Annotated in this window: 50 protein-coding genes, 1 tRNA gene and 1 pseudogene (2 of these 52 only partly in view); 15 read left to right on the top strand and 37 right to left on the bottom strand. The window is 66.4% G+C overall.

The features are described 5' to 3' along the window. The 7 genes from ABID97_RS14220 to ABID97_RS14190 all read right to left on the bottom strand — a co-directional run. On the bottom strand, positions 1–83 hold the beginning of the coding sequence (locus ABID97_RS14220) for a helix-turn-helix domain-containing protein (RefSeq protein ID WP_354399103.1). The gene continues 892 nt to the left of window position 1, outside the view; 83 of the gene's 975 nt are visible here — the first part of the coding sequence; it begins with the start codon at positions 81–83; the stop codon falls past the left edge of the window. After that, the gene (gene pilW / locus ABID97_RS14215) at positions 76–930 is read right to left on the bottom strand and encodes a type IV pilus biogenesis/stability protein PilW (protein WP_354399102.1); all 855 of its coding nucleotides are present in this window, start codon (positions 928–930) and stop codon (positions 76–78) included. Before pilW ends, ABID97_RS14220 begins: the two co-directional genes overlap by 8 nt. A 4-nt stretch (positions 931–934) precedes the next feature. Continuing rightward, complete coding sequence (rlmN, locus tag ABID97_RS14210; RefSeq protein WP_354399101.1) at positions 935–2,086, bottom strand: dual-specificity RNA methyltransferase RlmN; 1,152 nt, start codon at positions 2,084–2,086, stop codon at positions 935–937. A 19-nt stretch (positions 2,087–2,105) separates the two neighbouring features. Continuing rightward, positions 2,106–2,531: a nucleoside-diphosphate kinase gene (ndk, locus tag ABID97_RS14205; protein WP_093011005.1), complete on the bottom strand. Its 426-nt coding sequence runs from the start codon at positions 2,529–2,531 to the stop codon at positions 2,106–2,108. A gap of 150 nt (positions 2,532–2,681) precedes the next feature. Continuing rightward, the gene (locus ABID97_RS14200) at positions 2,682–4,490 is read right to left on the bottom strand and encodes a pseudouridine synthase (RefSeq protein WP_354399100.1); all 1,809 of its coding nucleotides are present in this window, start codon (positions 4,488–4,490) and stop codon (positions 2,682–2,684) included. Further along, on the bottom strand, positions 4,487–5,365 hold the full coding sequence (scpB, locus tag ABID97_RS14195) for an SMC-Scp complex subunit ScpB (protein ID WP_354399099.1): 879 nt from the start codon (positions 5,363–5,365) through the stop codon (positions 4,487–4,489). The genes ABID97_RS14200 and scpB overlap by 4 nt, the downstream gene beginning before the upstream one ends. A 126-nt stretch (positions 5,366–5,491) precedes the next feature. Next, entirely contained in the window at positions 5,492–6,475 is a 984-nt protein-coding gene (locus tag ABID97_RS14190) for an RluA family pseudouridine synthase (RefSeq protein WP_354401769.1), read from the bottom strand. Positions 6,476–6,531: 56 nt separating this feature from the next. Between ABID97_RS14190 and ABID97_RS14185 the strand changes: the two genes are divergently transcribed. Then, positions 6,532–7,338, top strand: coding sequence for an outer membrane protein assembly factor BamD (locus ABID97_RS14185; protein ID WP_354399098.1), 807 nt, complete (start codon positions 6,532–6,534; stop codon positions 7,336–7,338). A 77-nt stretch (positions 7,339–7,415) separates the two neighbouring features. On the opposite strand, the gene yoaA is transcribed toward ABID97_RS14185, so the two are convergent. Next, positions 7,416–9,476 (bottom strand): DNA repair helicase YoaA, encoded by a 2,061-nt coding sequence (gene yoaA / locus ABID97_RS14180; protein WP_354399097.1) that lies wholly within the window; start codon positions 9,474–9,476, stop codon positions 7,416–7,418. After that, a complete protein-coding gene (locus ABID97_RS14175; RefSeq protein WP_354399096.1) occupies positions 9,473–9,676 on the bottom strand; it encodes a DUF465 domain-containing protein in 204 nt (67 codons plus the stop codon). Before ABID97_RS14175 ends, yoaA begins: the two co-directional genes overlap by 4 nt. 106 nt (positions 9,677–9,782) lie before the next feature. Between ABID97_RS14175 and ABID97_RS14170 the strand changes: the two genes are divergently transcribed. After that, the gene (locus ABID97_RS14170; RefSeq protein WP_354399095.1) at positions 9,783–10,553 is read left to right on the top strand and encodes a PP2C family protein-serine/threonine phosphatase; all 771 of its coding nucleotides are present in this window, start codon (positions 9,783–9,785) and stop codon (positions 10,551–10,553) included. Positions 10,554–10,583: 30 nt separating this feature from the next. On the opposite strand, the gene ABID97_RS14165 is transcribed toward ABID97_RS14170, so the two are convergent. From ABID97_RS14165 to ABID97_RS14135, 7 genes are all read right to left on the bottom strand, one after another. Continuing rightward, positions 10,584–11,255: a hypothetical protein gene (locus ABID97_RS14165; RefSeq protein ID WP_354399094.1), complete on the bottom strand. Its 672-nt coding sequence runs from the start codon at positions 11,253–11,255 to the stop codon at positions 10,584–10,586. Further along, complete coding sequence (gene zapE, locus ABID97_RS14160) at positions 11,252–12,352, bottom strand: cell division protein ZapE (protein ID WP_354399093.1); 1,101 nt, start codon at positions 12,350–12,352, stop codon at positions 11,252–11,254. The genes ABID97_RS14165 and zapE overlap by 4 nt, the downstream gene beginning before the upstream one ends. A gap of 4 nt (positions 12,353–12,356) precedes the next feature. Beyond that, the gene (gene lpdA, locus ABID97_RS14155) at positions 12,357–13,787 is read right to left on the bottom strand and encodes a dihydrolipoyl dehydrogenase (RefSeq protein WP_354399092.1); all 1,431 of its coding nucleotides are present in this window, start codon (positions 13,785–13,787) and stop codon (positions 12,357–12,359) included. Positions 13,788–13,800: 13 nt separating this feature from the next. Further along, the gene (gene odhB / locus ABID97_RS14150; RefSeq protein WP_354399091.1) at positions 13,801–15,057 is read right to left on the bottom strand and encodes a 2-oxoglutarate dehydrogenase complex dihydrolipoyllysine-residue succinyltransferase; all 1,257 of its coding nucleotides are present in this window, start codon (positions 15,055–15,057) and stop codon (positions 13,801–13,803) included. A 52-nt stretch (positions 15,058–15,109) separates the two neighbouring features. After that, positions 15,110–17,986, bottom strand: coding sequence for a 2-oxoglutarate dehydrogenase E1 component (locus tag ABID97_RS14145; RefSeq protein ID WP_354399090.1), 2,877 nt, complete (start codon positions 17,984–17,986; stop codon positions 15,110–15,112). Positions 17,987–18,166: 180 nt separating this feature from the next. Continuing rightward, positions 18,167–20,134: a propionate--CoA ligase gene (locus ABID97_RS14140; RefSeq protein WP_354401767.1), complete on the bottom strand. Its 1,968-nt coding sequence runs from the start codon at positions 20,132–20,134 to the stop codon at positions 18,167–18,169. Between the two features lie 104 nt (positions 20,135–20,238). Continuing rightward, positions 20,239–20,844, bottom strand: coding sequence for an isochorismatase family protein (locus ABID97_RS14135; RefSeq protein WP_354399089.1), 606 nt, complete (start codon positions 20,842–20,844; stop codon positions 20,239–20,241). A 77-nt stretch (positions 20,845–20,921) separates the two neighbouring features. Between ABID97_RS14135 and ABID97_RS14130 the strand changes: the two genes are divergently transcribed. Then, on the top strand, positions 20,922–21,719 hold the full coding sequence (locus tag ABID97_RS14130) for an alpha/beta fold hydrolase (protein WP_354399088.1): 798 nt from the start codon (positions 20,922–20,924) through the stop codon (positions 21,717–21,719). A 10-nt stretch (positions 21,720–21,729) separates the two neighbouring features. Here ABID97_RS14130 and ABID97_RS14125 read toward each other — a convergent pair whose 3' ends face one another. Continuing rightward, the gene (locus ABID97_RS14125; RefSeq protein WP_354401766.1) at positions 21,730–22,860 is read right to left on the bottom strand and encodes a PQQ-dependent sugar dehydrogenase; all 1,131 of its coding nucleotides are present in this window, start codon (positions 22,858–22,860) and stop codon (positions 21,730–21,732) included. 241 nt (positions 22,861–23,101) lie between these two features. On the opposite strand from ABID97_RS14125, the gene ABID97_RS14120 reads away from it, so the two are divergent. Continuing rightward, a complete protein-coding gene (locus tag ABID97_RS14120; protein WP_354399087.1) occupies positions 23,102–23,686 on the top strand; it encodes a C40 family peptidase in 585 nt (194 codons plus the stop codon). Between the two features lie 84 nt (positions 23,687–23,770). Here ABID97_RS14120 and lpdA (ABID97_RS14115) read toward each other — a convergent pair whose 3' ends face one another. The 4 genes and pseudogenes from lpdA (ABID97_RS14115) to aceE form a co-directional block, all read right to left on the bottom strand. Continuing rightward, the gene (lpdA, locus tag ABID97_RS14115; RefSeq protein ID WP_354399086.1) at positions 23,771–25,588 is read right to left on the bottom strand and encodes a dihydrolipoyl dehydrogenase; all 1,818 of its coding nucleotides are present in this window, start codon (positions 25,586–25,588) and stop codon (positions 23,771–23,773) included. Then, a complete protein-coding gene (locus ABID97_RS14110) occupies positions 25,585–26,178 on the bottom strand; it encodes an Ntn hydrolase family protein (RefSeq protein ID WP_354399085.1) in 594 nt (197 codons plus the stop codon). Before ABID97_RS14110 ends, lpdA (ABID97_RS14115) begins: the two co-directional genes overlap by 4 nt. Before the next feature lie 70 nt (positions 26,179–26,248). Beyond that, positions 26,249–27,928 (bottom strand): dihydrolipoyllysine-residue acetyltransferase, encoded by a 1,680-nt coding sequence (gene aceF, locus ABID97_RS14105; RefSeq protein ID WP_354399084.1) that lies wholly within the window; start codon positions 27,926–27,928, stop codon positions 26,249–26,251. Between the two features lie 49 nt (positions 27,929–27,977). After that, a pseudogene (aceE, locus tag ABID97_RS14100) lies at positions 27,978–30,693 on the bottom strand (pyruvate dehydrogenase (acetyl-transferring), homodimeric type). A 213-nt stretch (positions 30,694–30,906) separates the two neighbouring features. Here aceE and ABID97_RS14095 point away from each other — a divergent pair. From ABID97_RS14095 to ABID97_RS14075, 5 genes are all read left to right on the top strand, one after another. Continuing rightward, complete coding sequence (locus ABID97_RS14095) at positions 30,907–33,450, top strand: PAS domain-containing sensor histidine kinase (protein ID WP_354399083.1); 2,544 nt, start codon at positions 30,907–30,909, stop codon at positions 33,448–33,450. Beyond that, complete coding sequence (locus ABID97_RS14090; RefSeq protein WP_055796273.1) at positions 33,447–34,076, top strand: response regulator transcription factor; 630 nt, start codon at positions 33,447–33,449, stop codon at positions 34,074–34,076. The genes ABID97_RS14095 and ABID97_RS14090 overlap by 4 nt, the downstream gene beginning before the upstream one ends. A 76-nt stretch (positions 34,077–34,152) precedes the next feature. Further along, positions 34,153–35,004: a bifunctional methylenetetrahydrofolate dehydrogenase/methenyltetrahydrofolate cyclohydrolase FolD gene (folD, locus tag ABID97_RS14085; protein ID WP_354399082.1), complete on the top strand. Its 852-nt coding sequence runs from the start codon at positions 34,153–34,155 to the stop codon at positions 35,002–35,004. 5 nt (positions 35,005–35,009) lie between these two features. Next, the gene (locus tag ABID97_RS14080) at positions 35,010–37,058 is read left to right on the top strand and encodes a M3 family metallopeptidase (RefSeq protein ID WP_354399081.1); all 2,049 of its coding nucleotides are present in this window, start codon (positions 35,010–35,012) and stop codon (positions 37,056–37,058) included. Positions 37,059–37,088: 30 nt separating this feature from the next. Beyond that, on the top strand, positions 37,089–37,736 hold the full coding sequence (locus tag ABID97_RS14075; RefSeq protein ID WP_354399080.1) for a glutaredoxin family protein: 648 nt from the start codon (positions 37,089–37,091) through the stop codon (positions 37,734–37,736). Positions 37,737–37,778: 42 nt separating this feature from the next. Here ABID97_RS14075 and rpiA read toward each other — a convergent pair whose 3' ends face one another. After that, positions 37,779–38,507 (bottom strand): ribose-5-phosphate isomerase RpiA, encoded by a 729-nt coding sequence (gene rpiA, locus ABID97_RS14070; protein ID WP_354399079.1) that lies wholly within the window; start codon positions 38,505–38,507, stop codon positions 37,779–37,781. A gap of 40 nt (positions 38,508–38,547) precedes the next feature. On the opposite strand from rpiA, the gene ABID97_RS14065 reads away from it, so the two are divergent. Then, a complete protein-coding gene (locus ABID97_RS14065; RefSeq protein ID WP_354399078.1) occupies positions 38,548–39,630 on the top strand; it encodes a quinone-dependent dihydroorotate dehydrogenase in 1,083 nt (360 codons plus the stop codon). Between the two features lie 24 nt (positions 39,631–39,654). Here the strand turns inward: ABID97_RS14065 and ABID97_RS14060 are convergent, their stop codons facing one another. From ABID97_RS14060 to uvrB, 14 genes are all read right to left on the bottom strand, one after another. After that, the gene (locus ABID97_RS14060; protein WP_354399077.1) at positions 39,655–40,383 is read right to left on the bottom strand and encodes a phage holin family protein; all 729 of its coding nucleotides are present in this window, start codon (positions 40,381–40,383) and stop codon (positions 39,655–39,657) included. A 48-nt stretch (positions 40,384–40,431) separates the two neighbouring features. Beyond that, a complete protein-coding gene (locus tag ABID97_RS14055) occupies positions 40,432–40,728 on the bottom strand; it encodes a glycine zipper domain-containing protein (protein ID WP_055796254.1) in 297 nt (98 codons plus the stop codon). A 145-nt stretch (positions 40,729–40,873) separates the two neighbouring features. Then, positions 40,874–41,977 carry an NAD(P)/FAD-dependent oxidoreductase gene (locus ABID97_RS14050; protein ID WP_354399076.1) on the bottom strand — a complete coding sequence of 368 codons (1,104 nt, stop codon included), beginning with the start codon at positions 41,975–41,977 and terminating at the stop codon, positions 40,874–40,876. A gap of 31 nt (positions 41,978–42,008) precedes the next feature. Then, complete coding sequence (locus tag ABID97_RS14045) at positions 42,009–42,119, bottom strand: stereocilin (protein WP_082517415.1); 111 nt, start codon at positions 42,117–42,119, stop codon at positions 42,009–42,011. A gap of 180 nt (positions 42,120–42,299) precedes the next feature. Next, a tRNA-Val gene (locus tag ABID97_RS14040) sits at positions 42,300–42,374 on the bottom strand. A gap of 79 nt (positions 42,375–42,453) precedes the next feature. Continuing rightward, positions 42,454–43,161: a DNA polymerase III subunit epsilon gene (gene dnaQ / locus ABID97_RS14035; protein ID WP_354399075.1), complete on the bottom strand. Its 708-nt coding sequence runs from the start codon at positions 43,159–43,161 to the stop codon at positions 42,454–42,456. Beyond that, positions 43,161–43,499: an ISC system 2Fe-2S type ferredoxin gene (gene fdx, locus ABID97_RS14030; RefSeq protein ID WP_354399074.1), complete on the bottom strand. Its 339-nt coding sequence runs from the start codon at positions 43,497–43,499 to the stop codon at positions 43,161–43,163. Before fdx ends, dnaQ begins: the two co-directional genes overlap by 1 nt. Positions 43,500–43,506: 7 nt before the next feature. Beyond that, on the bottom strand, positions 43,507–45,369 hold the full coding sequence (gene hscA / locus ABID97_RS14025; protein ID WP_354399073.1) for a Fe-S protein assembly chaperone HscA: 1,863 nt from the start codon (positions 45,367–45,369) through the stop codon (positions 43,507–43,509). An 11-nt stretch (positions 45,370–45,380) separates the two neighbouring features. Then, positions 45,381–45,899, bottom strand: a complete 519-nt coding sequence (gene hscB / locus ABID97_RS14020; protein WP_354399072.1) for a Fe-S protein assembly co-chaperone HscB — start codon at positions 45,897–45,899, stop codon at positions 45,381–45,383. A 63-nt stretch (positions 45,900–45,962) separates the two neighbouring features. Further along, positions 45,963–46,286, bottom strand: coding sequence for an iron-sulfur cluster assembly protein IscA (iscA, locus tag ABID97_RS14015; RefSeq protein WP_007828190.1), 324 nt, complete (start codon positions 46,284–46,286; stop codon positions 45,963–45,965). 1 nt (position 46,287) lies between these two features. After that, entirely contained in the window at positions 46,288–46,704 is a 417-nt protein-coding gene (gene iscU / locus ABID97_RS14010; RefSeq protein WP_354399071.1) for a Fe-S cluster assembly scaffold IscU, read from the bottom strand. A 60-nt stretch (positions 46,705–46,764) separates the two neighbouring features. Continuing rightward, positions 46,765–47,985, bottom strand: coding sequence for an IscS subfamily cysteine desulfurase (locus tag ABID97_RS14005; protein ID WP_354399070.1), 1,221 nt, complete (start codon positions 47,983–47,985; stop codon positions 46,765–46,767). A gap of 88 nt (positions 47,986–48,073) precedes the next feature. Continuing rightward, positions 48,074–48,610: a Fe-S cluster assembly transcriptional regulator IscR gene (iscR, locus tag ABID97_RS14000; protein ID WP_007828186.1), complete on the bottom strand. Its 537-nt coding sequence runs from the start codon at positions 48,608–48,610 to the stop codon at positions 48,074–48,076. A gap of 233 nt (positions 48,611–48,843) precedes the next feature. Then, positions 48,844–50,961, bottom strand: a complete 2,118-nt coding sequence (uvrB, locus tag ABID97_RS13995) for an excinuclease ABC subunit UvrB (protein WP_354399069.1) — start codon at positions 50,959–50,961, stop codon at positions 48,844–48,846. 105 nt (positions 50,962–51,066) lie between these two features. Here uvrB and ABID97_RS13990 point away from each other — a divergent pair, with 105 nt between their 5' ends. The 4 genes from ABID97_RS13990 to ABID97_RS13975 all read left to right on the top strand — a co-directional run bounded on the left by ABID97_RS13990 (position 51,067) and on the right by ABID97_RS13975 (position 55,100). Next, positions 51,067–52,263 (top strand): amino acid aminotransferase, encoded by a 1,197-nt coding sequence (locus ABID97_RS13990; RefSeq protein ID WP_354399068.1) that lies wholly within the window; start codon positions 51,067–51,069, stop codon positions 52,261–52,263. Positions 52,264–52,420: 157 nt separating this feature from the next. Continuing rightward, positions 52,421–53,836 carry a polyhydroxyalkanoate depolymerase gene (locus ABID97_RS13985; RefSeq protein WP_354399067.1) on the top strand — a complete coding sequence of 472 codons (1,416 nt, stop codon included), beginning with the start codon at positions 52,421–52,423 and terminating at the stop codon, positions 53,834–53,836. After that, entirely contained in the window at positions 53,833–54,465 is a 633-nt protein-coding gene (locus ABID97_RS13980; RefSeq protein ID WP_354399066.1) for an RnfABCDGE type electron transport complex subunit B, read from the top strand. Before ABID97_RS13985 ends, ABID97_RS13980 begins: the two co-directional genes overlap by 4 nt. Continuing rightward, entirely contained in the window at positions 54,462–55,100 is a 639-nt protein-coding gene (locus tag ABID97_RS13975; protein WP_354399065.1) for a LysE family translocator, read from the top strand. The genes ABID97_RS13980 and ABID97_RS13975 overlap by 4 nt, the downstream gene beginning before the upstream one ends. Positions 55,101–55,112: 12 nt before the next feature. On the opposite strand, the gene yedA is transcribed toward ABID97_RS13975, so the two are convergent. After that, the gene (gene yedA, locus ABID97_RS13970) at positions 55,113–56,030 is read right to left on the bottom strand and encodes a drug/metabolite exporter YedA (RefSeq protein ID WP_354399064.1); all 918 of its coding nucleotides are present in this window, start codon (positions 56,028–56,030) and stop codon (positions 55,113–55,115) included. A 114-nt stretch (positions 56,031–56,144) separates the two neighbouring features. Between yedA and ABID97_RS13965 the strand changes: the two genes are divergently transcribed. After that, positions 56,145–56,306: the 5' end (the start) of an Lrp/AsnC family transcriptional regulator gene (locus ABID97_RS13965; protein WP_354399063.1), read on the top strand. Its footprint extends 336 nt past the window's final position; the window shows 162 of its 498 coding nt (coding positions 1–162); it begins with the start codon at positions 56,145–56,147; the stop codon falls past the right edge of the window.

Below are 56,306 nucleotides of genomic sequence, written 5' to 3'. Positions count from 1 at the left end.
TCGCCGGCCGTCTTGTGCGTGATGTCGCCTTCCTCGAGCGGCAGTGCCGCGGAAGTGCCGAACTCCGAAACCCGTTCAGTCATTGAAATTCCCGCGCTCGTACGCTATTGCCTCCCGGGACTGCGGGAAGCGCCGCTGCAGCTGCCCTGCCAATTGAGCAACAGCTTCGCGGTTGTTGAGTCGCCGTTCGATCTTGATGCCGAGCCACAGCGTCTCGGCATTGGCCGAAGGACTGTTGTTGACGCGGCGGATGTAGAACTGCGCGCGCTGCCATTCCTCTCGCTGCGCCAGCAGCGAAGCCAGGTTGAGGCCGACCACCGGATTGCCGGCATCGATCTCGTAGGCCTGCATGAGGCTGCGCTCCGCCTCCGCGCGCTGGCCGGCCCGGAGCTGGCAGACGCCTTGCGTCATGAGCGTCTTGGAACGGTCGGTGTAGCTGGGCACCGCGAGCGCCTCGGTGAACTGCTGCGACGCGTCGGCGAAACGGTTCTGCTGGCACAGCAGCCAGCCGTAGTTGTGCCGCACGTTGGCGTCGCGCGGGCTGATGGCAATGGCCCGGCGGAAGCTGTCTTCGGCCATGCCGGCGTCTTCGAGCCGCATGTAGACCAGGCCGCGCAGGTTGTACGCGTCCGCGTTGTTCGGGTCGGCGACCAGCGCCTGCTTGATCTCGTCGAGCGCCACCGTGGTCTGTCCGTGCTCGAAATAACCCGCGGCCAGCTCCATGCGCAGGCGCGCGCGCCGCTGCCGGCTGGACTCGTCGGACTCGGTGACCATCTCGGCGCCCTTGCCCGAGCTGGTGTCGGCCAGGCTGGTGGTGGTGGTCCGCGTGTTGACGCAGCCCCCGAGCAGAAACGCCACGGCGACACCGGCAACGCTTGCGGCCAGCAGCCGGTGTGCGCTCGCGGTCGCCATCGGAAAGGCCATGCTCATGGGGTCAATGCTCCTGGAGGGTGGTCTTGCGAACCGGATGCAGAACAATGGGGCGCTCCGACGCGGAACGGCGCTGCGCCATGCGTTCGGCCGCGCGGGTGCGGTCCTTCACGTCGCCGGCCAGCTGTCCGCAGGCGGCGTCGATGTCGTCGCCGCGCGTCTTGCGCACGGTGGTCACGAGCCCCGCCTCACTCAACGTCCTGGCGAACGCAAGGACGCGTGGCTGCGGCGAACGCAGGAGGCCCGAGGCCGGAAACGGGTTGAATGGAATCAGGTTGAACTTGCACGAGATGCCATGGGTGCGCACGAGCTCCACCAACTGCCGCGCATGTTCGGGCTGGTCGTTGACCCCATCGAGCATGCAGTACTCGAAGGTGATGAAGTCGCGCGGCGCATGCGCCAGGTAGCGCTTGCAGGCCTCGAGCAGTTCGGCGATCGGGTACTTGCGGTTGAGCGGCACGAGGTCGTCGCGCAGCGCATCGTTGGGCGCGTGCAGCGACACCGCCATGGCGACCGCGCAATCGGTGCCCAGCCGGTCGATCATCGGCACCACGCCGGAGGTCGACACGGTGACGCGGCGACGCGAGAGCCCGTACGCGTTGTCGTCCAGCATGGTGCGCAGCGCGGGCACCAGGGCCGTGTAGTTCTGCAGCGGCTCGCCCATGCCCATCATCACCACGTTGGAGATGACGCGCTCGTCGCGCTTCAGGTGCTTGCGCAGGAAATGCTCGGCAAACCACAGCTGGGCGACGATTTCGCCCGTGCTCAGGTTGCGGCTGAAGCCCTGGTGCCCCGTGGAGCAGAAGCGGCAACCGACCGCGCAGCCGGCCTGGGACGACACGCACAGCGTGCCGCGGTCGTCTTCGGGAATGAATACGGCTTCGACGGCATTGCCGTCGCCGACGTCGAACAGCCACTTGATCGTGCCGTCCTTGGATTCGTGCTGCGTGAGAACCGCAAGGGCCTCGACGCGAGCGGTGGTGGCGAGCTTCTCGCGCAGCGACTTGGCCAGATCGGTCATCTGGGCGAAGTCGCTCGCGCCACGCTGGTGGATCCAGCGGAACAGCTGCGTGGCGCGGAAGCGCTTCTCGCCGAGCTTTTCGCAGAACGCAGCCAGCCCCTCGAGATCGAATTCGAGCAGGTTGGCCGTGGTCATGAAATCAGCGGGGTGCGCTTCAGCGCGCGTAGACGTTGAGGCCGGCGAAGAAGAAGGCGACCTCGTTCGCTGCCGTTTCGGCCGCGTCCGAACCATGCACGGCGTTGGCGTCGATGCTGTCGGCGAAGTCGGCGCGAATGGTGCCGGGAGCCGCCTTCTTGGGGTCCGTGGCGCCCATCAGGTCGCGGTTCTTGGCGATGGCGTTCTCGCCTTCGAGCACTTGCACGAACACGGGGCCGGAGATCATGAACTCGACCAGGTCCTTGAAGAACGGACGTTCCTTGTGGACCGAGTAGAACTGCTCGGCTTCGTTGCGCGACAGATGCACCAGCTTGGCGGCGACGATCTTGAGGCCGGCAGCTTCGAAGCGGGAAACGATCTTGCCGATGACGTTCTTGGCAACGGCGTCGGGCTTGATGATGGAGAGGGTACGTTCGATAGCCATTGAAGTGCTTCCTGAGCTTTGATTTTGAAGTGTTTTGTCACATCTGCAACGAATACGTTGCGTCGAAGTTCGACAAAGCCTCTGATTTTAACCGGCGCAGCCCCCGGGCTTGGTGAAAACCCCGCGAAAGGCTGCGCTGACGGCTGGCTTTCAGCGCCCGCGGCGCCGATTGCCGCCGAGACCGCCGCCACCGCCGCCGAAGCCGCCGCCCGAGGGTCCGCCGCCGCGGCGGCCGGGGCCCTGGCGCTGCTCCTTGCGCTGGCGCGAAAAGCTGTCGGCCCCGATGTAGCCGAGCGAGGTCTTCATCGGATCGGGCTGGTTCGCGCCGCTTGGCGGACGCTCTTCGCCCGGGCGGTTGCCGCGGTTGCTGTTGTTATTGCCGCGGCGGCCTTGCGGCGGCAGGCCTGCATTGCCGCCCCCGCCACCGCCCCGGTTGGCGCGCGGTCCGCGGTCGCCGCGCGGCGGCCGGCCGTCGCCGAGCGGATTCGGAATGGGCGCGTCGCGGTTCTCTTCGCGCGGCGCCTGGCCGCCACCGGCATTGCGGTTGCCGCGGCGCTTCTTGTTGCGGCCGTTGCGACCGCCCCCGGCACCGTCCTGGCCGCCGGGCCCCCGTTGTTGCTGTTGCTGCTGTGGGCGCGCTGCCCCGCCGCCCGAAGCCTGGAACAGCGCGTTGATGTCGCGCTCGTCGAGCTCCATCCAGGCGCCGCGCTTGAGACCGCGCGGCAGCACCATGGCACCGTAGCGGATGCGGATCAGGCGGCTGACCGCATGGCCCACCGATTCGAACAGGCGCCGCACTTCGCGGTTGCGCCCTTCGGAGATGGTCACGCGGTACCAATGGTTGGAGCCTTCGCCGCCGCCCTCCTCGATGGTGCCGAACTGGGCCATGCCGTCGTCGAGCCGGACGCCTTCGAGCAGGCGCTTTTTCTCTTCTGCGTCGAGGGCGCCGAGCACGCGCACCGCGTATTCGCGCTCCAGGCCGAAGCGGGGATGCATCAGCTGGTTGGCGAGGTCGCCGGAACTGCTGAACAGCAGCAGGCCTTCGGTGTTCAGGTCGAGCCGGCCGACCGATTGCCACTTGCCCTGTTGCAGGCGCGGCAGCTTGCGGAACACGGTGGGACGGTTCTGCGGGTCGTCGTGCGTGACGACCTCGCCCACGGGCTTGTGGTACGCGATGACGCGCGGCGGCGGCGGCGCGATGCGGTAGCGGATGGGCTTGCCGTTGATCTTGACCTGGTCGCCGTACTGGATGCGCTGGCCGATGTGGGCCGGCTCGTTGTTGACCGAGATACGGCCCTGGAGAATCAACTGCTCCATTTCCAGGCGCGAGCCCAGGCCCGCCTGCGCCAGCACCTTGTGCAGCTTGGGCGAATCGGCTTCGGGCAGCAGCACGCGCTTGAGCGGCGGCACCTCGGGGCTTTCCTCGTCGGCGTCGAACTGGCCGGAGATGACGTCCGCGAAGCGGATCGGCTCGGTCGGCGGCGCATTGCGCTGCTCGCGTTCGGCGGCCCGGCGTGCGCGGTCGAGGTCGTCCTCTTCCTCGTCGGGCTCTTCTTCCTCGTCGTCCTCTTCGCCGTCGTCGCTGCGGGGAGCCTGTTCATCGCGGCGCTCCTGGCGATCTTCACGCGGCGCTATCGCGGGAGCGGCAACCGCTGCCGGAGCGTCGGCGGCAACTGCCGGCGCTGCATCGGCTGCCAGCTCGAAGGTTTCGGCAGCGGCCACAGGTGCAGCGCTTGCCGTGGATTCTTCATCGACCGGCAGCGCCACGGCCTCCACCTCGGCCTTCTTGCGCCGGGGGCGCCGCTTCTTGGGCGCTTCACCCTCGCCGGCCGCCACGGATTGGGCCTCCGCGCCGGTGTCCGGAGACTGGCCGGGCCCTTCCGTTGCCTCCGGGGCCTTTTTCTCGGCTTCGGGAGGGACCGGCACGTTGGCCGAGTCGTCGATGTCGGAGGAGCTCATTGGTTTTTTCCGGGAGAAACAGCGTGGGGATCGGTCTCGTCGGACGACGGGACTTCGGACTCGGGCTCGGCGGGGAGCCCGGCTTCCGGGAGGGCGGGGATATCGGCGGGCTCTTCGGGCGACGCTGCATCCTCGGCGAATTGCGCCGCGGCGGCCTCGACGGCCTCTGCGGCTTCAACCGCATCGGGAGCATCGGGAACATCCGCCGCGTCAGCGACGGGCGAGGCAAGGTCGGTGTCCGCTTCCAGGCCAGCCTGCGACATGGCGGAAGCATCCGCATCGGATTCGCCCGCCATTTCCATCGGCAGGCCCGGCTGGCTGCCGGAGGCCTGGTCGAGCGCATCGACCAGCGCGGCCTGCTGCGCCGGCGTTTCGATCAGCGGCAGCTGGTCGAGGGAGCCGAGGCCGAGGTCGTCGAGAAACTGCCGGGTGGTGGCATAGAGCGCGGGCCGGCCCACGGTTTCGCGGTGGCCGATCACCTCGACCCAGCCGCGGTCTTCGAGCTGCTTCAGGATGAGGGAATTGATGGTGACCCCGCGGATGTCTTCCATGTCGCCGCGGGTGACGGGCTGGCGGTAGGCAATGATGGCCAGCGTTTCGAGCGCGGCGCGGGTGTAGCGCGGCGGCTTCTCGGGATGCAGGCGATCGAGGTGGTCGCGCATCTCGGGCCGGCTCTGGAAGCGCCAGCCGCTGGCGACGTTCACCAGCTCCAGGCCGCGTTGCGCCCAGTCTTCCTGCAATTCAAGCAACAGCACCTTGATGGTGTCCACGCCCAGCTCGTCGTCGAACAGCACGCGCATGTCGCGCACTGGCAGCGGCTGGCTCGAACAGATCAAGGCGGTTTCGAGAATGCGCTTGGCATCCGCCGTATTCATGGTTCGCGTTATCCGGGAAAAGGCGCCTCAGGGACGCTTGTTCAGAAGGATGGAAGGAGGCGCTGCCGGCACGCGGCGAGTGCAACGCAAGGCCGGCATCGGATGGCCGGCGCGGCCCTCGGGCCGTCAGGCGCGATTGTAATCCAGCCCCCAGGCCTGTAACGCATGAACGAGATCGGCCGGCGGGAGAGAGCGGAACTCCAGCGGCTCTTGCGTGGCCGGATGCACGAACGCAAGCCTGAACGCATGCAGCGCCTGGCGCGCCAGGCCCGCGGCAGGCGCCCCGCCGTAGAGCGCGTCGCCCACGAGCGGATGCCCGATGGACGCCATGTGCACGCGGATCTGGTGGGTACGGCCGGTTTCGAGGGTGCACCGCACGGCACAGCCCTGTGCATTGCTGTCCAGCCGCTCGATAAACGTGCGCGCCGTCTTGCCCGCGTGGCGCTCCAGGTCGACCACGGCCATGCGCAAACGGTTGCGCGGATCGCGGCCGATGGGCGCGTCCACCTGGCGCGCCGCGGCTCCGGTCCAGGGCTTGTGGCCGATGGCGAGGTACTGCCGCTTGACCTCGCGTGCGGCGATCAGCGCAACCATCGCATCCATCGCGGCCCGGGTCCGTGCCACGACCATCAGCCCGCTGGTATCGCGGTCGAGCCGGTGCACGATGCCCGCGCGCGGCAGCAATTGCGCCTTGGGGTCCAGCGCCAGCAGGCCGTTCAGCAGCGTGCCGCTCCAATGGCCCGGCGCCGGATGCACCACCAGCCCGGCCGGCTTGTCGACGATGCGCAGGTGCTCGTCCTCGTGCACCGTGACGATGTCCATGGCCTCGGCCCGGAACGCCTGGCTTTGCGGTGTCGGCCGCAGTTCGATGCGCCCGGCCTGGCCCGCGCGGACCGTCGCCGAGACCTTCTGAACCACGCGGCCCTGGAGCTCCACCGCCCCGGCTTCGATCAGCTGTTGCAGATAGTTGCGAGAAAATTCCGGCACCAGGGCGGCGAGCGCGCGGTCCAGCCGCAGCCCGTGCTCGGCCTCGCCAATGGCGAAGGGCCGCAGCTCGCTGGCTTCGACCGGATCCGCGCCCTCATCGACCTCGGCTGTGTCAGGGGCAATGTCCAAAGGGTCGGTCGATATAATTGAGGGCAACTGTTTCACGAAAGCCGTATGTGATGTTTCGCGCCAAATTATCGGTCCCCGCCTGGATCGCGCTCAGCGCGGTAGCGCTGCTTGCAGCCGGCTGCTCTTCCACCAGCGTCGACAAGACCGCGAACTGGAGCCCCAACCGCATCTATGCGGAAGCCAAGGACGAAGCCGGTTCCGGCGCCTACGACAAGGCCGTGCCGCTGTACGAGAAGCTCGAAGGCCGCGCCGCCGGCACGCCGCTCGCGCAGCAGGCGCAGCTCGAAAAGGCTTACGCGCAGTACAAGGCGGGCGAAAAGGCCAATGCCATCGCCACCATCGACCGCTTCATGAAGCTGCACCCGGCCAGCCCGGCGCTCGACTACGCGCTGTACCTCAAGGGCGTGATCAACTTCAACGACGACCTGGGCATGTTCGCGTTCCTGACGCGCCAGGACCTGTCCGAGCGCGACCAGAAGGCCGCGAAGGAATCGTTCGAGTCGTTCAAGGAACTGGCCACGCGCTTCCCCGACTCGCGCTACGCGCCGGACGCGCGCCAGCGCATGAACTACATCGTGAATTCGCTCGCCCAGTACGAAGTGCACGTGGCGCGCTACTACTACTCTCGCGGCGCCTACCTCGCAGCCATCAACCGGGCGCAGCTCGCGCTGTCCGACTACCGCGAAGTGCCTGCGCTCGAAGAGGCCCTGTACATCATCGTGCGCTCCTACGATGCGCTCGGCATGAAGGACCTGCGCGACGATGCCCAGCGCGTGCTGACCACCAACTACCCGAAAAGCGAGTACCTGGCCCGCGGCTTCAAGGGCAAGGACGACCCGTGGTGGAAGCTCTGGTAAGCCGGCGATGGAACAGGGCCCTTCGGGGCCTTTTCTTCGCCTGCAAGGTCAAGGGCGACCGCCCCCGGCTTGCGTCTTCAGGCCGACGACAGCGACTTCTTCAGTTCGCCGATGGCCGCCTCGAAATCCGCCTCGCTCTCCAGCCGCCGCATCGGCGGCAGCGCGGCGAAGAGCCGGCGGCCGTAGCCCATGGCGACCAGGCGGGTGTCGCAGATCGCAAGCACGCCGCAGTCCGTCTCGCGGCGAATCAGCCGCCCTGCTCCCTGCTTCAGCGCCACGGCCGCCTCGGGCAGCGAATAGTCGCTGAATGAACTGCGGCCCTGGGCTTCGAGGCGCTGCGATCGCGCCTCGACCAGCGGGTCGTTGGGCGGCGGAAACGGCAGCTTGTCGATCACCACCAGTTGCAACGCATCGCCCGGGGCGTCGAAGCCTTCCCAGAACGAAGCGGACGCAACCAGCACGCAGCCCGCCCGCCCTGCGGCCGCGCCTTCGCGAAAGCGGTCCATGAGCACGCGCTTGGGCAGTTCGCCCTGGACCAGCACTTCCGGCCGCATGTCGGCCTCGAGCCGCTCGAACTGCTGCTTCATCTCGTCGCCGATGGTGCGCAGGGCCCGCAGGGTGGTCGTCAGTACCAGCGTACGGCCGCCCAGTTCGGCGGCGCCGCGCGCAGCGAGCTGGGCCACGCGCGTGCTGTGCGCGGCGTCGTTGGGCTTGGGGAAGGCGCGCGGCACATAAAGCCCGGCCTGGGCCGCATAGTCGAAGGGACTCTGCACCCGCAGCACCTCGGCATCGCCCAGGCCGCAGGGTTCGGTGAACCAGCGCAGCGTGGGTTCGTCGCCCAAGGTGGCCGAGGTGAACACCCAGGCACGGCCGCTGTCCTCGGGCCCTGCCCGGCCGTCCATCTCTTCGCCGTAGGCATCCTGTCGGTCGCTGTCGATCTTGAGCACGCGCGTGCGCATGGCCTCGGCGATGTCCAGCGGCGATTCGACCAGGCGCAGCTGCGTCCCCACGTCGACCCAGCGCACGGACTCCAGCTCGCAGGGCAGCGCAAAACGCGCCGCGCGCTTGGCGAGCTGCTGCGCCCGTTCGTACAGGCGCACGAAGTCGGGCGAGATCTCGCTGACCGTGTCGAGCCCGTCGGCCGCCAGCTCGAACGCCTGCTGCAAGGCATCGAGCGAACCCTGCCAGAGGTCCGGGTCGACGCCATCCGGTGCCGGGCCCACCCAGCGCAGCTTGGTTCCGGGCCATTGCTTGCCGACCGCCAGGCGCAGCTCGCGTGCGGCACGCTCGACGCCGGCCACCAGTTGCTGCCAATCGACCAGTCCGCGCGCGTGCTGCAGGCCCGCGCCGAGCATGTCGCGCGCAAAGTCGAGCGCCTGGCCGCTGCCAAGTTGCGCGCCCAGGAACTGCACGCCGGTCTCGTTGAGCTGGTGGGCCTCGTCGAAGACCACCACGCTCACCGTGGGCAGCAATTCCGCCATGCCGGTTTCACGCACCGCAAGATCCGCGAAGAACAGGTGATGGTTGATGACCACCACGTCGGCGGCCAGCGCTTCGCGCCGCGCCAGGTTCACGTGGCAGGGCTTGAACTGCGGGCACTGCGCGCCAAGGCAGTTTTCGCGCGTGGAAGTGATGAGGGGGATGAGCGGCGAGCGCTCGTCCAGGCCCGGCAGTTCGGCCAGGTCGCCGGTTCGCGTGGCCTTGGACCATTGCTCGATCTTGGCGAGCGTGCGCAGGCTGCCGCGTTCGGGCAGCGAGGCGTCGTGGCGTGCGAGATCGAGCCGGTGCAGGCACAGGTAGCTCGCGCGGCCCTTGAGCAGCGCCGTTCGCACCGGCAGCTCGAGCGCCTCGACCAGGCGCGGCAGGTCGCGGCCGAACAGCTGGTCCTGCAGGGTCTTGGTCGCGGTGGACAAGAGCACGCGTTCGCCGCTCAGCAAGGCCGGCACGAGGTACGAGAAGGTCTTGCCGACGCCGGTGCCGGCCTCCACCACCAGGACGCCGCCCTTCTCGATGGTGCGGGCGACGGCCAGCGCCATCTCGGTTTGCCCCGAACGTTCGCGGAACTGCTCGGCCGCGCGGGACAGGACGCCTCCTTGCGCGAAGGCGTCGCGCACCTTGTCCTCGAGTGTTTCGGTCACGCGGGTTCTCTGGGATCGAGCACGTTCTCGAGCCGCGCGACCTGGTCGCGCAGCGCAAGGCGGCGTTTTTTCAGGCGCCGCAGCAGCAGTTCGTCCTGCGGCGAAGCCTCGGCCAGGCGGTCGATGGTGGCGTCGAGGTCGGCGTGCTCGATGCGCAGCTCGATCAATTGGCGGGAAAGGGAATGGAGATTGGAGTCCAACGTAGGCGATGCGGCGTATTCCTCCGCACCTCGTGTTCACTCGATAATACGTCCTGCTCAGACCCCACGAGAAGATAGAAAGCGCGCCACTGGCGCATTTGCGCTCATGACCCAAGGCTTTCGGCTTGTCGCCGCCACCGGACTCCACAAGGGAGACCGCCCCTATCAGCAGGACCAGGTCCTGATGATGAGCCATCCCCGCGTGCCCGGCTGCATGCTCGGTGTCATCGCGGACGGCATGGGTGGGCGCAGCGGCGGCCGCAAGGCCTCCGACCAGGTGCTGATGACGGCACGCCAGCTGTTCAGCCGCTACAGCCCCGAACGCGACAGTTCCACCGCCGTGCTGCGCCAGCTGCTGGAAGATGCGCACACGGTCATCAAGCTCACGGCGCTCTCGAGCGAACAGGAGCCGCACAGCACGCTGGCGGCCTTCCTCATGAACCCCAAGGGCGACTGCGCCTGGATTCACGCCGGCGATTCACGCATCTATCACTTCCAGGACGGGCAACTCGTCACGCGCACGCGCGACCACTCCTACGTGCAGGTGCTGATCGACCGCGGCGAAATCAGCGAAGCCGAGGCGAACGTCCATCCCAAGGGCAACATCCTGCTCGGCTGCCTCGGCATGACCACGATGCCGCCGCCCATCGAGCCGCACTACATTCCCGCAATGCAGCCCGGCGACCTGCTGATGGCCTGCAGCGACGGGCTCTGGCACTACTTCAGCCCCGACGAGCTGGCGAGTGTTCTGTATGCAGAACCGCCGCGCGAGGCGGTCGAAATCCTGGTGGGTGAAGCGCGCCGCCGCGCCCGCGGCACGGGCGACAACATCTCCATTGCCGTGTTGAAGCTCGAGGCGCTGCCGGCAGAAGCCTGAACCACGCCCTCTGCGGGCGGGTGGCAAGCTTCAGCGGGAAGGCGCCGAAGCAGGCGATGCGGGCGGCGGCGGCAAAGGCGCGCCGCGCGGCTTGGTGCGGTCGGCATTCTGCCGCGCCCGGCTGGCGCGATGCTCCTCCGCCTTTTGCTGCTTGCTCTGGAACCGCTCGACCGCCGCGGGCGCCTCGCCGCGCTTCTGGGCTGCCTTGGCCTGGTTCTCTGTGTGCGCCTTTTCCTTTTCCGCCAACTGGCGACGGCGCTCGTCCGCTTCGGCCGCTGTGGCGGCGCGGCTGGCCGCATGGTCGGCCGCGCGCTGCTCGCGGTCCTTTTGAGCCTGGCGGGATTCGTCCTGCTTCTCGGGCGTATCCTGCGGGCGCTTGGTGGCGGCCTTCTGGTCGAGCTTCTCGAGCTCGGCCGCACCGCGCCGCTGCCGCTCGATGTCGTTGATCGCCGTTTCCTGCCGCTTGATGTGGTCCGTCTCGGCGCGGCGGCGCTTGCGGCTTTCACGCAGGCAATCTTCCACCGCGAATTTCTGGTAGCAGGCCGCGCGCTCCTTCTCGAAGCGCGCATCGATGGCCGCGCGCTCGGCCGACAGCCTGCTGCGTTCGGCGTCGAAGTCGGCAATGCCCGCGGCCGCGGTGGACTGCGCCCACAGCGGCAGGCTGCCCAAGGTCATCAGCACGGCAAGAACGAATTTTTTCATGTCAGTCGAGTGTCGACGATCCGGCGTTCGAGCGAAAGAAACTCGCTCGATTGCATTTCGGTGAGCCGGGAAACGGTGCGCGGGAACTCATGCGCAAGCGGCCCCTCGGTGTACAACGCCTCCGGCGGCACCTCAGCCGACATGATGAGCTTCACGCGCCGGTCGTACAACACGTCGACCAGCCAGGTGAACCGGCGCGCCTCGGAGGCCATGCGCACCGGCATGTGCGGCACGTCGGACAGCAGCACCGTGTGGAACTGGCTCGCAATTTCCAGGTAGTCGTTCTGCGAACGCGGCCCGCCGCAGAGCGTCTTGAAGTCGAACCAGACCACGCCGCCGGCCTTGCGCCGCGCGCGGATCTCGCGCGCCTCGATGTGCAGCACCGGGTTCTCGTCGGCGGTTTCGGCCAGCTTGTCGAAGGCCTTGCGCATTTCCTTTTCCGCCGCCGCATCGTTGGGCGTGAGATACATGCGCAGTTGCTCGAGCGTGCGGCGCCGGTAGTCGGTGCCGTTATCGACGCTGAGCACTTCGAGCTTCTCGTTCAGCAGTGCGATCGCCGGCAGGATGCGGTCGCGGTGCAGCCCGCCGGGATACAGGTCGTCGGGCTTGAAATTGGAGGTGGTGACAAAGCCCACGCCGTTCTCGAACAGCGCCACCAGCAGGCGATGCAGAATCATCGCGTCGGTGATGTCCGCCACGTGGAATTCGTCGAAGCAGATCAGCTTGTAGCGCTTGGAGATGCGCAGGCCCAGTTCGTCGAGCGGATTGACCGTGCCCTGCAGTTCGCGCAGCTCGCGGTGCACCTCGCGCATGAACTCGTGAAAGTGCAGCCGCGTCTTGCGCCTGAGCGGCACTGCGTTGAAGAACAGGTCCATCAGGAAGCTCTTGCCGCGCCCGACGCCGCCATGCATGTAGACGCCGCGCGGCAGCTCGGGCCGGTTGATGAACTTCTTCAGGGCGTTGGAGCGCTGGGCCTTGTACTCGCCCCACTCCCGCGCGCAGCGATCCAGCGCCTCCACGGCACGCAGCTGCGCGGGATCGCTCTGGAACCCGCGCACCGCGAGTTCCGCCTCATAGGCCTCTTTAACGCTGGTCAAAGGATCAGAAGTTCAGCGTGCGCTTGTCCACGGCGAGCGCCGCTTCCTTGGTGGCTTCCGACAGCGACGGGTGCGCATGGCAGATGCGCGCGATGTCTTCGGCACTGGCCTTGAACTCCATCGCCACCACGGCTTCGGAGATCAGCTCGCTGGCCTGCGGACCCACGATGTGCACGCCCAGGATCTCGTCCGTGGCCGCGTCGGCCAGGAACTTGACCATGCCGGTGGTGTCGCCCAGCGCGCGTGCGCGGCCGTTCGCAAGGAACGGGAAGGTGCCGGCCTTGTACGCGCGGCCCGCGGCCTTGAGCTGCTGCTCGGTCTGGCCGACCCACGCGATCTCCGGGCTGGTGTAGATCACCCATGGCACGGTGTTGAAGTTCACGTGGCCGTGCTGGCCCGCAATGCGCTCCGCCACCGCAACGCCCTCTTCCTCGGCCTTGTGCGCAAGCATCGGGCCGCGCACCACGTCGCCGATGGCCCAGACGTTCGGCAGGCTGGTCTTGCAGTCGTCATCCACCGCAATGGCCCCGCGCTCGTCGAGCTTGAGGCCCACGGCCTCGGCGTTCAGGCCGATGGTGTTGGGCACGCGGCCGATCGAGACGATCAGCTTGTCGACCTCGAGCGTCTGGGCTTCGCCCTTGGCATTGGTCCACGCGACGCTCACGCCCTTCTTGGACGACTTGATCTCGCCGACCTTGACGCCGAGTTCGATCTTGAGCTTCTGCTTGTCGAAGGCCTTCTTGGCTTCCTTGGCGATCTGCTCGTCCACCGCGCCGAGGAAAGTCGGCAGTGCCTCGAGCACCGTGACTTCGGCGCCGAGGCGGCGCCACACCGAGCCCATTTCGAGGCCGATGACGCCCGAGCCGATCAGGCCGAGCTTCTTGGGCACTGCGCCGATGCGCAGCGCGCCGTCGTTCGAGAGGATGTTCTCCTCGTCGAACGGCGTGCCGGGCAATGCGCGGGCGTTGGAGCCCGTGGCCAGGATGACGTGCTTCGCGCTGATCGACTCTTCGGCCGCACCGGCCACCTTGATCTCATAGCCGGTTGCGTCGGTCTTCACGAACGAACCGCGGCCATGGAAGAAGGTGATCTTGTTCTTCTTGAACAGGTACAGGATGCCGTCGTTGTTCTGCCTCACAACCTGGTCCTTGCGGGCCAGCATCTTGTCGATGTCCAGGCCGAGGCCCTCCACCTTGATGCCGTGGTCCGCAAAGTGGTGGCCGGCCTGCTCGAAGTGTTCCGACGATTGCAGCAGCGCCTTGGACGGAATGCAGCCGACGTTGGTGCAGGTGCCGCCCGGGGCGGGGCCGCCCTTGCCGTTCTTCCACTCGTCGATGCAGGCGACATTGAAGCCGAGCTGCGCGGCGCGGATCGCGGCCACATAGCCGCCGGGGCCGCCGCCGATCACGACGACGTCGAATTGCTTGTTTGCCATCTGGTCTTTCTCCTCAGATGTCGAACAAGAGGCGCGACGGATCTTCCAGCGCTTCCTTCATGGCGACCAGGCCCAGCACGGCTTCGCGGCCGTCGATGATGCGGTGGTCGTAGCTCATGGCGAGGTAGTTCATCGGGCGGACGACGATCTGTCCGTTCTCGACCACGGCGCGGTCCTTGGTGGCGTGCACGCCGAGGATCGCGGACTGGGGCGGGTTGATGATCGGGGTCGAGAGCATCGAGCCGAAGGTGCCGCCGTTCGAGATGGAGAACGTGCCGCCGGTCATCTCCTCGATGCCGAGCTTGCCGTCCTGGGCCTTCTTGCCATATTCGGCGATCTTCTTCTCGATGTCCGCGAAGCTCATCTGGTCGGCGTTGCGCAGGATGGGCACCACCAGGCCGCGCGGCGAACCGACGGCAATGCCGATGTCGAAGTAGCCGTGGTACAGGATGTCGTTGCCGTCGACCGAGGCATTGATCACCGGGTACTTCTTGAGCGCATGCACCGCGGCCTTCACGAAGAAGCTCATGAAGCCGAGCTTCACGCCGTGTTCCTTGGTGAAGCTGTCCTGGAAGCGCTTGCGCAGCTCCATGACCGGCGCCATGTTCACTTCGTTGAACGTGGTCAGGATTGCGTTGGTCGATTGCGATTGCAGCAGGCGCTCGGCAATGCGAGCGCGCAGGCGGCTCATCGGCACGCGCTGTTCCGGACGCTCGCCCAGGTCGGACGAACCGGTCGGCGCGGCGACTTGCGGCAGCGACGGCTTGGCGGCCGGCGCGGGAATGGCGGCGGCCGCGGGCTTGGCGCCCGAAGCCACGGCACCGAGCACGTCGCCCTTGGTCACGCGGCCGTCCTTGCCGGTGCCTGCGACGTCGCTGGTCTTGAGGTTGTTGTCGGCCAGCAGCTTGGCGGCGGCGGGCATGGCAACGTCGGACTTCGATCCGCCGGTGGCGGCGGCTGCGGGCGCAGGTGCCGCCGCGGCCGGTGCCGGGGCTGCCGCAGCGGCGGGCGCCGCGGCGCTGGCCTTGCCTTCGGTGTCGATCCTGGCGATCAGCTGATCGGCCACCACGGTGGCGCCGTCGGGCTGCACGATTTCGGCCAGCACGCCGGCCGAGGGCGCGGGCACTTCCAGCACGACCTTGTCGGTCTCGATCTCGATCAGGATTTCATCGATGGCGACGGCTTCGCCGGCCTTCTTCTTCCAGGTGAGCATGGTGGCTTCGGCCACGGATTCGGAAAGCTGGGGGACTTTGACTTCTACGATAGACATTTGGAGTGAGCTCCGTTTTTTCTTCAGGCTGTTCGTGTGAAAAGAGATTGTTTTACTTGGTCAGCACGAAGCCCTTGAGCTTGCCAAATGCGCCATCGACGAGCGCCTTCTGCTGTTCCTGGTGCAGGTGCGAGTAGCCCACCGCGGGCGATGCCGAAGCGGCACGGCCGGAGTAGCCGAGCTTCTGGCCGTCCTGCATGTTCTCGTGGATGTAGTGCTGCACGAAGAACCAGGCACCCTGGTTCTGCGGCTCGTCCTGGCACCAGACCACGTCGGCGAGATTGGGGTACTTCTTGACCTCGTTGGCGAACGCCTTGTGCGGGAACGGATAGAGCTGCTCGACGCGGATGATGGCCACGTCGTCGTCACCGCGTTCCTCGCGCTTCTTGGCCAGGTCGTAGTAGACCTTGCCCGAACATGCGACCAGGCGCTTGACCTTCTCGGCCTTCAGTCCCTTGCTGTCCGGGATGACGGTCTGGAAATTGCCCTTGGTGAACTCGGACAGCGGCGAGGTCGCGTCCTTGTTACGCAGCAGCGACTTCGGCGTCATGATGATCAGCGGCTTGCGCAGGTTGCGCACCATCTGGCGGCGCAGCACATGGAAGATCTGGCTGGCCGTGGTCGGCTGCACCACCTGCATGTTGGTGTCAGCGCTCAGCTGCATGAAGCGCTCCAGGCGTGCCGAGCTGTGCTCCGGGCCCTGCCCTTCGTAGCCGTGCGGCAGCATCATGGTCAGGCCATTGACGCGGCCCCACTTCACTTCGCCCGAGGCGATGAACTGGTCGATCACCACCTGGGCGCCGTTCACGAAGTCGCCGAACTGGGCTTCCCAGATGACGAGCGTGTTCGGGTCGTTCGAGGCGTAGCCGTATTCGAACGCGAGCACGGCTTCTTCCGACAGGATGGAGTCGATGACGACGAACGGGGCCTGGTTCTCGGCCACGTTCTGCAGCGGCGTGTAGGTGCCTACGTCGAACTTCTCGCGGTTCTGGTCGTGCAGCACGGCATGGCGGTGCGTGAACGTGCCGCGGCCGGAGTCCTCGCCGGACAGGCGGACCGGGTAGCCGCTGGCGACCAGCGATGCGAACGCCATGTGCTCGCCCATGCCCCAGTCGACGTTCACATCGCCGCGGCCCATGGCGGCGCGATCATCCAGCACCTTCTTCACGAGCGGATGCACCGTGAAGCCGGACGGCACCGTGGTGATCTTCTCGGCCAGGCGCTTCCATTCGCTGGTGGGGATGGCCGTGTCGCCGGCATCGGTCCACTTCTTGTTCAGGTACGGGTTCCAGTCGACGGCGTACTTGCTCTTGAAGTTGGTCAGCACCGGGTCGATGGTGTTCTTGCCTTCGTCGAAGGCCGCGCGCTGCGCCTTGACCATGTCGTCGCCGAGCGTGTCGCCCAGGCCCTGAGCGGCCAGCTTCTCGGCATACAGCTTGCGCGTGCCGGGGTGCTGGGCGATCTTCTTGTACATGAGCGGCTGGGTCAGCGACGGGGTGTCCTGCTCGTTGTGGCCGAGCTTGCGGAAGCAGACGATGTCCACGACCACGTCTTTCTGGAACTCCATGCGGAACTCCAGCGCGAGCTGGGTCGCCAGCACCACGGCTTCCGGATCGTCGCCGTTCACGTGCAGCACCGGCGCCTCGATCATCTTGACGATGTCCGAGCAATACAGCGTCGAGCGGCTGTCGCGCGGGTCGCTGGTGGTGAAGCCGATCTGGTTGTTGATGACGATGTGAACCGTGCCGCCGGTGAAGTAGCCGCGCGTTTCAGCCAGCGCCAGCGTCTCCATCACGACGCCCTGGCCCGCGAAGGCCGCGTCGCCGTGCACGAGCACGGGCAGCACCTGCTTGCCCTGGGGGTCGGCGCGGCGGTCCATGCGCGAGCGCACCGAGCCTTCGACCACGGGATTCACGATTTCCAGGTGCGAGGGGTTGAACGCCAGGCTCAGGTGCACCGGACCGCCGGGGGTGGTCACGTCGGAGCTGAAGCCCTGGTGGTACTTGACGTCGCCGCTGGGCAGCTCTTCGGGGGCGGTGTGGTCGAACTCCGCGAACAGGTCGGCCGGCAGCTTGCCCAGCGAGTTGACCAGCACGTTGAGGCGGCCGCGGTGGGCCATGCCGATCACGATTTCCTGCACGCCACGGGCGCCGGCCTGGTTGATCAGCTCGTCCATCGAGACGATGAAGCTTTCGCCGCCTTCGAGCGAGAAGCGCTTCTGGCCGACGTACTTGGTGTGCAGGAACCGCTCGAGGCCTTCGGCCGCGGTCAGGCGGTTGAGCACATGCTTCTTCTGCTCGGCGGTCAGCTGCGGATTGGTGCGCGCGCTTTCGAGCTTCTGCTGCCACCAGCGCTTGTGGTTCTGGTCGGTGGTGTACATGTACTCGGCGCCCATGGTGCCGCAGTACGTTTCGCGCAGGGCATTGAGCAGGTCGCGCAGCGACATGGACTCCTTGCCGAAGAAGGTGTTGCTGGTGTTGAACACCGTCTCGAGGTCGGCATCGGTGAAGCCGTAGAACGAGGGCTCGAGTTCAGGAATGGCCGGGCGCTCGGCGCGCTTGAGGGGGTCGAGATCGGCCCAGCGTGCACCGACGTTGCGGTAGGCGGCAATCAGCTGCTGGACGGCGGTGCGCTTGCGACCGAGTTCGGAATCGGCGCCGCTGGCCTGCACGACCTTGGTCGTGCCCTGCTTGGCGCGCTCGGCAAAGGCATTGATGACCGGCTGGTGCGGCACATCGCGGGCGTTGGAGCCATCGACTGCGGGCACGTTCTGCAGCGCGTCGAAGTACGAGCGCCAGTTGTCGGGCACGCTGCCGGGGTTGGCAAGGTAGTTTTCGTACATCTCCTCGACATAGGGCGCATTGCCGCCGAAGAGGTAGGTGTTGCCCTGATAGGCGGTGTACGCCGAGGGCGTAGAAGAATCGCTCATATTCCGCTGACCTTCGCTTCCCTGAAGGAAGCACTAGCTGGTTTAAGAAACCTTCCGCGACACGGCTGAACCGGTTGGCGGATGCGACTGTGGCTGGGGAAGGGCCTGAGTACCCCGGCATTGTGCCACGTCGAACATATGGCGACCGTTCGCGCCTTCGCAAGGCGCGCTTTTGCTCATTCAGGCCGAAGAAACCAGCTGCTTGATCTGCTGCAGGGTGGCCGGGTCGTCCATGGTGGTCAGGTCGCCGGGATCGCGCTGCTCGCAAACGGCCTGGATGGCGCGCCGCAGCAGCTTGCCGCTGCGGGTCTTGGGCAGGCCGCTCACGAAGCGCACGCGTGCGGGGCGCGCCAGCGCGCCGAGCTGGTCCGCCACCACCTTCATGATCTCGCCTTCGAGTTTCAGCGCCGCATCGGCGTCGGCCAGCGCCCGGCCATCCTTGGGCACCACGAAGGCCATCGCCACCTGGCCCTTGAGCGCGTCGGCCACGCCGACCACCGCCACCTCGGCCACGTTGGCGTGGCCCGAGATGCTTTCCTCGATCTCGCGCGTGCCGAGGCGGTGGCCCGCCACGTTGATCACGTCGTCGGTGCGCCCGAGAATGTAGAAGTAGCCGTCCTCGTCCCGAATGCCCCAGTCGAAGGTCGAATAGACCATCTTGCCGGGCACGCTCTTCCAGTAGGTGTCGACGAAGCGCTGGTCGTCCTTCCACACCGTCTGCATGAAGCCGGGCGGCGTCGGGCCCTCGACGACCACCACGCCTTTTTCGTTCGGACCGGTCAATTCCTCGCCGGTCGCCTCGTGCAGGATCTTGATGCGATAGCCGTACATCGGCACGCCCGGGCTGCCGAACTTGCTTGGCTTGGCCTCGATGCCGTTGGCAATGGTGATCATCGGCCAACCCGACTCGGTCTGCCAGTAGTTGTCGATGATGGGCACGCCGAGCCCATTGCTGATCCAGCGCGCGGTGGGCTCGTCGAGCGGTTCGCCCGCGAGGAACAGCGCGCGCAGGCTCGACAGGTCGTACTTGCTGAGCAGCGCCGGATCCTGCTTCTTGAGCACGCGCACGGCCGTGGGCGCGCTGAACATCACCGTCACCTTGTACTTCTCGACCAGGCGCCACCAGATGCCGCCGTCGGGCTGCTTGTCGATCCCTTGCGTGGGAAGGCCTTCGTACATGAGGGTGGCCATGCCGGCGATCAGCGGGCCATAGACGATGTAGCTGTGGCCCACCACCCAGCCGATGTCGCTGGTCGAGAAGTAGGTTTCGCCGGCGCGGCCATCGAAGATGTGCTTCATGCTGGCGGCCAGCGCCACCGCATAGCCGCCCACGTCGCGCTGAACGCCCTTGGGCTTGCCGGTGGTGCCGCTGGTGTAGATGGTGTAGCTGATGTCCGTGGCCGCCAGCCAGGTGCAAGGCACGACGGCGTCATGGTGCTGGAGGGCCAGGTCGGCAGCCAGGTGGTCGCGCCCGGCCACGAGGTCCATGGGCGCCAGGCCGCGGTCGGTCAGCATCACGGCCGATGGCTTGTGCTTCGAAAGGCGAATGGCCTCGTCGAGCAGCGGCTTGTACGCAATCACCTTGCCGCCGCGCGACCCGGCATCGGCGCTCACCACCACCTTGGGCTCCGCGTCCTCGATGCGCGTGGCCAGCGATCCGCTCGCAAAACCGCCGAACACCACGCAATGGATGGCGCCGATCCGGGCGCATGCCAGCATCGCGAAGGCGGCCTCGGGAATCATCGGCATGTAGATGAGTACGCGGTCACCCTTGCCGACACCCAGCGCGGCGAGGCTGGCCGCGGTGCGCTGCACCTCGGCGTGCAGCTCGCGGAAGCTGTAGGTCTTTTCGGTGCCGGTTTCCGTCGAGACGAAGACCAGCGCCGGCTGGTCGGCGCGATCGGCCAGGTGCCGGTCGACCGCGTTGTGGCACAGGTTGGTGGTGCCGCCCACGAACCAGCGCGCGAATGGCGGCTGGCTGGCATCCAGCACCTGGGTGGGCGGCGCCTGCCAGTCGATCAACCGGGCCTGCTCGGCCCAGAAGGCCTCGGGCGCATCGACGGACTGGCGATAGAAGTCTTCGTAGCGGCTCATCTGCGGTGTCTCCTGGTTTTTTGAATCGGCTTGGCGGCCATGCCAAAACTGAATTCATAATTATGGAGATCGATCTTGCAGCAAGCTGACGGCGCGGACAATCGGGTGGTGCCCGCGCCGGCCTAGGGTTGCGCGCCCCTGAATCGCGCGCCGCGTTCTCAGCGGATGAGCTTCAGCAATTCAGGAAACGCCGGGTGTTCGGCCGTACGCAGCCATTCGAACCCGACCATTTCAGTGGTCACCAGTTCGGCACCCGCGCCGGCCAGGCGGTCGAATGCGGCGTCGCGGCTGCGCTCGGTGCGGGAGCTGCAGGCATCGGTCACCACCCATACTTCGAATTCGTCTTCCAGCATGTCGAGCGCGGTCTGCAGCAGGCAGACATGCGCCTCGCAGCCGGCAATCACCACCGTGTTGCGCTCGTCGGGCGCGGCAGCCGGTTTCTGCAGGTGCTTGGGCAGGCTGCGGGCGTTGCCCTGCGGCGCCGCCTTGGCCGGCACGCGCAGCCATTCGCCCAGCCCTTCTTCCATGCCGCTGAAGTGCATCTTGGACAAGGTTCGCTGGCACAGCGCCCGGATATCCGGCAGGTTCTCGCCGAGCTTGGAGGGGTTGTGCTCGGTTCCCCAGACCGGCACTTCGAACAGGCGGGCCATCTTGCCGAGCCGCACTGCGTTCTGCGCCACGGCATCGGCCTCGAAGATCGCAGGCATCAGCTGCGCCTGGTAGTCGACCAGCACGAGTTGGGATTGCGAGGCGTCGAGCAGCATGAACGGTTTCTTTCATTCAGATGAAAAGGATGGGCCCAGACCGTACCACCGAAAAGCCGCGCATCTAGACTCCAGCGATGCAGACCCTTTTTGCGATGCGCCGCCGCTTGTCGATCCTGGCGCTGGGCGCCCTGCTTCTTCTGGCCGGATGCGGCGGAATGCGAACCGCCAGGGGGCCGCTGGAGAGCAGGCTCGAAAAGAGCAGCTGCACGCCCAATGCCGACACGCTGCTGGTGCTGCTACCCGGCGCTTACTCGCATCCGGATGAATTCAGGCGCGAAGGCTTCATCCAGGCATTGAACGACAACAGGCTCGCAGTCGACGCGATGCTGGTCGATGCGCATCTTGGCTACTACCACGCCAAGACGATTCTCGACCGGTTGAGCCAGGATGTGATCGTGCCCGCCCGTAACAACGGGTACCAATCGATCTGGATCGTCGGCATTTCGGTCGGCGGATTCGGCGGCCTGCTCTACGCGCAAACGCATCCGGGTGACCTTGCAGGCCTCGTGACGATCGCGCCCTACCTCGGGGAACGCGCGCTCGGTGCCGACATCACCAATGCCGGAGGCCTCGCGCGCTGGAACGGGCCGTTGAATGCGCCGCCGGGCAGCGATCCGCGAAAGCCCGATGAGACACAGCTTTGGCAATGGCTGCGCGGCTACGTGGGCAATACCGCCACCTTCGGAGCCCGGCCGCCGCTCTACCTGGGCTACGGCACCGACGACCGCTTTGTCTTCAGCCACGGGTTGCTGGCCGCCGCCCTGCCCAGGGAGCGCGTGTTCACCACGGAAGGCGGCCACGACTGGCCCGAATGGACCCGGCTCTGGCGCCGCATGCTGCCCACCCTGCCCCTCCCGGGCTGCCCCGGCTGAGAGATCGGATTCAGTCCGGCCGCAACCGCAGCAGCTTGCCGTCCGCCTCGTCGGTGAGCACGTAGAGCCATCCATCCGGCCCCTGTTTCACGTCGCGGATGCGGGCCCGGCCGTCGGCCAGCAGCTTGTGCTCGGCAACCACCTTGCCGTCCCTGAGTTCGATCCGATCGAGATAGCCGAACTTCAGCGATCCCACGAACAGATTGCCTTTCCAGCCCGCGCGGTAGCGGTCGCTGGTGAGAAAGGCCATGCCCGACGGTGCGATCGACGGCACCCAGTAGTGCAGCGGCTGCTCCATGCCGTCCCGGGCCGTGAGGCCATCGCCGATCTTGCCGCCGCCGTAATTTTCTCCATAGGTGACCACCGGCCAGCCGTAGTTGCGGCCCGCCTGAGGCACATTGATTTCGTCGCCGCCTTGCGGACCGTGCTCGATCATCCACAGCCGGCCATCGGGCGAGAGCGTCGCGCCCTGCCCGTTCCGGTGGCCGTAGCTCCATATCTCCGGCAGCGCACCGGCCCGGCCGGCAAACGGGTTGTCCCTGGGTACCGTGCCATCCTTGGCAATGCGCACGATCTTGCCCAAGTGGTTGTCGAGCGTCTGCGCATCTTCCTTGCGGCTGTAGCGGTCACCGAGCGTAAGAAAAAGCGTGCCGTCGCGAGACTCCACGATGCGGCAGCCGAAATGATTGCGGCTGGCCACCTTCGGTTGCTGGCTGAAGATGATCCGGAGGTTTTCGAGCCTTGCCCCATCGTCGGAAAGCCGGGCGCGCGCCAGCGCGGTGCTGTTGGCCGAACCGCCCGAGGCGGGCTCGGAAAAGCAGAAGTACACGGTCCGGTTCGTTTCGAAGCCGGAATCGGCCAGCACGTCGAGCAGCCCGCCCTGGCCTCCTGCCGCGATGGCCGGCAAGCCGGCAATGGGAGCGCCGACTCTTCCGTCGCTGCCGATCGGCTTCAATCGGCCCGCACGCTCTGTCACCAGGAAACGGCCGCCCGGAAGGAACGCGACGCCCCAGGGATTCTCGAGGCCGGCAGAAACGGTCTCTGTCCGGACCTGGGCCGTGGCAGCGCCCCAACAGCCCAGGCCGGCGATCAGGACGGTGTTTCCCAGCAGCCGAAGACTTTTGCAGTTTGGCAAGTTCATGTCTTTTCCGGTCGTTTCCGCCCATCTTGGCGCGTAATCGCCGTCAGATCCATGTCGTTCAGCGACCGAGAGCGAGTACAAAAGTTAACGCGCAGGCAATCGCTTATGGTTCATAAAGGTTCACCGTTACATTTTTTCTTCCGCTCCACCGAAAATATCGAGTGGAATCAAGACCTTGCGGATACATTCGTTAATTCGGTTGAGGTTGACATAACCGCGCGTCATCAATATCCTACGCGCCATGCGTTTTTTCGTCCTACCCGCGTCCCTCCTGTTTGCCGTCGCCGTCCAAGCCGCCCCCCAACAGGATCGCACCGATGACGAACTGGCCCGAATGCTCGCCGACAAGGGCCTGATCGGACAACTCCAGCAGGTCCGCCAGACCGTCACCGAACGCACTTCCGACCTCGTGGTGACCGCCATCGGCTTCCTTGGCGTCCCGTACCGCCGCGGCGGCAACACCGCGGAATCGGGCTTCGATTGCAGCGGCTTCGTGCGCGCCATGTACAACCAGACGGTCGGCCACCTGCTCCCCCGTCGTGCGGAAGAACAAGCGGCGGCCACCGAGAAGATCGACCCCAGCCAGCTCAAGCCCGGCGACCTCGTCTTCTTCAACACCATGCGCCGCGCGTTCAGCCATGTCGGCATCTACGTCGGCGAAGGCAAGTTCATCCATTCGCCGCGCACCGGCGCCCAGGTGCGTGTGGAAGACATGAATGGCAGCTACTGGAGCCGCCGCTTCGATGGCGCACGCCGCGTGCTCGGCGGCGCGCCGAACGAAGAGGTCAAGGCTGCGGCCACTGCCGCGGCGCACACCGGCAACTGAAACGCCGCCCGCACAACAAAAAAACCCGCCTCGGCGGGTTTTTTTGTGGCCGCTCCAATCGCTGGAGCGGCGCGGCCTGCCCCGTCAGGCCTTCTTCGCCGGCGGCAAGTCGGTGCACGTACCGTGCGCCACCTCGGCCGCCATGCCGATGCTCTCGCCCAACGTGGGGTGCGGATGGATGGTCTTGCCGATGTCGATCTCGTCCGCGCCCATTTCGATGGCCAGTGCAATCTCGCCGATCATGTCGCCGGCATGCGTGCCGACGATGCCGCCACCCAGGATGCGGTGCGTCTCGGCGTCGAACAGCAGCTTGGTGAAGCCCTCGTCGCGGCCGTTGGCGATGGCGCGGCCAGAGGCATTCCATGGGAAGTGGCCCTTCTTGACCTTGATGCCTTCGGCCTTGGCCTGGTCTTCGGTGAGGCCGACCCACGCCACCTCGGGGTCGGTGTAGGCGACGCTCGGAATGACGCGGGCGTTGAAGGCGGCGCTCGAAAGCTCCTTGTCGCCCTTCTGCTCGCCGGCAATCACCTCGGCCGCCACGTGCGCCTCGTGCACCGCCTTGTGCGCCAGCATGGGCTGGCCCACGATGTCGCCGATGGCGAAGATGTGCGGCACGTTGGTGCGCATCTGGATATCGACCGGAATGAAGCCGCGGTCGCTCACCGCCACGCCCGCCTTCTCGGCACCGATCTTCTTGCCGTTGGGGCTGCGGCCCACGGCCTGCAGCACCAGGTCGTACACCTGCGGCTCCTTGGGGGCCTGCTCGCCCTCGAAGGTGACCTTGATGCCCTCCTTCGTGGCTTCGGCGCCGACCGTCTTGGTCTTCAGCATGATGTTGTCGAAGCGCGGCGCGTTCATCTTCTGCCATACCTTGACCAGGTCGCGGTCGGCGCCCTGCATCAGGCCGTCGAGCATCTCGACAACGTCGAGCCGCGCGCCGAGCGTGGAATACACCGTGCCCATTTCAAGGCCGATGATGCCGCCGCCCAGGACCAGCATGCGCTTGGGATCGGTGCCCATCTCGAGCGCGCCCGTGGAATCGACGATGCGCGGATCGTCCTTCGGCATGAACGGCAGGCTGACCGACTGCGAACCGGCTGCGATGATCGCGTTGCGGAACTTGACGGTCTGTTTCTTGCCCGTGGTGTCCCAGCTGGTGCCCGAGGTTTCCTCGACTTCCAGGTGGTAGGGGTCGATGAAGTTGCCGACGCCGCGCAGCACCGTCACCTTGCGCATCTTGGCCATGGCCGTGAGGCCGCCGGTGAGCTTGCCCACCACCTTGTTCTTGTGGCCGAGCAGCTTGGCGCGATCGACCGTCGGGGCCGCGAAGCTCACGCCCAGGTCGGCGAAATGCTTCACTTCGTCCATGACCGAGGCCACGTGCAGCAGCGCCTTCGACGGAATGCAGCCGACGTTCAGGCACACGCCGCCGAGCGTGGCGTAGCGTTCGATCAGCACCACTTTGAGACCGAGGTCGGCCGCACGGAAGGCGGCCGAGTAGCCGCCGGGGCCGGCACCGAGCACGACGACGTCGCATTCCACGTCGACCTTGCCGCCGTAGCTGGATGCCGCGGGCGCAGCAGCCGGCGCCGCGGCAGGGGCGGCCTTGGGTGCGGGTGCGGCAGCAGCTGGCGTCGGTGCGGCTGCCGCAGGCGCCGCAGCGCCGTCGACCTCGAGCGTCAGCACCACCGAGCCCTCCTTCACCTTGTCGCCGACCTTGACCGCGAGGGACTTCACCACGCCGCCCGCCGACGACGGGATTTCCATCGAGGCCTTGTCCGATTCGACCGTGATCAGCGACTGCTCGGCCTTGACCGTGTCGCCGACATTGACCAGCACCTCGATCACCGCGACTTCGTCGAAGTCACCGATGTCGGGCACCTTGATGTGTTGTTCGCTCATTTGGACACTTTCAGTTTGAGTGTGAGAACGTCGACCGGAGGGGCCGAATTGCGATCGAATTCGCAGGCGGCGGCGATCCCCGCCTCCGCCACGTCGCGCGAGGTGCGCGACTTGATGTCATAGGCCGCATGCATGGCGCCGAGCGCAAAGCTGCGTCCCGAGCCGATGGCCCAGAACTGCTTGAACTCGAACACCTCGCGGTAGCTGTAGATGCCGTAGATGCCGCTGGCATTGGCCATCAGCATCGTGAACTGGCTCGACTCATAAGGCTCGTGCTCGTCTTCCTTGGTCTGCATGAAGAACGCATCCTTCAGCACCGGATGCAGCAGCGTGAAGGTGCGGAAGATCTCGTGCTTGCTGCCGAACAGCAGCGCCTCGCGCGGCTGCGCGGCCAGCGCATGCTGCAGCACCAGGAAGTGCGCGGCGGCGCCGGCCACGGCAAAGAGGCTCTGCCCCGCCGCGTCGTCGATGGTGAAGATCTTCTGGTTGGCCTCGGCGCGGTGCGAGAGCCGCGTGTCGCCGAAGGTCACCAGTGAATCCGCCGCCATCGTGACCTGGCCGCCCTTGCGGACGGCCACTACGGTGGTCATAGCACCTCCCGCCGGGCCGCCCCAAGGGAGGCGCCCCCCTCAGGGGGGAGCACCGCAGGTGCCCGGGGGGTCATAGAAGGATTCGGCGATAGTCCGCGAGCACCTGGCCCAGGTAGGCGTTGAAGCGCGCAGCCAGGGCACCATCGATCACGCGGTGGTCATACGACAGCGACAGCGGCAGCGTCAGGCGCGGCACGAACTGCTTGCCGTCCCACACTGGCTTCATCTGGCCCTTGGAGAGGCCGAGGATGGCCACTTCGGGGGCATTGATGATCGGCGTGAAGTGCGTACCGCCGATGCCGCCGAGCGAGCTGATCGACATGCAGCCGCCCTGCATGTCGGCCGAGCCGAGCTTGCCGTCGCGCGCCTTCTTGGCGAGTTCGCCCATCTCCTGGCTGATCTGCAGGATGCCCTTCTTGTCGGCATCCTTCAGCACCGGCACCACGAGCCCGTTGGGCGTATCGGCCGCGAAGCCGATGTGGAAGTACTGCTTGTAGACCAGTTGGTCGCCGTCGAGGCTGGCATTGAAGTCGGGAAACTTCTTGAGCGCCGCGACCACCGCCTTGATCACGAAGGCCAGCATCGTGACCTTGACGCCCGATTTCTCGTTCTCCTTGTTGGTGGAGACGCGGAAGGCTTCGAGCTCGGTGATGTCGGCTTCGTCGTTGTTGGTGACGTGCGGAATCATCACCCAGTTGCGGTGCAGGTTGGCGCCGCTGAGCTTCTTGATGCGCGACAGGTCCTTGCGCTCGACCGTGCCGAACTTGGTGAAGTCGACCTTGGGCCACGGGATGAGGCCCAGTGCCGCGCCGTCCGCACCGCCGCCGGCCGGCGCCTTGGCTGCGGACGCCTTGGTGCTGGCCTGGCCGCTCATCACGGCCTTGGTGAAGCTCTGGACGTCTTCCTGCGTGATGCGGCCCTTGGGACCGGAGCCCTTGAGCTCTTCGAGCGGCACGCCGAGTTCTCGGGCGAACTTGCGCACCGAGGGGGAGGCATGCGGCAGCTTGCCGGTGGGCGCGGCCGTGGGCTCGTGCGGGGCTGGTGCGGGTGCACCCTCACCCCGGCCCTCTCCCGCCGGAGCGGGAGAGGAAACGGGCGCAGCGGCTGCTGCGGGCGGATTGGCTCCCTCGCCCCTCTGGGGAGAGGGCTGGGGTGAGGGGCTGGCGGCCGTCGAACCTTCCAGTATTGCGATCAGGTCGCCGATGTTGACCGTGTCGCCCACCTTGACCTTGAGCTCCTTGAGCACGCCGGCCGCCGACGACGGGATTTCCATCGACGCCTTGTCCGACTCCACGGTGATCAGCGACTGGTCGGCCGCGATCTGGTCGCCGGGCTTCACCAGCAGCTCGATCACCGCGACATCCTTGAAGTCGCCGATGTCGGGCACCTTGACTTCGACCGGGCCCGACGCCGCAGGCGCGGCAGCCGGTGCAGGCGCCGCGGCGGCGGGTGCCGGAGCAGCAGCCGCAGGGGCAGGAGCCGCTGCCGCGGGTGCCGGCGCTGCGGCAGCCTGCTCGGCCTCGAGCAGGAGCACCACCGAGCCCTCCTTGACCTTGCCGCCGACCTCGACCTTGATTTCCTTCACCACACCGGCGGTCGACGATGGAATCTCCATCGACGCCTTGTCCGATTCCACGGTGATGAGCGACTGCTCGGCCTTGACCGTGTCGCCCACCTTCACCAGCACCTCGATCACCGCGACTTCATCGAAATCGCCGATGTCCGGCACCTTGACTTCCACTGCTGCCATATCGTTGTCTCCCGCCGTGAGGCGCCGTTCGTTCGTTGATTGTTGATGTTCAGGCGTAAAGCGGGTTGACCTTGTCGACATTGATGCCGTACTTCTTGATCGCCTCGACCACCTTGGCCACCGGCACCGCGCCGTCTTCGGAGAGCGCCTTGAGCGCGGCCACCACGATGTAGTGGCGGTTGATCTCGAAATGCTCGCGCAACTTGTTGCGGAAGTCGCTGCGGCCGAAACCGTCGGTGCCCAGCACCTTGTAGGTGCGGCCCTTGGGAATGAAGGGGCGGATCTGTTCCGCATAGGCCTTCATGTAGTCGGTCGATGCAACCACCGGACCGGTGGTGGGCGCGAGCTGCTCGGCCACGAAGGACACGCGCGGCGCCTGGTCGGGGTGCAGCAGGTTCCAGCGGTCGGCGTCCTGGCCGTCGCGCGTCAGCTCGTTGAAGCTCGGGCAGCTCCACACGGAAGCCGACACGCCCCAGTCCTTCTCGAGCAGCTCTTGCGCGGCATAGCTTTCGCGCAGGATGGTGCCGCTGCCGAGCAATTGCACCGTGGGCGCCTTGGCCTTGAGCGCCGGGCCCTGCTTGGACAGGTACATGCCCTTGATGATCTGCTCCTCGGTGCCGGGCTGCAGGCCGGGCATCGGGTAGTTCTCGTTGAGCAGCGTCAGGTAGTAGTAGACGTTGTCCTGCTTCTCGACCATGCGCTTCAGGCCATGGTGCAGGATCACGCCCACTTCATGCGCGAAGGTCGGGTCGTAGCTCACGCAGTTGGGGATGGTGTTGGCCAGGATGTGGCTGTGGCCGTCCTCGTGCTGCAGGCCTTCGCCGTTCAGCGTGGTGCGCCCCGAGGTGCCGCCCAGCAGGAAACCGCGCGCCTGCATGTCGCCGGCCGCCCAGGCCAGGTCGCCGATGCGCTGGAAACCGAACATCGAGTAGTACACGTAGAACGGCACCATGATGCGGTTGTTGGTGCTGTACGACGTGGCCGCCGCGATCCAGCTCGACATGCCGCCAGCTTCGTTGATGCCTTCCTGCAGGATCTGGCCAGCCTTGTCCTCCTTGTAGTACATGACCTGGTCCTTGTCGACCGGTGGTGTACTGCTGGCCTGCGGGGTTGTAGATGCCGATCTGGCGGAACAACCCTTCCATGCCGAAGGTGCGCGCCTCGTCCACCAGGATGGGCACGACGCGTGGCCCCAGCGCCTTGTCGCGCAAGAGCTGCGTGAGAAAGCGCACGTAGGCCTGCGTGGTCGAGATCTCGCGGCCTTCGGCCGTGGGCTCCATCACCGACTTGAAGGTTTCGAGCGATGGCACCGTGAAGCTTTCGTCGGCCTTGGTGCGGCGATGCGGCAGGTAGCCGCCCAGTGCCTTGCGGCGCTCGTGCAGGTACTTCATTTCCGGCGTGTCGTCGGCCGGCTTGTAGAACGGGAGTTCGCCGATCTTGCTGTCCGGGATCGGGATGTTGAAGCGGTCCCGGAAGGCCATGATGTCTTCGTCGCTGAGCTTCTTGGTCTGGTGGACGTTGTTCTTGCCCTCCCCGATCTTGCCCATGCCGAAGCCCTTGACCGTCTTGATCAGCAGCACCGTGGGCTGGCCCTTGTGCTTCACGGCAGCGTCGAAGGCCGCGTAGACCTTCTGCGAATCGTGGCCGCCGCGGCGCAGCTGCCAGATGTCGTCGTCGCTCATCTTGGAGACCATTTCGAGCGTGCGCGGATCGCGGCCGAAAAAGTGCTTGCGGACGTAGGCGCCGTCGTTGGCCTTGAAGGCCTGGTAGTCGCCGTCGTTGGTCTCCATCATGATCTTGCGCAGCGCACCGTCCTTGTCGCGCGCCAGGAGCGGATCCCAGCCGCTGCCCCAGATCAGCTTGAGCACGTTCCAGCCCGAACCGCGGAACTCGCCCTCGAGTTCCTGGATGATCTTGCCGTTGCCGCGCACCGGACCGTCCAGGCGCTGCAGGTTGCAGTTGATGACGAAGATCAGGTTGTCCAGGCCTTCGCGCGCGGCCAGGCCGATGGCGCCGAGCGATTCGACCTCGTCCATTTCGCCGTCGCCGCAGAACACCCAGACCTTGCGGTTCTCGGTGTTGGCGATGCCGCGGGCATGCAGGTACTTGAGGAAGCGGGCCTGGTAGATGGCCATCAGCGGGCCAAGGCCCATCGACACCGTGGGGAACTGCCAGAACTCGGGCATCAGTTTCGGGTGCGGGTAGCTCGACAGGCCCTTGCCGTCGACTTCCTGGCGGAAGTTGAGCAGTTGCTCTTCCGTCAGGCGGCCTTCGAGGTAGGCGCGGGCATAGATGCCGGGCGACACATGACCCTGGATATAGAGGCAGTCACCGCCGTGGTTTTCGCTCTCGGCGTGCCAGAAGTGGTTGAAGCCGGCGCCGAACATGTTGGCCAGCGAAGCAAAGGACCCGATGTGGCCGCCCAGGTCGCCGCCTTCGGGCGGATGATGGCGGTTGGCCTTGACCACCATTGCCATGGCGTTCCAGCGCATGTAGGCGCGCAGGCGCTCCTCGATCTCGAGGTTGCCGGGGCAACGCTCTTCCTGGTCGGGCTCCAGGGTGTTCACATACGCGGTATTGGCAGAGAACGGCTTGTCGATGCTGTGCTGCCGCGCATGCTCGAGCAATTGCTCCAGGAGAAAGTGAGCCCGCTCGGGGCCCTCGCTTTGAATCACGGAGGACAGTGCATCCATCCATTCGCGGGTCTCCTGGGCGTCCGCGTCATTCGCGGCCGAGCCGAACAGGTTCTCGGGATTTGCCGACATGCTTGTCTCTCCTATAAGGGCTGTGGCTGTAATTTAGTGCGCTCTTCGATCAACGCGGCGGAGTTTCTCATATAAATACTGCAATTTCAAATAGTGCAGGATGATTTCTTAATGTGATATTCACTGCGGGCCAGCGTTTCCGCAACCGTGTTGCACTCATTGCCACTGCGTCGCCGCGCTTGTTGCACCAGGGGCATCACATAAACTCGGAAGATGCCCTTTTCCTCTCCGCTGGCGGTAGCCCGCAGCGCCGTGAATGCGTCGCCTCTTTCATGGTGGCGCCGCTGGTGGCGCCGGCAGACGCCGGTGCTGCAGGACGCCGTTGCCATGCTCGCGCCCCTGGCGGCGGTGCTGCTCTTTCTTGCCGCCATCGTCTCGGCGTTCTGGTACCTGCGCACCGAGGAAGTCGAGCGCGAACAGGAGTCGGTGCGGCGCGACGTCGAATACGCGCAGCAGCGCATGCGCCTGCGCCTCCTGGAGCGCCAGGAGCAACTGATGCGCATCGCACGCGATGCCTCGAACCGGGAGATCGACCCGGTGGAGTTCGCGAGCCGGGCCGAATCGCTGGTGAGCCAGTTCCCTGAACTGCAGACCGTCACATGGATCGACGACCGGCGCCGCTTCAAGGCCGGCTATTCGGCGCCGAGCGTGCACCCCTCCCAGCAGCACCTGATCGGCGACGTGCTTCGGCCCGGCGACATCGAGAGCAACTACGCCTTGGCGCGCGAGCTGCGCCAGCCGGTGTTCTCGCAACCGATGGCGGGCGGCGACCCTTCGGCCATGCTGCAGCTGCACATACCGCTGTTCGACCAGGGCCTGTTCGCCGGTGTGGTGCTGGGCGAGTTCTCGGTCGATGGGCTGCTGCGCTATGCCATGCCTTCGGAGGTGCAGGCCCGCTATGCGGTATCGCTGCTCGATGCGAAGGGCAACGTGATCGCGGGCAACACGACCGCCAGCAACCGGGAGAGCGGCACGCGGCTCCTGCCGTGGTCGGAGAGAACCAACGAATACGAAGTGCCGGTGTCGCCGGTCGGCAATGCGCTGGTGCTGCGGGCACAGGCCTACCGCACCTCTCAGGGCGTGGTCGGCAACGGGCTTTTCTGGCTCGTCTGCGCACTGAGCGTGCTGACCAGCTGGATGCTGATCGGCACCTGGCGGCACACGCGCAGGCGCCAGCAGGCACAGCAGCGGCTGGTGGCCGAAACCAACTTCCGCCGCGCGATGGAAAACTCCATGCTCACCGGCATGCGCGTGCTCGACCTGCAAGGCCGCATCACCTATGTGAACGCCGCTTTCTGCGCCATGACGGGCTGGAGCGAGGCCGAACTGGTGGGCCAGTCGCCGCCGTTCCCCTACTGGCTGGAGTCGGACCGTGAGGTGATGAACGAGCGGCTCGAGGAAGAGCTGCACGGGCGCGCGCTGCCCGGCGGCTTCCAGGTGCGCGTGAAGCGCAAGAACGGCAGCGTGTTCAATGCACGGCTCTATGTGTCGCCGCTGATCGACGCGCGGGGCCACCAGACCGGCTGGATGACGTCGATGACCGACATCACCGAGCCCACGCGCATCCGCGAGCAGCTGTCGGCGTCGTACGAGCGATTCACCACGGTGCTCGAGGCGCTCGACGCCGCGGTGTCGGTGGCGCCCATCGGCAGCGAGGAGCTGCTGTTCGCGAACAAGCTGTACCGGCTGTGGTTCGGCTCCGACACCGTGGGCCACCTGGGCATGGTGGCGCAGGCCGGCGTGCCCACCTCCAACGCACACGACGAGGGGCTGGACGACGTCGACCCCTACGCCGGATTGCCGATCGACACCCTCACTGCCGCCCAGGCCGCCAACAACGAGATCTTCGTGCCGCACCTGGGCAAGTGGCTCGAGGTGCGCTCGCGCTACCTCACCTGGGTGGACGGCCGTCTCGCGCAACTGGTGATTGCCACCGACATCACGCCGCGGCGCGACGCCGAGGAGCAGGCCGCCGCGCAGGCCGACCGCGCCCAGGCTGCGAGCCGCCTGATCACGATGGGCGAGATGGCTTCCAGCGTGGCGCACGAACTGAACCAGCCGCTGACCGCCATCACCAACTACTGCAACGGCATGATGTCGCGCATCAAGGGCCAGGCCATCGACTCCGACGCGCTGCTTGCGGCACTGGAAAAAACATCCAAGCAGGCGCAGCGCGCAGGCCAGATCATCCAGCGCATCCGCTCCTTCGTGAAGCGCAGCGAGCCCAACCGCACCGCCGCCGACGTCGCCACCATGGTGAGCGAGGCGGTCGAGCTCGCGGGCATCGAGCTGCGCCGGCGCAACGTGCGGCTCAACCACTACGTGGCGGCCCGGCTGCCGGTGGTGCAGGTGGACCCGATCCTCATCGAGCAGGTGATGGTCAACCTGCTGAAGAACGCGGCCGAGGCGATCGACATTGCCGAGCGCCCGCTCGCGCGCCGCAGCGTCGAATTGCGCGTGCTGCCCAAGGTGATCGAAGGCCACAACGCGATCGAGTTCTCGGTGCAGGACACCGGCAAGGGCCTGGCGCCCGAAGTGATGGACCGGCTGTATGAGGCATTTTTCTCTACCAAGCCGGAGGGCATGGGCATCGGATTGAACCTTTGCCGCACCATTGTCGAATCGCACCGCGGGCGCATGCAGGCGGAGAACATCTACAATGGCCCGGATGTGATCGGATGCCGTTTTTCCTTCTGGATTCCGGTGTTGGATGCTCCCAGTTCCGTAGCAAGCGACGAGGCAAAGGTACCTGCATGAGTTTGATTCCGAAGAAGGGCACTGTCTATGTCGTCGACGACGACGAGGCCGTAAGAGATTCGCTGCAATGGCTGCTCGAAGGCAAGGACTACAGGGTCCGCTGTTTCGATTCCGCCGAGTCTTTTCTTTCCCGCTACGACCCCCGCGAAGTCGCCTGCCTGATCGTCGACATCCGCATGGCCGGCATGACCGGCCTCGAGTTGCAGGACCGGCTGATCGAGCGGCGCTCCCCGCTGCCCATCGTGGTGATCACCGGCCACGGCGACGTGCCGATGGCGGTCGACAGCATGAAGAAGGGCGCCATGGATTTCATCCAGAAGCCCTTCAACGACGAAGAGCTGGTGACGCTGGTCGAGCGCATGCTCGAACATGCGCGCGGCGCCTTCACCCAGCACCAGCAGTCGGCCAGCCGCGACGCGCTGTTGTCCAAGCTCACCGGCCGCGAAGCCCAGGTGCTCGAACGCATCGTGGCCGGCCGGCTGAACAAGCAGATTGCCGACGACCTGGGCATCAGCATCAAGACGGTCGAGGCGCACCGCGCCAACATCATGGAAAAGCTCAACGCCAACACCGTGGCCGATCTGCTCAAGATCGCCCTCGGCCAGGCGGCGCCCTCCAAAGCCTAGAAGCTATCGGCCCGATAGCAATGCACGACCCCCACGCCTGCGCAAGCGGGCGTTTTTACTTGGAAAATCGAAACCGATGACCGCCCAACTGATCGACGGCAACGCCCTTGCCAAAACCATCCGCGCCGAGGTCGCCGGCCGTACCGCGGCATTGAAGGCCAGCGGCGTGAACCCTGCCCTCTCCATCATCCTGGTGGGCGACGATCCGGCCAGCCAGGTCTACACGAAGCACAAGGTCAACGACAGCACCGAGACCGGCCTCATGGCCACCCTGGAGCGCTATCCCGCCGACATGACCGAGGCCGACCTGCTGGCCCGCATCCGCGCCCTCAACGACGACCCGATGGTGCACGGCATCCTGGTGCAGCTGCCGCTGCCCAGGCACATGGACAGCCAGAAGGTCATCGAGACGATCTCGCCCGCCAAGGACGTGGACGGCTTCCACGTGGCGAGCGCCGGCGCGCTGATGACCGGCGCGCCCGGCTTCTGGCCCTGCACGCCGTATGGCTGCATGAAGATGCTCGAATCCATCGGCTACGAGCTGCGCGGCAAGCATGCGGTGGTCATCGGCCGCAGCAACATCGTCGGCAAGCCCATGGCCATGATGCTGCTGGCCAAGAACGCCACCGTGACCATCTGCCACAGCGCCACCCAGGACCTGGCCGCCATCACCCGGCAGGCCGACGTGGTGGTTGCCGCGGTCGGCAAGCGCAACATCCTGACGGCCGACATGGTGAAGCCCGGCGCCGTCGTGATCGACGTGGGCATGAACCGCAAGGAAGACGGCAAGCTGGCCGGCGACGTCGACTTCGACGGCGTGAAGGAAGTGGCCGGCTGGATCACCCCCGTACCCGGCGGCGTCGGCCCCATGACGCGCGCCATGCTGCTCGCCAACACCCTTGAAGCTGCGGAACGCGCCGCAAAGTGATTGCCATGACCAACCCCCTCCTCGACTTTGCCGACCTCCCGCTGTTCGACCGCATCAAGCCAGAGCATGTCGCGCCCGCGGTCGACATCTTGCTGGCCGATGCCGAGGCGGCGCTGCAGACCGTCACCGCGGCTGACTTTCCGGCCGACTGGAATGCGATTTCCAAGGTGCTCGACGTGGCGTCCGAACGCTTCAGCCGCGCCTGGGGTGCGGTGGGGCATCTCAATGCCGTGGCCGACACGCCGGAACTGCGCGCCGCCTACAACGAGGCCATGCCGCGCGTGACGGCGTTCTGGACCCGCCTGGGTTCCGACGAGCGCCTCTACGCCAAGTACAAGGCCATCGACGTCGCCACACTCAACGCCGAGCAGCGCCAGGCGCTTCGCAACGCGGTGCGCAATTTCGTGCTCGGCGGCGCGGAACTGCAGGGCGACGCGAAGAAGCGCTTTGCCGAGATCCAGGAACGCCAGGCCGAGCTGAGCCAGAAGTTCAGCGAGAACGCGCTCGACGCCACCGACGCGTTCTCTTACTACGCAACGCTGGGCGAACTCGACGGCGTGCCCGAGGACGTGGTGGGCGCGGCCCGCGCGGCGGCCGAGGCCGAAGGCAAGCAAGGCTACAAGCTGACGCTCAAGATGCCCTGCTACCTGCCCGTGATGCAGTTCGCGAAAAGCAGCCCGCTGCGCGAAACGCTCTACCGCGCCTATGTCACGCGCGCCAGCGAACTCGGCGACCCGGCCTTCGACAACACGGCGCTGATCAACGAGATCCTTGCGCTGCGGGAAGAAGAAGCGAAGCTCCTCGGCTACCGGAATTTCGGCGAACTCTCCGTCGTGCCCAAGATGGCCGAATCGCCCGAGCAGGTGGTCAAGTTCCTGCGCGATCTCGCGGCCAAGGCCAAGCCCTATGGCGAACGCGACCTGGCCGACCTGCGCGTCTTCGCGTCCGAGCAGTTGGGCATTGCCGATCCGCAAGCCTGGGACTGGAGCTACATCGGCGAAAAGCTGAAGGAGGCGCGCTACGCCTTCAGCGAGCAGGAGGTGAAGCAGTATTTCCCGGCGCCCAAGGTGATGGCGGGCCTGTTCAAGATCGTCGAGACGCTGTTCGAGGTGAGCATTCGCCGCGACAGCGCGCCCACGTGGCACCCGAGCGTCGAGTTCTACCGCATCGAGCGGGCCGGCCAGAAGGTGGGCCAGTTCTACCTCGATCCGTCGGCCCGCTCCGCCAAGCGCGGCGGCGCCTGGATGGACGACGTGCGCGCGCGCTGGCTGCGGCCGGACGACGCCGCACTGCAGACGCCCGTGGCACAGCTGGTTTGCAACTTCGCGAGCGGGGTGGACGGCAAGCCGCCCCTGCTCACGCACGACGACGTGACCACACTGTTCCACGAGTTCGGCCATGGCCTGCACCACATGCTCACGCAGGTGAACGAGCGCGACGTCTCGGGCATCAGCGGCGTCGAATGGGACGCCGTCGAGCTGCCGAGCCAGTTCATGGAAAACTTTTGCTGGGAGTGGGATGTGCTCAGGCACATGACGGCCCACGTCGATACCGGCGAGCCGCTGCCGCGCGCGCTGTTCGACAAGATGACCGCCGCCAAGAACTTCCAGAGTGGCCTGCAGACGCTGCGCCAGATCGAGTTCTCGCTGTTCGACATGCTGCTGCATACCGAATACCAGGCCGCCACCGCGCAGCCGGGCAGCGTGCTCGCGCTGCTCGGCAAGGTGCGCGCCGAGGTGGCCGTGATGCCTTCGCCGCCGTTCAGCCGCACGCCCAATACCTTCAGCCACATCTTCTCGGGCGGCTACGCGGCCGGCTACTACAGCTACAAGTGGGCCGAGGTGCTGAGCGCCGATGCCTATGCGGCGTTCGAGGAAACCGTCGGCGCCGACGGCCAGCCGAACATCGAGACCGGACGGCGCTACCGCCAGGCCATCCTCGAAGCGGGCGGCAGCCGCAGCGCGATGGACTCGTTCAAGGCCTTCCGCGGCCGCGAGCCCCAGCTTGATGCATTGCTGCGACACCAGGGCATGGCCGAAGCCCAGCCCGCTTGATGCGGGCCTGAAGCTTGCGATACTCGGGCGATGCATCCGACCTACAAGAAATTCCCCTTGCATCGCCTGTGCGCCCCCGCCCTGCTGCTGATTGCCGCCGGTGCCATGGCCCAGCCGGTCTACCGCAACGTCGACAAGAACGGCAAGGTCACTTTCACGGACCGAGCGCCCACGGCCAGCACCGAACCGGCCTCGGCCCCGCAGGGCGCCAGCGCACCGCCGGCCAACGCCGGGCTGCCTTATGAGCTGCGGCAGGTCGCGCAGCGCTACCCGGTCACGCTGTACAGCGGCGACGAGTGCGCGCCATGCGGCACGGCCCGGTCGCTGCTCATCACGCGCGGCATCCCGTTCGAGGAACGCACCGTCAAGAGCAACCAGGACGTCGAGGCACTGCAGCGCCTGACCGGCCGGGCTTCGCTGCCGCTGCTGACCATCGGCTCCCAGCAGCTCAAGGGGTTCTCGGATACCGAATGGTCGCAATACCTCGACGCCGCGGGCTATCCGAAGAGCAACAGCCTGCCCGTGGACTACCGCAATCCGCCGGCACGGCCGATGGTTGCGCAGCAGGCGGCGCCCGCCGCACCCGAGCCCGCCGCGCCAGTGCCTGCGCCGCAGCAGCAGGCGGCTCCCGCTCCCAGCGGCCCGAGCCCGAGCAACCCGGCCGGCATCAAGTTCTGAGCGGCTGGCAACCCGTTGCCGGCCTTTGCCGGCGGGCTTGCTTCAGTCGAAACGAAGCGTTTGCACGCCGGAAGCGGTGCCGAGCAGGCACACGTGGGCTTTCTGGTGCGCGAACACGCCGACCGTGACCACGCCGGGCCATTGGCTCACCTCGGATTCGAACGCGAGCGGATCGCTGATCCGCAGCCCCGTGACGTCGACGATGTGCTGGCCGTTGTCGGTCACCAGCGGCAGGCCGTCTTTCTCCCGCACCTGCGCGATGCCGCCCATGGCTTCGAACTGCCGCATGACCCGGCGCGCCGCCATCGGAATCACCTCCACCGGCAGCGGAAACGCGCCCAGCACATCGACCAGCTTGGACGCATCGGCAATGCAGACGAAACGGCGCGACTGCGCGGCCACGATCTTTTCGCGCGTGAGCGCCGCGCCGCCGCCCTTCACCATGAAGCCGTGGTGGTCGATCTCGTCGGCACCGTCGATGTAGACCCCCAGTTCCTCGACCTCGTTGCTGTCGAACACCGGAATGCCGAGCGCGCGCAGGCGCTCGGTCGAAGCCACCGAGCTGGACACCGCACCCTTGATCTGGTCCTTGATCGTCGCCAGCGCGTCGATGAATTTGTTCACGGTCGAGCCGGTGCCCACGCCGACGATCTCGCCTTTCGCCACATAGGCCAGCGCCGCCCGGCCGACCTGGGCCTTGAGCTCGTCCTTGGAGATCGCGCCGGTGGCGCCATCGCCAGGTACGGAAGAAGGAGAAACGGGTGCTGTCATCGCGGAGAATCCTTGGCTCATTGAAGTCGAGAATTATCCGATGCCCCTGCTCCCCTCTTCGCTCTACGGCCTGGCCCGGCCTTTCCTGTTCGGCTTCGACCCGGAGCATGCCCACGAACTCACGCTCGACGGCCTGGCCCGCACGCAGAACACCCCGCTCGCCTGCGCCTATGCGGCGCCGCGCGTGGACGATCCGGTCACGCTCGCAGGACTGCAATTTCCGAATCGCGTGGGCCTGGCGGCCGGGCTCGACAAGAACGCGCGCTGCATCGACGCCTTTGCCGCCATGGGCTTCGGCTTTGTCGAGGTCGGTACCGTCACGCCCAAAGCGCAGCCTGGCAATCCCAAGCCGCGCATGTTCCGCCTGCCGCAGCGCGACGCGCTCATCAACCGGCTCGGCTTCAACAACGAAGGGCTCGATGCCTTCCTCGCCAACGTGCAGAAGGCGCGCTTCCGCAAGAACGCGGGCGGCACCGGCAGGAAGCCCATGCTGCTCGGGCTCAACATCGGAAAGAACGCCACCACGCCCATCGAGCGTGCGGTGGACGACTACCTGGCCTGCCTTGACGGCGTGTATGCGCATGCCGACTACGTGACCATCAACATCTCGAGCCCCAATACCGCCAACCTGCGCACGCTGCAGAGCGACGAGGCCCTCGACGCGCTGCTCGGCGCCATGGCCGAGCGGCGCCAGGCGCTTGCCGAACGCGGCGGCCGGCGCGTGCCGCTGTTCGTGAAGATCGCGCCCGACCTCGACGAAGGCCAGGTCGCGGTGATTGCCGCCACGCTGCAGCGCCACGGCATGGATGGTGTGATTGCCACCAACACCACGCTCGCGCGCGACGCGGTGGCGGGCCTGCCGCATGCCGGCGAAGCGGGCGGCTTGTCCGGCGCCCCGGTGCGCGAAGCCAGCAACCGCGTGATCGCACAGCTGCGGGCTGCCCTGGGTGCGGCTTTTCCGATCATCGGGGTGGGCGGGGTCCTGAGCGCGGCGGATGCCAAGGCCAAGATCGAGGCGGGCGCCGACGTGGTGCAGATCTACACCGGCCTCATCTACCGCGGCCCGGCGCTGGTGCGGGAAGCGGCACAGGCGTTGCTGCAGCAAGGCCGCAGCGCCGCCTGAGCCTCTTTCGTTTTTCTTCTCTCTTCAGCGCATGCGCCAGAGCACCGGCGCAATGAGTGCGGCCCAGCGCAGCAGCCGCCGGGGCCGGATCACCACCATGGCCACCGCGGCAACGACGCCGGTGGCCACCGGATGCTCCCTGGCAATGCGCAAAGCCGCGGCGGAGGCCGATTCGTCGGCCGGAGGCGCTTCGGACGAAGCGCCACCCGGCGCACCGGCCGGCTGCTGCGCCGCGCGCCCCCCCTGCATCGTCGCGATGCGTTCGCGCTGGCGCTCCATGCGCGCGAGCAGTTCCTCGCGCGTGGCGGGCCGCGGCGGGCGTGGCGCTTCTGCGTCCTGGTCCGGATCCTTGCCGAACCCGAAGCTGTCCTGAACCCATTCCCAGTCGCGTTCGAACTCTCGCCGCGCCGGATCGAAGCTGCCCGATGCATTGCGAAGGCTCATGTACAGGCCCAATGCGGCTCCCAGCCAGAGCAGGATCCACACGCCGGCCACCACCCACGCCGCCATGATGCGGTGAGGCGTTTCCCAGAAATGCACCACCACGGCCATCGACAGCAATGCCACCGCCACCGTGGTGAGCCCGAGCACGGCAATCACCAGCACGAGCATCAGCTTGAGGCGCTGCTTCTCGTCCTCCCACGCCATGCGCAGGAGTTGCACGCGGTCTTCCGCCGCCAACGCGCCTTCGCCCGCGGCAATGCGCAGCCGCCGCAAGCGGGCATCGAGCCCGAACAAGGACAGCAACCTCATGCGCCGGCTCCCGCTCGGCGAGGGACGATGCGGCGGTGTACGTTCAGGTCAGCGGCGGCCAAGCAGCAAACCCACCAGCACGCCAACGGCCAGGGCTGCACCGGCGATCTGCCACGGCTCGTCATGGGCGTAGGCGTTGGCGCTGTTGGCCGCTTCACGGGCCTTCTGGGCTGCGAGCTTGCTTTTTTCTGCCGCGAGCTCGCGCGCGATGGCGAGCTTGGTGTCGATGCGTTGGCGCAGCGCCTTGATGTGGGGAACCGAATCCAGGTCCTTGCTGGCCAGCACGCCGCGCACGTCGCTCGCGATGTCTTCGGCTGCCGCTTCGATGTTGTTGGATGCACTCATTGGAATCTTTCCTCCGTGATGACACCGGCACCGCGCCGGCGGCTTCACGCCAGCAAATGGCGTGGTGTCATGTTACAGGCACAAAAGCCCCTCGTGCGAGACAGTTCTGCAGACTTGCGCATGCGGACTCGCGTTGGCTCTTGCATCAGCGGCCGTCGAGCAGGTCGGCCACGTAGCGACCGATGGCCAGGCTGCTCGTGAGCCCCGGCGACTCGATGCCGAAGAGATTGACCAGCCCGCGTACGCCATGCGATGCGGGTCCGTCGATCATGAAGTCGCGCGCCGCTTCGCCCGGGCCCGAAATCTTGGGCCGCATGCCGGCGTAGCCCGGGATCAGTGCGCCGTCGGGCAAGGCGGGCCAATACTTGCGCACCTCGGCATAGAAACCATCGCCGCGTGCCGGGTCCACCACCAGGTCGCCGGCCGACTGCACCCACTGCACGTCGGGCCCGAACTTGGCCTGGCCGCCCAGGTCGATCGTCAGGTGCACGCCCAAGCCGCCGGGCTCGGGCACCGGGTAGACGAGCCGGCTGAACGGCGCGCGGCCCGCCAGGGTGAAATAGTTGCCCTTGGCGAAGTAGGCGTTGGGAATGGCCACGGCGGGCAGGCCATCGAATCGCCTGGCAAGGTCGGGAGCGCCGAGGCCCGCGGCATTGACCACGCTGTGGCAGCGCAACGCGGTTCCGTCGCCCGCGACGAGAACGATGCCGTCCGCGCCGCACTCGGCCCGCGCGACGGGAGATTTGAGCGCCAGCATGCCGCCGGCATTTTCCATGTCGCCCAGCAGGCTCAGCATGAGCGCGTGGCTGTCGACGATGCCGGTGCTTGGCGAATGCAGCGCCGCCTCACAATGCAGTTGCGGCTCCATCGCCTTGACCTGTTGGGAGGTCAGCAGCACGAGATCGTCGACGCCATTGGCGGCCGCCTTGGCGCGGATGCTCTCGAGCTCGCCGACCTGCCCGGGCGAGGTCGCCACGATGAGCTTGCCGCAGCGACGGTGCGGCACGCCCCGCTCTGCCGCGTAGGCGTAGAGCATCTGCTTGCCCTCGACACAAAGGCGCGCCTTGAGCGAGCCTTGAGGGTAGTAGATGCCCGCGTGGATCACCTCGCTGTTGCGCGAACTCGTGCCCGTCCCGATGGCACCTTCCGCCTCCAGCACCACCACCTCCCGGCCGGCCAGCGCCAACGCGCGTGCCACGGCCAGGCCCACCACTCCGCCGCCGATGACGGCGCAATCAAGTTCATCCATCGCGCGAGCTTATCGCGGCTCGCGCGCCTGTTCACGAGGTGGTGGGAGGCGGTTCGGGATCGGTCGGATCGTCCGGCGGCGTGCTCGGTCCTTCGTCGGGTTCCACGGGCAGGTCGGGCGGAATGTCGGGATGAGTGGCCATGGGGAGTCTCCTTCCCTGTCGTGTACGCGCTCCGCCAGGAAATTGCGCAGGTGCGAGGCGACAGTGGGCGTCGGCACGGGCCGACAGTCGAGCCCGCCCACCCCACCGCCGAGCACTTGCGGCGCACAAAACAAAAAGCGACTTGGGCAATCCAAGTCGCTGATTCATTTTCGAGGAAATTGGTGGGCGGTGGAGGTTTCGAACCTCCGACCCCAGCAGTGTGAATGCTGTGCTCTACCCCTGAGCTAACCGCCCTGCAAACCCCTTGGCGCTGCAAGTGCAGTGCCCCGGAATTAATCGCGTTGCGCGAAGCCTTTGATTATGCCACAGCATTTCAGCCGAATTGGCGAAAGAGCGTGCGTCCGTTGCTCGATTTGTCGAGCTGCGACAACAGCGCTTCATGCGCGGCCAACTCCTGCTCGCCTGCCAGGATGACCGGCAGGTCGAACTGGCTGAGGTCGATGGTCACCACGGTGCTGCCCGGCGCCGGCTCGTTGGACGACACGTCGATCAGGAGCGCATCCTGCCCGCGCGTCAGGTTGATGTAGACGTCGGCCAGCAGCTGGGCGTCGAGCTTGGCACCGTGGAAGGTGCGGTTCGAGCGATCGACGCCGAAGCGATCGCACAGCGCATCGAGCGAATTGCGCTTGCCCGGATAGACCTGCTTGGCCATGGCCAGCGTGTCGGTCACTTCGCCGACGAAGGTGCGCAGCGGCGGCAGGCCAGCCAACTCGAGCTCCTTGTTGAGAAAGCCGACGTCGAAGGCCGCGTTGTGGATGATCAGTTCGGCGCCGCGCAAGTACTCGACGATGTCGCCGGCCAGGGTGGCGAACTTCGGCTTGTCGCGCAGGAAGTCGGTCGTCAGGCCGTGCACCTTGAGCGCGTCTTCATGGCTCTCGCGCTCGGGGTTGAAGTAGATGTGCAGGTCGTTGCCGGTGAGCTTGCGCGCAAACAGCTCCACGCAGCCCAGCTCGATGACGCGGTCGCCGTTCTCGGCGGAAAGGCCGGTGGTTTCGGTGTCGAGGACGATCTGGCGCGACATCAGTGGTTTTCCTTGGCGTGGTTGATCGAGTACTTGGGAATCTCGATCGTCACGTCTTCCTGCGCCAGGATGGCCTGGCAGCTGAGGCGCGATTGTGGCTCCAGGCCCCAGGCGCGGTCCAGCAGGTCTTCCTCGCCCTCCTCGGCTTCGTTCAGCGAGCTGAACCCCTGGCGCACGATGACGTGGCAGGTGGTGCAGGCGCAGCTCATCTCGCACGCATGCTCGATGTCGATGTGGTTGTCCAGCAGTGCCTCGCAGATCGAAGTGCCTGCCGGGGCCTTGATTTCTGCACCCTCGGGGCAGTACTCGGGATGCGGAAATATCTTGATGGTGGGCATGTTGTTCTTAGAGGGATTCGACCTTGCGGCCCGACAACGCGCGTGCAATGCCCGCGTTCATGCGCTGGGCGGCAAAGGCTTCGGTGTCGTTGGCCAGGGCCTTGGTGGCCGCTTCGATGGCCGCCGCTTCGTTGCTGCCTTTCGCGGCTTCGCGCAGCCGCGCCATCGATGCATCGATGGCGGCGCGCTCTTGCGCTTCGAGCAGGTCGCCGTCGGCATCGAGCGCGCTCTGCGTGGCAAGCAGCATGCGTTCGGCATCGACGCGGGCCTCGACGAGCGCACGCGCCTGCATGTCCTGCTGCGCGGTGGAAAAGCTCTCCTGCAGCATGGTCGCGATCTGGTCGTCCGAAAGCCCGTACGAAGGCTTGACGGTGACGCTGGCCTCGACGCCGCTGCCCTGCTCTTTGGCGCTGACGCTCAGCAGGCCATCGGCATCGACGGTGAAGGTCACGCGGATGCGTGCGGCACCGGCCGCCATCGGCGGAATGCCACGCAACGTGAAGCGCGCAAGGCTGCGGCAGTCGGCGACCAGGTCGCGCTCACCCTGCACCACGTGCAGCGCAAGGGCGGTCTGGCCGTCCTGGTAGGTGGTGAAGTCCTGCGCCATCGCAGTGGGGATGGTCTGGTTGCGCGGCACGATGCGCTCGACCAGACCGCCCATGGTCTCGATGCCGAGCGAGAGTGGAATCACGTCGAGCAGCAGCAGGTCGCCAGCGCCGTTGTTGCCGGCCAGCTGGTTGGCCTGGATGGCCGCGCCGAGGGCCACCACTTCGTCGGGGTTGAGGTTGACCAGGGGCTCGCGTCCGAAGAAACCGGCCACGGCACGGCGGACCTGCGGCATGCGCGTGGAGCCGCCGACCAGCACGATGCCCTTCAGGTCGTCGGGCTTGAGCCTGGCGTCTCGCAGCGCCTTGCGAACCGCGGCAATCGTGCGGTCGGTGAGCGGCCTCGTGGCGGCATCGAACTGATCGCGCCCCAGTTCGAATCGAAGCGCCTGGCTTGCCAGCTCAGCGCAGAACGTGGTCGATTCGCTGTCGGTCAATGCCTCTTTCGCGGCGCGGGCGGCCACGAGCATCGCGGCCTTGTCGTTGTCGCCGCCGGCCTTCAGGCCGGTTTGCGCGAGCACGAAGTCGGCCAGCGCGTGGTCGTAGTCGTCGCCGCCCAGGGCCGAATCTCCACCCGTGGCGATCACTTCGAACACGCCCTGCGTGAGACGCAGGATCGAGATGTCGAAGGTGCCGCCGCCCAGGTCGTAAACGGCGTAGACACCCTCGCTCGCGTTGTCCAGGCCATAGGCAATGGCGGCGGCCGTCGGTTCGCTGATCAGCCGCAGCACGTTGAGGCCCGCGAGCTGCGCGGCGTCCTTGGTGGCCTGGCGCTGGCCTTCGTCGAAGTAGGCCGGCACGGTGATCACCGCGCCGTAGAGCTCGTCGTCGAAGGTGTCTTCGGCGCGAAAGCGCAGCGTGGCAAGGATTTCGGCGCTGATCTCGACCGGCGACTTCAGGCCAGCGAGGGTCTGCACCTTCACCATGCCGCCGTCGCTGCCCTCGACGTGATACGACATCGCTTCGCGGTTCGAGATGTCGGAAAGGCCACGGCCCATGAGCCGCTTGACCGAGGTGATGGTGTTGGCAGGGTCCTGTCCGCGTGCCGCCACGGCGTCGAAGCCGATCTGCCGGCGGTCGCCTTCGAGGTAGCGCACGGCCGAGGGCAGCAGCACGCGGCCCTGGTCGTCGGGCAGGCACTCAGCCACGCCGTTGCGCACCGCGGCAACCAGCGAATGCGTGGTGCCGAGGTCGATGCCCACGGCAATGCGGCGCTGATGCGGATCGGGCGCCTGGCCGGGTTCTGAAATCTGTAGAAGAGCCATATGTATGAAGCCTATTGTCCCAACTGGTCGAACCTGGCTTCGACGTCCTGTCCGAAACGCTCAATGAACATGAGGGCTCTCACCTGCTGCGCGGCGGCGGGATAGTCCCCCTTCTCGTCGATCAGCCAGTCGAGCGACGACAGCGCGCGCGCGCGGCCGGCTTCGACCTCGGCCTGCAGCTTCTCGATCGCCGCGACGTCCTCGGCGTCGTCCAGCTCCTCGCGCCATGCCATCTGCTGCATCAGGAATTCCGGCGGCATGGCCGTGTTGTGCTCGGCATTCAGCGGCGCGCCGTGGAGCTCACAGATGTAGCTCGCGCGCCGGATCGGGTCCTTCAGCCGCTGGTAGGCCTCGTTGATGCGCACCGACCACTGCATGGCCACGCGCTGCGCCGCGGCGCCCTGCGCGGCAAAGCGGTCCGGGTGGGCCTCGCGCTGCAGCTCTTTCCAGCGCGCGTCGAGCGCGGCGCGGTCCTGCGCGAACGTCGCGGGGACGGCGAACAGTTGGAAGTCGGTGTCGTTCAGGTTCATGGCATGAAAAAACCGCCAGCACATGACATGGTGGCGGCTGTTGTCGCGCTCAGCGACGGCGCGTCAGATGCGAAAGCTTTCCCCGCAGCCGCAACGGTCGCGTTCGTTCGGGTTGATGAACTTGAAGCCTTCGTTCAGGCCTTCGCGCACGAAGTCGAGCTGCGTGCCGTCGATGTAGGCGAGGCTCTTCGGATCGACCAGCACCTTGACGCCGTGATCCTCGAACACCACGTCCTCGGGCGTGAACTCGTCCACGTACTCGAGCTTGTAGGCCAGCCCCGAGCAACCGGTGGTCTTCACGCCCAGCCGCACACCCACGCCCTTGCCCCGCTTGCCGAGGTAGCGGGTCACATGGCGCGCAGCGGCTTCGGTCAACGTGACGGCCATGTCAGTGGACTGCCGGCTCGGCTTGCGCCGTCTTGGCGCCGTGCTTGGCCTTGTAGTCGTTCACGGCGGCCTTGATGGCGTCCTCGGCCAGGATCGAGCAGTGGATCTTGACGGGCGGCAGCGCCAGCTCTTCGGCGATCTGCGCGTTCTTGAGCGCAGCCGCTTCGTCCAGCGTCTTGCCCTTGACCCATTCGGTCACGAGCGACGACGAGGCGATGGCGGAGCCGCAACCGTAGGTCTTGAAGCGCGCGTCTTCGATCACGCCGGTTTCGGGGTTGACCTTGATCTGCAGCTTCATGACGTCGCCGCAGGCCGGTGCGCCGACCATGCCGGTGCCGACCGAATCGTCGCCCTTTTCGAAGGAGCCGACGTTGCGTGGATTTTCGTAGTGGTCGATGACCTTGGATGAATATGCCATGGTGTACCTCTCAAACTTTGTTCAAATCGTGGAGCGCTGGTGGGCCAGTACGCCGATGCGTCAGTGGGCCGACCACTGGATCGTGCTGATGTCGACGCCGTCCTGGAACATCTCCCAGAGGGGGCTCAGCTCGCGCAGCTTGGCGACGTTGTGCTTGATGGTCGAGATGGCGTAGTCGATTTCTTCCTCGGTCGTGAAACGGCCGATGGTCATGCGAAGGCTGCTGTGGGCCAGCTCGTCGCTGCGGCCCAGGGCGCGCAGCACATAGCTGGGCTCCAGGCTGGCCGACGTGCAGGCCGAACCCGACGACACCGCCAGGCCCTTGATGCCCATGATCAGCGACTCGCCTTCGACGTAGTTGAAGCTCATGTTCAGGTTGTGCGGCACGCGCTGCTCGAGGTCGCCGTTGATGAAGACCTGCTCCACGTCCTTCAGGCCATCGAGCAGGCGTTGCTGCAGGCGGCGCGCATGGGCGATGTCATCCTTCATCTCGAGCTTGGCGATGCGATAGGCCTCGCCCATGCCGACGATCTGGTGCGTGGGCAAGGTGCCCGAGCGCATGCCGCGCTCATGGCCGCCGCCGTGCATTTGCGCTTCGAGGCGAATGCGCGGCTTGCGGCGCACGTACAGGGCACCGATGCCCTTGGGACCGTAGGTCTTGTGCGATGCCAGGCTCATCAGGTCGATGGGCAGCTTGGTGATGTCGATCTCGACCTTGCCGGTGGCCTGGGCCGAATCGACGTGGAAGATCACGCCCTTTTCGCGGCATGCGTTGCCGAGCGCCACCACATCCTGGATCACGCCGATTTCGTTGTTCACGAACAGCACGCTGGCCACGATGGTGTCGGGGCGGATCGCCGCCTTGAACTTGCCGAGGTCGACGAGGCCGTTTTCCTCGACATCGAGGTAAGTGACTTCGAAGCCTTGGCGCTCGAGTTCACGCATGGTGTCGAGCACGGCCTTGTGCTCGGTCTTCAGCGTGATCAGGTGCTTGCCCTTGCCCTTGTAGAAGTGCGCCGCACCCTTCAGTGCCAGGTTGATCGACTCGGTGGCGCCGGAGGTCCAGACGATCTCGCGGGGGTCCGCATTGATCAGCTCGGCCACCTGGCCGCGCGCCTTCTCGACCGCCTCTTCCGCCTCCCAGCCCCAGGCGTGGCTGCGCGATGCCGGGTTGCCGAAATGTTCGCGCAACCAGGGAATCATGGCGTCGACGACACGCGGGTCGACCGGCGTGGTCGCGCCGTAATCAAGGTAGATCGGGAAATGAGGAGTGACGTCCATGGCTGGCTCGGGCTGGCGTGGGGGTTGTTTCTTTATCTGGGCGGCTTTTCGCAGCGGCGCCCGCAGGCGCCGCATGCGATTCGGGGCATCAGGACTTCGCGAATGCGTTGCCGAGGGCAAACACCGAGTTCGGCGCGTTCACGCGGATCGGCTTGACCACGGGCTGCGCCGAGATGGCACGCTTGACGACCGGCTTGTTCTCGATCTGCACACCCTTGGCGATCTGGTCGTCGACCAGCTTCTGCAGCGTGACGGAATCAAGGAACTCGACCATGCGCTGGTTCAGCGAGGCCCAGAGCTCGTGCGTCATGCAGCGGCCGGCCTCGCCGAGGCAGTTTTCCTTGCCGCCGCACTGCGTGGCATCGATGGGCTCATCGACGGAAACAATGATGTCTGCGACGGTGATATCCGCAGCCTTGCGGCCGAGGCTGTAGCCGCCGCCGGGGCCGCGGGTCGACTCGACGAGCTCGTGGCGGCGAAGCTTGCCGAACAGCTGCTCGAGATACGACAGGGAAATCTGCTGCCGCTGGCTGATCGCAGCCAGCGTGACCGGACCGGTGTTCTGACGCAGCGCCAGATCGATCATTGCTGTGACCGCAAAACGGCCTTTGGTAGTGAGACGCATCGCAAGCTCCTTCAAGTGCTTACCGTTGAAACGACACCGTGGCCCGGGGCCGCGGTGACTTCGTCTCCGCCCTGCCCGACCCCTGACGCTGGTGAACCAGCCGGTGGGATCGGTCCTTCATCGCGAAGTTCTTTTTTTTGTTGTTGAGTATTTCTGTCAAGTATAGCAGAAGGCCCTGAAGTTTGCTCGGGTAAACCCCAGCGCAAACCGCTTGAAGAAGCCGGAACCCCGCCCTACGACGGCAACACCGCGATGTTGTCCCCGCCGGAAGCCCCGAATGCCTGCTCCCGCAGCAGCGCCAGCTGGTCGCGCACCCGCGCCGCCTTCTCGAACTCGAGGTTGCGGGCGTGCTCGAGCATGAGCTTTTCAAGGCGCTTGATTTCCCGGGCGATGTCTTTTTCGCTCATGTCCTCGACCTTGGCGCGTTCCAGGTCGAGCTTGGCCATTTCCTTGCCCGTCTTTTCGCTGTAGACGCCGTCGATCAGGTCGCGCACCTGCTTGACGATGCTGCGCGGGGTGATGCCGTTGGCCTCGTTGTAGGCCACCTGGCGGGCGCGACGGCGCTCGGTCTCGCCGATCGCCTTCTTCATAGAATCGGTCATCCGGTCGGCATACAGGATGGCCTTGCCGTTCAGGTTCCGGGCCGCCCGGCCGATGGTCTGGATCAGCGAACGCTCGGCGCGCAGGAACCCTTCCTTGTCGGCATCGAGGATGGCCACCAGCGACACCTCGGGAATGTCCAGGCCTTCGCGCAGCAGGTTGATGCCCACCAGCACGTCGAAACTGCCCAGGCGCAGGTCGCGCAGGATTTCCACCCGCTCGACCGTGTCGACGTCGCTGTGCAGGTAGCGCACCTTCACGCCGTTGTCGCCCAGGTAGTCGGTGAGCTGCTCGGCCATGCGCTTGGTCAGGGTGGTGATCAGCACGCGCTCGTTCTTTTCGACGCGGATGCGGATCTCGCCCAGCACGTCGTCCACCTGGTGCGTGGCGGGGCGCACCTCCACCTCGGGGTCGATCAGGCCGGTCGGCCGGACCAACTGCTCGACTACGTTGCCGGCATGGTCCTTCTCGTACTGCGCGGGCGTGGCCGAAACGAAGATGCACTGGCGCATGCGCGTCTCGAACTCCTCCAGCTTGAGCGGCCGGTTGTCCAGCGCACTCGGCAGCCGGAAGCCGTATTCGACCAGCGTGGTCTTGCGGGCCCGGTCGCCGTTGTACATGGCGCTGAGCTGGCCGACCATCTGGTGGCTCTCGTCCAGGAACATCAGCGCGTCCTTCGGGAGGTAGTCGGTCAGGGTGGCCGGCGGCTCGCCGGGCGCCGCTCCGGAGAGGTGCCGCGTGTAGTTCTCGATGCCCTTGCAGTGGCCGATCTCGGCCAGCATCTCGAGGTCGAAACGGGTGCGCTGCTCCAGCCGCTGCGCCTCGACCAGCTTGCCTTGGGACACGAACTCCTTGAGCCGCTCGGCCAGCTCGATCTTGATGGTTTCGACCGCGCCCAGCACCTTGTCGCGGGGCGTCACGTAGTGGCTCGACGGGTACACCGTGAAGCGCGGGATCTTCTGGCGGATGCGGCCCGTGAGCGGATCGAACAACTGCAGCGACTCGATCTCGTCGTCGAACAGCTCGATGCGGATCGCAAGCTCGCTGTGCTCGGCCGGGAACACGTCGATCGTGTCGCCCCGCACCCGAAAGGTGCCGCGCGAGAAATCCTGCTCGTTGCGGGTGTACTGCATGCGGATCAGGCGCCCGATCACGTCGCGCTGGCCGATCTTGTCGCCCACCCGCATGATGAAACGCATCTGCGTGTAGTCCTCGGGCGTGCCGATGCCGTAGATGGCGCTCACCGTGGCCACGATGACCGTGTCTCGCCGCTCCAGCACGCTCTTGGTGGCCGACAGCCGCATCTGCTCGATGTGCTCGTTGATCGACGAGTCCTTTTCGATGAACAGGTCGCGCTGGGGCACGTAGGCCTCGGGCTGGTAGTAGTCGTAATAGCTGACGAAGTACTCGACGGCGTTCTTCGGGAAGAACTCGCGGAATTCGCTGTAGAGCTGCGCCGCCAGCGTCTTGTTGGGCGCGAACACGATCGCCGGCCGGCCCAGCCGGGCGATCACGTTGGCCATGGTGAAGGTCTTGCCGGAGCCCGTCACGCCCAGCAGCGTCTGGAACACCTCGCCGTCGAGCACGCCCTCGACCAGCCCGTCGATCGCCTTCGGCTGGTCCCCTGCCGGCGGATAGGGCTGGAAAAGCTCGAAAGGCGAGCCCGGATACTTGATGAATTCGCCCTGCTTGGCCGGACCGATCGGGTCCAGTTTCTTCAGGTCTGCTATGGCTTCGTTGTTCTCTGGCATGGCTGTTCCCGACAGGTGGCGGTAGCGCCGGTAAAATTCAAGGCAACCGGAAAGCATAAAGCCTCTCCGGTTGCCAGCGAAGCTTTCATCCCAAAGGACCTTTCCATGTCTATGTTCACCGCGGTCGAAATGGCACCGCGCGACCCGATCCTCGGCCTCAACGAGCAATTTGCAGCCGATACCAACCCCAGCAAGGTCAACCTCGGCGTCGGCGTCTATTACGACGACAACGGCAAGCTGCCCCTGCTCCAGTGCGTGCAGGCCGCCGAACAGAACATGATGAAGGCCCCCTCGGCACGCGGCTACCTGCCGATCGACGGCATCGTGGCGTACGACAACGCCGTCAAGGGCCTGGTGTTCGGCGCCGACAGCGAGCCCGTGCAGTCCGGCCGCGTGGCCACCATCCAGGCCATCGGCGGCACCGGCGGCCTGAAGGTCGGCGCCGACTTCCTCAAGAAGCTCAACCCCAAGGCCAAGGTGCTGATCAGCGACCCGAGCTGGGAAAACCACCGCGCCCTGTTCACCAACGCGGGCTTCGAGGTCGAGAGCTACCCCTACTACGATGCCGCCAAGCGCGGGATCGACTTCGGCGGCATGCTGGCGGCGCTGAACGCGGCGCCGGCGGGCACGGTCGTGGTGCTGCACGCCTGCTGCCACAACCCGACGGGCTACGACATCAACTCCGAACAGTGGGACCAGGTCGTCGCCACCGTCAAGGCCAAGGGCCTCGTGCCCTTCCTCGACATGGCCTACCAGGGCTTCGGCTACGGCCTGAAGGAAGACGGCGCGGCGGTTGCCAAGTTCGTCGATGCCGGCCTGACCTTCTTCGTCTCGACTTCGTTCTCCAAGAGCTTCAGCCTGTACGGCGAGCGCGTGGGCGCCCTCTCGGTGCTGTGCGAGAGCAAGGAAGAAGCCGGCCGCGTCCTCTCGCAGCTCAAGATCGCGATCCGCACCAACTACAGCAACCCGCCGATCCACGGCGGCGCCGTGGTGGCCGCGGTGCTCGGCAACCCCGAACTGCGCGCCCTGTGGGAGAAGGAACTCGGCGAAATGCGCGTGCGCATCAAGGCCATGCGCCAGAAGCTGGTCGACGGCCTCAAGGCCGCCGGCGTGAAGGAAGACATGAGCTTCATCACCACCCAGATCGGCATGTTCAGCTATTCGGGCCTCGGCAAGGAGCAGATGGTGCGCTTGCGCAACGAATTCGGGGTGTACGGCACCGACACCGGCCGCATGTGCGTGGCCGCGCTCAACAGCAAGAACATCGACTACGTCTGCGCGTCGATCGCCAAGGTCATCTGACCGCCGGCAGGTGCGAGAGAGCGTCCTGACCACGCTTTTCTCGCACCCCATGGCACGCGATGCTTCCGGCGGTGGGATCTACGTAGGGGTAACGCCCCCTGCGCCATCGCCCCGGCGCTGATATATTGCACCGCAACATCCCACTCCAACACCAGCGATGCTCTACCAACTCTACGAAGCCCAGCGTTCCCTGATGGAACCGTTTTCGGACTTCGCGCAAGCGGCGTCCAAGCTCTTCGGCCAAGGTGCCGTGTGGGGGCAAGTGCCCATGGCCCAGCGCATGGCGGCAGGCTACGACCTGCTCTATCGCCTCGGCAAGGACTACGAGAAGCCCGAGTTCAACATCAAGTCCGTGAAGGTCGAGGGCGAAGACGTGGTGATCCAGGAGGCCGTCGAGCTCGACAAGCCTTTCTGCGAGCTGCGCCGGTTCAAGCGCTTCACCGACGAGCCGCACATTCTCAAGACGCTCAAGAGCCAGCCCGTGGTGCTGATCGTGGCGCCGCTGTCGGGCCACTACGCCACGCTGCTGCGCGACACCGTGCGCACCATGCTGCAGGACCACAAGGTCTACATCACCGACTGGAAGAACGCGCGCCTCGTGCCGCTGTCGGAAGGCGAGTTCCACCTGGACGACTACGTCAACTACGTGCAGGAGTTCATCCGCCGGCTGCAGGCCGAGTACGGCAACTGCCACGTGGTGAGCGTGTGCCAGCCCACGGTGCCGGTGCTGGCCGCCGTGTCGCTCATGGCCAGCCGCGGCGAGCAGCTGCCGCTCACCATGACGATGATGGGCGGCCCCATCGACGCGCGCAAATCGCCCACGGCGGTGAACAACCTCGCGATGAACAAGAGCTTCGAGTGGTTCGAGAACAACGTGATCTACCGCGTGCCGCAGGGCTTCCCGGGTGAAGGCCGCCGCGTGTACCCCGGCTTCCTGCAGCACACGGGCTTCGTGGCCATGAACCCCGACCGCCACGCCAGCAGCCACTACGACTACTTCAAGGACCTGATCAAGGGCGACGACGCGAGCGCCGAAGCCCACCGCAAGTTCTACGACGAGTACAACGCGGTGCTCGACATGGACGCCGACTACTACCTGGACACCATCCGCGCCGTGTTCCAGGAGTTCGATCTCGTGAACGGCACCTGGGACGTCAAGAACCCCAAGGGCCAGATCGAGCGCGTGCGCCCGCAAGACATCCACTCCACGGCCCTGCTCACCGTCGAGGGCGAGCTCGACGACATTTCGGGCTCCGGCCAGACCGAGGCCGCGCACAGCCTGTGCACCGGCATCGACGACGCCCAGCGCGAGCACTACGAAGTCAAGGGCGCAGGCCACTACGGCATCTTCAGCGGCCGCCGCTGGCGCGACCTGGTCTACCCCAAGGTGGTCAAGTTCATCGCGGCCCACGACCAGCCGCAGCGCCGGGCCGGTGCGCGCGAGAGCCTGCCGGCCGAAGACCGGATCAAGCCGGCGCGCAGCACGGCTACCGCTGCAGCCCGCAAGAATGTCGCAGCCAGGAAAGCGGTGGCGGTCGCCCCCGTGAAGAAGACCGCGGCACGAAGGAAGTGACCGGGCTGGCCGCACGCATCCACGATGCACTGCCGCAGACGCAGTGCACGCGTTGCGGCTACCCCGATTGCGCGGGCTACGCCCAGGCGGTGGCCGATGGCACGGCCGAAATCAACCAATGCCCTCCCGGCGGCGCGGAAGGCATCGCCAGGCTGGCACGGCTCACGGGCCGCGAGCCGCTGCCGCTCGATCCGCAGTTCGGCACCGAAGGCCCGCGGGCCATGGCCGTCATCGACGAGGCCTGGTGCATCGGCTGCACGCTCTGCCTGGACGCCTGCCCGACCGATGCCATCGTGGGCATCAACAAGCGCATGCACACCGTGATCGAGGCCCACTGCACGGGTTGCGAGCTGTGCATTCCGGTGTGCCCGGTCGACTGCATTTCGCTCGAAGCCGAAACGCCGGGCCGCACAGGCTGGCAAGCCTGGTCCGAGGCGCAGGCCAAGGCCGCACTGCAGCGCTACAAGCTGCATGGCGCGCATCGCCGGGCCGGCAGGCCGCAAGACAAGGAAGCGGCGCCCGCCGCCGAGCCGCAAGCCGCCGACACGCGCAAGCGGTCCATCGTCGAAGCCGCACTGGCGCGTGCCCGTGCCGCCTCCCCGCAACGACCGCGCGCCGCCAAGCCATGACACTCGACACCCTGCTGATCTACGTCGTCGCCTCGCTTGCACTGGCCGTGATCCCCGGACCCACGATGCTGCTGGCGCTGTCCAACGGCATCGACGGCGGCATGCGCCGCGCGAGCTGGGGCATTGCCGGCGCGTCGCTTGGCAGCGTCACGCTGATTGCGGTGGTGGCGCTCGGCCTCGGTTCGCTGCTCGCCGCATCGGAGCTGCTCTTCAATGCGATCCGCGTGGCCGGCGTCGCCTACCTGGTCTGGCTCGGCGTCAAGCTGTGGCGCAGCGAAGCGACCGACCTCGGCACGGCGCTGGCCAGCTCGGCCATCGAGCATCGCCCGCACGGCCGCGTCGCACTGGTGCGCAGCCTGCTGGTGGCGCTGTCGAACCCCAAGACGGTGCTGTTCTTTGCCGCCTTCCTGCCGCAGTTCATCGACATCTCCCAGCCTCAGGGCACGCAATACCTGTTGCTGGGCTCGATCTTCGTGGCGCTCGACACCTGCGTGATGCTGGCCTACGCGGCCGCCGGAACGCAGGCCGTGCGCTGGCTCTCGCGCCGCGGACTCAAGGCGCTGAACCGCAGCTGCGCCGCGGGCATGTGGCTGCTGGCGGCCACGCTCGCCTTCTGGCGCCGTCCGGGCACCTGAACGGCGCGCAGCTCACGCCTTCGCCGAACGCTTGAAGAGCAACAGCAGCACCCCGGCCAGGATGACCACGACCGCGTACCACTCGAAGCGCGTCACCGTCTCGTTGGCGATCCAGACGCCCAGCAGCATCGCGATCACCGGGTTGACGAAGGTGTAGCTCGCCGCCAGCGCGGCGGGCGCCCTGGCGAGCAGCACCATGTAGGCGTTGAACGCGATCAGCGATCCGAACACCACGAGATACAGCCAGGCCGCAGCGGCTTCGGGCTGGGGCGGCCACAGCAGCTCTTCACCAGAGAGGGCGGAGAGCACCAGCAGCACCACGCCGCCGCAGATCATCTCGCTCGCAAAACCCATGGCACCGGGCGCGAGCGGCAGGCTGCGCTGGCTCAGCACGCTGCCCATCGACCAGCAGACGCACGCGACGGAAATGGCCACCAGGCCCGCGGGCGACGACTGGAAACCGCTGCCCTGCGTGAGCATCAGCACGCCGACGAGCCCGAGCGCAATGCCCGCTGCTTCCAGCCCTGTCGGCTTCACGCCCCAGACCAGGTTCATCAATGCGATCAGCAGCGGCACCACCGCAATGAAGGCCACCACCAGCCCGGAGCCGATCGTCACTTCGGCGTGCGCGGTGCCCCCCATGCCGCCACCCAGCATCAGGGTGCCGACCAGCAGCGCGTTGCGCCATTGCAGGCGCGAGGGCCACGCCGCGCCGCGCCAGCGCATCCAGGCGGCCAGCAGCACGCCCGCGAACAGGAAGCGCGAGCCCATCTGCAGAAAGGGCGCGAAGCTGACCAGTGCGTACTTGATCGCGAGATAGGTCGAGCCCCAGACCACCCAGGTGGCGGCCAGACAGAGCCAAAGGATGGGCGGGAGCGCAGCGCGTGCGGCGCTGGGCGCGGCCTCTGCGGGAGATGCGAGTGTGGGCATCGGGATGGGTCTTGTTGGTGTTGGAACACCGACCATGGTATGAAAGCGTTCTTCCGGCAACCATGCAGCTTTCATGGTTCTTTGCGTTTCCTACCGTCGATTTGAAGGAGTTGCATGGACTATCCCTTGAACCCCGCGCTCGATCCCCACGACACGCGCATCCTCGCCGAACTGCAGGCCGATGCGCGGCTCACCATGGCCGAGCTCGGCCGCCGTGTGCACCTGAGCCAGCCGGCCGTGACCGAACGCGTGAAGAAACTCGAGGCCTCGGGCGTG

This window comes from Variovorax sp. OAS795, assembly GCF_040546685.1.
Lineage (GTDB): Bacteria > Pseudomonadota > Gammaproteobacteria > Burkholderiales > Burkholderiaceae_C > Variovorax.
Note: the sequence above shows the minus strand (reverse complement) of the source record. Positions and strands in the feature narration are given on the sequence as shown.

What these genes read in the sequence shown, in the direction of transcription:
- pilW (WP_354399102.1), bottom strand. Translation starts at nt 930, where the DNA reads ATGAGCATGGCCTTTCCGATGGCGACCGCGAGCGCACACCGGCTGCTG.
- rlmN (WP_354399101.1), bottom strand. Translation starts at nt 2,086, where the DNA reads ATGACCACGGCCAACCTGCTCGAATTCGATCTCGAGGGGCTGGCTGCG.
- ndk (WP_093011005.1), bottom strand. Translation starts at nt 2,531, where the DNA reads ATGGCTATCGAACGTACCCTCTCCATCATCAAGCCCGACGCCGTTGCC.
- ABID97_RS14200 (WP_354399100.1), bottom strand. Translation starts at nt 4,490, where the DNA reads ATGAGCTCCTCCGACATCGACGACTCGGCCAACGTGCCGGTCCCTCCC.
- scpB (WP_354399099.1), bottom strand. Translation starts at nt 5,365, where the DNA reads ATGAATACGGCGGATGCCAAGCGCATTCTCGAAACCGCCTTGATCTGT.
- ABID97_RS14185 (WP_354399098.1), top strand. Translation starts at nt 6,532, where the DNA reads ATGTTTCGCGCCAAATTATCGGTCCCCGCCTGGATCGCGCTCAGCGCG.
- ABID97_RS14170 (WP_354399095.1), top strand. Translation starts at nt 9,783, where the DNA reads ATGACCCAAGGCTTTCGGCTTGTCGCCGCCACCGGACTCCACAAGGGA.
- ABID97_RS14165 (WP_354399094.1), bottom strand. Translation starts at nt 11,255, where the DNA reads ATGAAAAAATTCGTTCTTGCCGTGCTGATGACCTTGGGCAGCCTGCCG.
- lpdA (WP_354399092.1), bottom strand. Translation starts at nt 13,787, where the DNA reads ATGGCAAACAAGCAATTCGACGTCGTCGTGATCGGCGGCGGCCCCGGC.
- odhB (WP_354399091.1), bottom strand. Translation starts at nt 15,057, where the DNA reads ATGTCTATCGTAGAAGTCAAAGTCCCCCAGCTTTCCGAATCCGTGGCC.
- ABID97_RS14145 (WP_354399090.1), bottom strand. Translation starts at nt 17,986, where the DNA reads ATGAGCGATTCTTCTACGCCCTCGGCGTACACCGCCTATCAGGGCAAC.
- ABID97_RS14135 (WP_354399089.1), bottom strand. Translation starts at nt 20,844, where the DNA reads ATGCTGCTCGACGCCTCGCAATCCCAACTCGTGCTGGTCGACTACCAG.
- ABID97_RS14130 (WP_354399088.1), top strand. Translation starts at nt 20,922, where the DNA reads ATGCAGACCCTTTTTGCGATGCGCCGCCGCTTGTCGATCCTGGCGCTG.
- ABID97_RS14125 (WP_354401766.1), bottom strand. Translation starts at nt 22,860, where the DNA reads ATGAACTTGCCAAACTGCAAAAGTCTTCGGCTGCTGGGAAACACCGTC.
- ABID97_RS14120 (WP_354399087.1), top strand. Translation starts at nt 23,102, where the DNA reads ATGCGTTTTTTCGTCCTACCCGCGTCCCTCCTGTTTGCCGTCGCCGTC.
- lpdA (WP_354399086.1), bottom strand. Translation starts at nt 25,588, where the DNA reads ATGAGCGAACAACACATCAAGGTGCCCGACATCGGTGACTTCGACGAA.
- ABID97_RS14110 (WP_354399085.1), bottom strand. Translation starts at nt 26,178, where the DNA reads ATGACCACCGTAGTGGCCGTCCGCAAGGGCGGCCAGGTCACGATGGCG.
- aceF (WP_354399084.1), bottom strand. Translation starts at nt 27,928, where the DNA reads ATGGCAGCAGTGGAAGTCAAGGTGCCGGACATCGGCGATTTCGATGAA.
- ABID97_RS14095 (WP_354399083.1), top strand. Translation starts at nt 30,907, where the DNA reads ATGCCCTTTTCCTCTCCGCTGGCGGTAGCCCGCAGCGCCGTGAATGCG.
- ABID97_RS14090 (WP_055796273.1), top strand. Translation starts at nt 33,447, where the DNA reads ATGAGTTTGATTCCGAAGAAGGGCACTGTCTATGTCGTCGACGACGAC.
- folD (WP_354399082.1), top strand. Translation starts at nt 34,153, where the DNA reads ATGACCGCCCAACTGATCGACGGCAACGCCCTTGCCAAAACCATCCGC.
- ABID97_RS14080 (WP_354399081.1), top strand. Translation starts at nt 35,010, where the DNA reads ATGACCAACCCCCTCCTCGACTTTGCCGACCTCCCGCTGTTCGACCGC.
- ABID97_RS14075 (WP_354399080.1), top strand. Translation starts at nt 37,089, where the DNA reads ATGCATCCGACCTACAAGAAATTCCCCTTGCATCGCCTGTGCGCCCCC.
- rpiA (WP_354399079.1), bottom strand. Translation starts at nt 38,507, where the DNA reads ATGACAGCACCCGTTTCTCCTTCTTCCGTACCTGGCGATGGCGCCACC.
- ABID97_RS14065 (WP_354399078.1), top strand. Translation starts at nt 38,548, where the DNA reads ATGCCCCTGCTCCCCTCTTCGCTCTACGGCCTGGCCCGGCCTTTCCTG.
- ABID97_RS14060 (WP_354399077.1), bottom strand. Translation starts at nt 40,383, where the DNA reads ATGAGGTTGCTGTCCTTGTTCGGGCTCGATGCCCGCTTGCGGCGGCTG.
- ABID97_RS14055 (WP_055796254.1), bottom strand. Translation starts at nt 40,728, where the DNA reads ATGAGTGCATCCAACAACATCGAAGCGGCAGCCGAAGACATCGCGAGC.
- ABID97_RS14050 (WP_354399076.1), bottom strand. Translation starts at nt 41,977, where the DNA reads ATGGATGAACTTGATTGCGCCGTCATCGGCGGCGGAGTGGTGGGCCTG.
- ABID97_RS14045 (WP_082517415.1), bottom strand. Translation starts at nt 42,119, where the DNA reads ATGGCCACTCATCCCGACATTCCGCCCGACCTGCCCGTGGAACCCGAC.
- dnaQ (WP_354399075.1), bottom strand. Translation starts at nt 43,161, where the DNA reads ATGTCGCGCCAGATCGTCCTCGACACCGAAACCACCGGCCTTTCCGCC.
- fdx (WP_354399074.1), bottom strand. Translation starts at nt 43,499, where the DNA reads ATGCCCACCATCAAGATATTTCCGCATCCCGAGTACTGCCCCGAGGGT.
- hscA (WP_354399073.1), bottom strand. Translation starts at nt 45,369, where the DNA reads ATGGCTCTTCTACAGATTTCAGAACCCGGCCAGGCGCCCGATCCGCAT.
- hscB (WP_354399072.1), bottom strand. Translation starts at nt 45,899, where the DNA reads ATGAACCTGAACGACACCGACTTCCAACTGTTCGCCGTCCCCGCGACG.
- iscA (WP_007828190.1), bottom strand. Translation starts at nt 46,286, where the DNA reads ATGGCCGTCACGTTGACCGAAGCCGCTGCGCGCCATGTGACCCGCTAC.
- iscU (WP_354399071.1), bottom strand. Translation starts at nt 46,704, where the DNA reads ATGGCATATTCATCCAAGGTCATCGACCACTACGAAAATCCACGCAAC.
- ABID97_RS14005 (WP_354399070.1), bottom strand. Translation starts at nt 47,985, where the DNA reads ATGGACGTCACTCCTCATTTCCCGATCTACCTTGATTACGGCGCGACC.
- iscR (WP_007828186.1), bottom strand. Translation starts at nt 48,610, where the DNA reads ATGCGTCTCACTACCAAAGGCCGTTTTGCGGTCACAGCAATGATCGAT.
- uvrB (WP_354399069.1), bottom strand. Translation starts at nt 50,961, where the DNA reads ATGCCAGAGAACAACGAAGCCATAGCAGACCTGAAGAAACTGGACCCG.
- ABID97_RS13990 (WP_354399068.1), top strand. Translation starts at nt 51,067, where the DNA reads ATGTCTATGTTCACCGCGGTCGAAATGGCACCGCGCGACCCGATCCTC.
- ABID97_RS13985 (WP_354399067.1), top strand. Translation starts at nt 52,421, where the DNA reads ATGCTCTACCAACTCTACGAAGCCCAGCGTTCCCTGATGGAACCGTTT.
- ABID97_RS13975 (WP_354399065.1), top strand. Translation starts at nt 54,462, where the DNA reads ATGACACTCGACACCCTGCTGATCTACGTCGTCGCCTCGCTTGCACTG.
- yedA (WP_354399064.1), bottom strand. Translation starts at nt 56,030, where the DNA reads ATGCCCACACTCGCATCTCCCGCAGAGGCCGCGCCCAGCGCCGCACGC.